The sequence below is a fragment of the Kitasatospora sp. NPDC051853 genome (assembly GCF_044452665.1).
Classification (GTDB): domain Bacteria; phylum Actinomycetota; class Actinomycetes; order Streptomycetales; family Streptomycetaceae; genus Kitasatospora.
Genome location: NZ_JBITBY010000005.1, coordinates 282809 through 336411, shown reverse-complemented (window position 1 = coordinate 336411; position 53603 = coordinate 282809). Strand labels below are relative to the sequence as shown.

The window sequence follows — 53603 nt, the reverse complement described above, 5'->3', positions numbered from 1 at the left end:
GGCACGGCGGAGGCAGGGGCGGCCACGGAGAGCACCACCGGCCCCCTGCTGGTCGAACTCGTCGCCCTCGCCCACCGTCGCCTCACCACCGGCCTGGCCGCCGCCCTCGCCGAGGAGGACTGCACCGTCGACCAGTGGCGCGTCCTGCGCGCCCTCGCCGACGGCGAGGGGCACCCGATGGGCGAGTTGGCCCAGACCCTGCTGATCCCGCAGGCCAGTCTCAGCCGCCTGGTCGACGCCCTCGCCGACACCGGCCTCGTCTACCGCCGCCAGGGCGACCACGACCGCCGCCGCATCACCGCCCACCTCTCCCGCCAGGGCTGCACCCGCCTCACCCGCCTCGACGCCCTCGCCGCCGCCCACGACTCCGCCGTCCGCAGCACCTGCGGCGCACTCGACCCAGCAGGAGCCCTGGCCTGCCTGACCTGAGTCCGCGATGGCGCAGACTTGATCACACCGGTTCGGCGAGTAGTGAAGGCGGAGAGCATGGGGACGTGGGGCTTCGGGCCGTTCGAGGACGACTCCGCCCTGGACTTCGTCGACCACCTGCGCGAGTCGTCCGCCGGCGAGGTGGCGGTGGAGATCGAACGGGCCGTCCGTTCGGTCGCCGAGGGGCAGGACCACATCGAGTACTCGGAGGGCGCGTCAGCGGTCGCGGCAGCCGCCCTGCTCTCCGGCAGGTACCGCGACGACCTGCGCGAGTACCCGGTCGGGGTCCCCGCCCCGACGCCCGAGCTCGCCGAACTCGCCCTGCGAGCCGTCGAACGGGCCCACTCCGAAGGCAGCCACCTGTGGGAACTGTGGACCGAGAGCGGCAAGTACGGCGAGGTGTGGACGTCGCTCGCGCCGGTGCGGGCAGGGCTGCTGGAGGCGGTCGACCCGGTTCAGTCCGACTCGCTGTTCTGACAGCGGCCCTGCCTCGTTGCCAGGTGGTCGAGCGAACGTTGAGCCAGTTGATCCGCGCCTGCCGCAACGTCCGTGACCACAAGCAGTTGCCCGAGGCCCATCTCAACCGGGCAGCGGTCGCCCTGACGACCCGTCGGATCGCAGTCCACCCGGCCACCGACGTCGGGCGGTGCAGCCGGGCGGCATGACCGCAGGTCAGGACCGGCCGGACCGCTGACAGTGGGCGTTGGCATCATGACCGCATGGACTTCGAACTCGCTCCGCCGGCCGGTGTCGGTCCTCTGCAGATCGGTATGAGCCGGGAGGCGGCCAACGGTGCGTTGGACTCGCTCCGCGACCTCTCGTCGGTATCGGAGTCGGACCGTCCAGGGCAGCACATCTTCCGGCCCAGTGGGCTCATGGTCGCGATCCACTGCACCCGGGGCCGCCTCGAATCCGTTGAACTGGGCAGCCCGGCCCTGAACGCCACCGACCGTGTGAGGTTCCGCGACGTTGACGTCTTCGCCCTGCCGGCCCGGGAGGTGGTCACCAGCATGCGCGTACACACCCCGATCCACGCGGACCCCGAAGATACGGCCTCCTTCATCGCCCCTGACCTCCTCCTGAGCTTCTGGCGCCCGTTCGCCGCCGATGACGACCCGGAAGAGGAGCAGGGCCACTACTTCAGTTCCGTTCTCCTGGCCCGCCCCGGCTACTACGACACCCCGGCCGAAGCCGAGGAACGGCTCCGCCGGAACCGCTGAGGGGACTTTCCACACGCCAGGAGCCGTCCGCACCCGCCGCCCCGTGTCAGAGCATCCGCTCGGCCCTCGCCGCCCGTGCGAGGAGCGCCTCGGCCTCCTCGCGCCGCCCCTGTGCGGCCAGGATCCGGGCCCGGTACTCCATCGCGTACCCGTCGCCGAGCTCCTCGGCCCGCAGGAACGCCTCCACCGCCCGCGTCAGGTCGCCGCGGTCCCGGAAGGCCACGCCCAGGGCGGTGATCGGGAACGCCTCGTCCTGCCCGAGGATCACCGGCACCCAGCGCTCGACACCGGCCGTGTCGCCACGGTCGAGCGCCTGCTTGACCAGGCCCAGCATGGCGTCCGGATCGCCGAGCGCGGCGGCCTTCTCCCACACCACCTGCGCACGGTTCGCGTCGCCGGCCGCCATGTACAGCATCCCCAGGTTGTACCCGGCCACCACGTTCCCGGCCTCCCACGCCCGGCCCCACCAGTGCAGCGCGCCGGCCTGATCACCCGTCAGGTGCAGGGCCGCCCCCAGGTTCCCCATCGCCACGTCGTCGCCCAGCTCCGCCCGGGCCGCCAGCGCGGCCAACTCCTCCTCGGACGGCACCTCGTGCTGCTGAGCGGCCGGCAGACGGGCCGACACCACCTCGTCGCCCGGCTTCGGCCGCCTGCGGAACCACCACACCATCAGCAACCACTCCAGAAGCCGGTCCGCACCGGTCCCCGTCACGAGGGGCGAGCGGACATCCGTCACGCGGTGATCATGCCAGCTCCACCACCGAACGCAGCCGCCGGGTCCCTCGGCCCGGGCGCGGCCCGTACGCCTACGCCGGGAGCCCTCGCAGGCCCGCGCCGGCGCGCGTGCTCCGTGCCGGGTTCAGTCCCACCAGAAATCCCAGCTGCGGCTGTGGCCGAGCTGTTCCGCGTACGCCGCGAGGGTGTTCGGGCGCCGGCCCTGCCAGATGGTGTCGGGGCAGAACGCGAAGTGCTCGGCGGCGACCAGGAGTGCGTCCTCGGTCGTCGTCGGTGGTGCGGCGACGCTCAGGTGGAGGGTGGAAGGGCCGACGGTGACGACGTGGGCGCCGAACCGCTCTTCCCAACTGGCGAGGACTGCGGAGAACTTGGCGGTGTCGTTGTCGTAGTTGAGCGGCCCGTCCCAGCTGGCGGCGGTGAGCGCTCCGGTGCCGGAGTCGGAGGCGACGAGCCCCAGGCGTACGTTCGGCCGCCGGAGGACGAAGGCCTTGGCGTGCTCGGCGGCCGCGGCGGCAGGAACGTCGACCGGGGGGAGGGCCGGTGCGAGCCCGGGCCAGGAGCGCCCGAACGGGGCGGTGACGGCCAAGCGATCCGCGGGCGACAGGACATCGGTGTCCTCGTCGACGACGGTGTAGTCCTTCCACCACCCTTCGAGGAGTTCGGCCGCGTCGTGGGAGCCGGGGGCGGACATCCGCTCGGGAAAGAGCTCCCCGGACTCCCAGGGGCGGAACTTGTCGTCGTAGGGACGCGCGGCGTCGAGCAGGAGCGGCCACAGGCCCGTACGGCTCCGCTCGGCGAAGAGCCGCTCCCACAGCTCGAAGGTGGCGGGCCCGTCGCTCATCCACATGGCCAGGACGGATCCGTCGCCTTCGTCCGACCTGATCATTCGACCGGGTGGGAGAGGGGTCTCGACGGCAGACAGGAGCTCGGGGGTCATGAGCGGATGCTAACTCCGGCCCCTGACGGTGGAGGCGACGCGCCCGCCTCCACCGCGGCCATGGCCCGCCTGCGCGTTCCCCGGCCCCGTGGACGACCGTGAACCCCGTCGCCAACCTCCGTGGTCAGTACACCTGGCCGAGCGGCAGGCCCAGGAACTTCACCGGAGCCAGCTCCAGGAACTTCGCCATCGCACCGGCGAGCCGCTCGGCCTCCGGGCTGCCGGGCTCCGCCGCCATGCTGCGGAACGTCAGCTCCAGCGCCCGGTCGCCGTCGCGCACCAGCAGCGTGGTGATCCGGCCCTGCTGCCCGACGGGGCCGGCGAGCATGGTGCGCATCAGTGCCTCGTCGCCGAACCGCTGCTCCACCTTGAGCGGCTCGCTCGAATCAGCGGCAGGGTCCACCACCTCGACGGTGATCTCCTGGTCGCCGATGCTCATCGTCCAGGCGGCGCACTCCGAGTACACCCGCCGCATGTCGGCCATCCAGGACACGGCGGCTCCCGCTGCCCGCTCCGAGACCCCCTCGTCGACGACGATCGAGGAGTCCGCGTTGATGAACGAGGTCCTGACCTCCCGCGCGGCCTTGTCGCTGAACGCCCGGTTCAGCAGTGCCGTCAGCTCCGGGGTCGAAGCGGTCATCGGCGGCGGGTCCTCGTCGGAGGAGGGCGACTCCAGTTGCGTGAAGTCCTCCAGGCCGGCGCCGGCCAGGTCCGCCGCAGTGACCAGCAGCTGCTCGAGGTCCACCTGCGAACTGTCGGATATACCCATGGAATTGCCCTCCGTTGAGCGGTGGATGGTGCGGACGATCATCATCGTAGTCCGCTGCGACGCAAGATGATCACGGATTGCGCAAGCCCAACGTGCTGGTCAGCACGATGATGTGAGTTCCCATCAGAAAGGTCTGGGTGGCTCGTCATTGAGAACAACCCGGGCTGTGCGGCAGTGCCGAACGAACGCGGGCCCCGCACTCGGTCCCTGACTGCCCGCTCTCGATCTCCCGAGCGGATCGCTCGTGACGGTCCTCCGGATCTTTATGATCACCGCATGATCGAAGGCGAGTTGGTACGACTGCGGGCGCTGCGCGCCGAGGACGTGGACGCCCATGTGCGGTGGCGCAACGATCCGGAGGTGGTGTACTGGGCCACCGGCGGTGACCCGCACTTCGGGCCGATCACGCGGGAGTCCCTGGAACGTTTCCATGACGGCAGGCTCCGTCAGGACCCGCGTGTGGAGGCCATGTTCACGGTGGAGGACCTGGCCGAAGGGCGTCCGATCGGCAGTGTCAGCTACCGTGACCTCGACCCGTTCGCGGGGCGGGCGACCGTGGGGATCCTCATCGGCGAGCGTGACCGCTGGGGTGGTGGATACGGCTCCGAGGCACTGCGGCTGATGCTGGGGCACCTGTTCGGGGCGTGCCGGCTGCGGCGGGTCGAGTTGGACACGTGGAGCGGCAACGAGCGCGCCATCCGGGCCTTCCGCAAGGCCGGCTTCGTCGAAGAGGGGCGGCGACGCGCAAGCGTGCGGGTGGGTGAGCAGTGGTACGACAGCGTGGTTTTCGGGCTGCTCCACGATGAGTGGGCAGAGCACATCGCGCCTCACCGCACGCCATCCCGTAGCGGCGGCTGACGGGGTGTCGGCTGCCGCGTGGTGTGCTCAGTCCGTGAGGAAGGCGCCTTCGCGGCAGGCACGGCAGACGAAGACGTAGCCCAGCTGGCCGCCGAGGTTCATCGCGGTCCGTACGGAGATCCCTTCCTCCAGGTGCGCCGCGAATTCCATTGTGCCGGTGCAGGAGGGGCAGCTGGGCAGTCGGTCGTCGTCGAGGTAGGAGGGGCTGCCTCCGAGTGACCCGAGCACTTCGCGTTGCTTGCCGAACCGTTCTCCGGGTTCCCGCTTCCATCCCGAGCGGGCGAGGTCGTACGCGTCGGGCGTGGTTCCGTCGTCACCGTCCTCCTCCTCGGGGTCGAGCGTCACGACGTGGGTGCGGATGGCCGAGGTGACGGGCAGCAGCGTCACTCCCGTGCCGGGCACGGCCGCCGGCCGCAGCTCCTCCCGGGGGAACAGGTGGACCCGGTTCGCGCCGGAGGTCGCGTCCCAGAACTCACACGCGCCGGGGTCGTTCTGGCACACGAACACCGACAGGACGCCGTCCCGGACGGGGAGGTGGGCGAAGAACTGCAGCGGCTCCCCGCAGCAGGAGCCGCACACGGGCCAGGTGAATCCCGCAGGGACCAGCGGCACGCCCCCGGTGCGGGGGACGTCGGAGTCGGCCGGTGCCGTGCCGTCGTGGATCATCAGAGTCGTCTGCACGGCGAGAGCCTACGGACGGCGCACGACACGGGAGCCTGCACGGCGTCCACTCCAGGGCTGCGACGGCCGCTGTGACGGACGACACTGTACGTCTCCGAGTGCTCCCCCTCGGTCCCGGGCACTGCCCAACTGCCGCACTGCTCCGTACACCTGGCGATTCTCGCGCTGTCCGGAACCTGACGGACGGTCCGGCCGAAGGGCGCGGGTGCTGGTGGCCGAGCCTGTACGTTGAGCGCGTGCGCGGACCGGTCGGTTGGGGGGAACGGGCCGGCTGGAGCCTGCTCGGCGCCCTGGCCTGCCTGCTTCCGGCCGCGGCTGCCCATGCCGCGGCGGGGGGCGCGCTGCCGGGCCTCGGCGTCCTGTCGCTGATGCTCGCGGTCCTGGCCCTGCCCGGCGCCGTGATCTCCGGCAGCCGCCTGCGCCACCGCTTCGAGGCGGCGGTCGCGGTCCTGGCACTCCTTCAGCTCCTCCTGCACGAGTCCTTCCACCGTCTCGCCCCGATGCCGTCCGGCGGCCCCGGCCCCGGCCACGACACCGGCATGGCCGGTATGGCGGGGATGAGTGGGATGGGCGACATGACCGGGATGCCGGGGATGGACATGGCCGGTACGGCCACCGCCGTCCACGGCATGCACGACACCCACGGCATGCACGGCTCGATGGCCGCCTGGCACGCGGTGGCCACCGTCACCAGCGCCGTCACCCTGATCCACGGCAGCCGGCTGCTGCGCCGGCTGGCCGCCCTGCTGCCCGCGCCCCGGCTTCCGCTGCTCGCCGCACTGTTCACCGTCCCCGCACTTCCCACCCCGCCCCGGCCGGTCTTCGCCGAGCCGGGCCTGCCGGCGATCGGTGTCCTGCTCGCCCGGTCCCTGTCGCGTCGGGGGCCGCCGCCCGCCCGGGCCTGACGTCCCCTCGGGCGTCGGGCCCGGCCGCCCGCCCGGGAGCGCCCGTAGGCGATTCCGCGCGCGGCCCGAGCGACCACAACCGACGCCTGCCCCGCGCCCGCACGACCGGGCGCGCGACCCCAGGGGACACATCACCATGTCTTCGACAACCGAACAGCAGCCGACCGACGCCTCCACCCCGGAGGCGGAGGCCGCCGTACCCGCGCGTTCCTGGCGCGAGGTCAGACCGCTCCTCGCCCGGCTGCACTTCTACGCCGGCATCCTCATCGCGCCGTTCCTGCTCGTCGCGGCCGTGACCGGACTGCTCTACACCTTCACCCCGCAACTCGACCGCCTGGTCTACGAGACCTGGCTGACGGTCGACGAGCCCGGCGGCGCCGTCCGGCCGCTCGCCGAGCAGATAGCCGCCGCCCGCCAGGCCTACCCCGAGGGCGAGCTCGCCTCGGTGATCACCCCGGCGGGACCGGAGGACACCACCCAGGTGGTCCTCTCCCTCCCCGAGCTCGGCGAGAAGCAGCTCACCGTGTACGTCGACCCGTACACCGCCCAGGTGAAGGGCGACCTGGTCACCTGGTTCGGGTCGACCCCGCTCAGCACCTGGCTGGACGACCTGCACCGCAACCTGCACCTCGGTGACTTCGGCCGTCTCTACTCGGAGACCGCCGCCACCTGGCTCTGGGTGGTCGTCCTCGGCGGCCTCGCGCTCTGGCTGGGCCGGGCCCGGGGACAGCGCGCGGCGAGCGCGCGCGGCGTCCTGCTGCCGGACCGTGCCGCGAAGGGCGTGCGCCGGACGCGGAGTTGGCACGCCGTCACCGGTGTCTGGCTGGCGCTCGGGCTGCTCTTCCTCTCCGCCACCGGCATGACCTGGTCGCAGTACGCGGGCGACCGCTTCGGCCAGCTGCTGGACGTGGCGAAGGCCCGCACCCCCAAGCTGAACACCACCCTGCCCGGCGCCCTGCCGCCCGCCGCGGACGCCCCGGCCGGCGAGCACGCCGAGCACGGCGGCGGCGCGGCCACGGCCCAGGCCCCGGCCGAGCCGGACCCGGCCGCCTTCGAGGCGGCCCTGGTGACGGCTCGCGCCGCCGGGCTCGACGGCACCGTGACGGTGACGCCGCCCGCGAAGGCGGGCAAGGCCTGGACGGTGGCGCAGAACGACAACACCTGGCCGGTCCGCTACGACAAGGTCGCCGTCGACCTCTCGAAGGGCGCCGGTGCCGGCACCGTCACCGCCCGGACCAACTGGTCGGAGTACCCGGTGCTGTCCAAGCTCACCAAGCTCGGTGTGCAGGGCCACATGGGACGGCTCTTCGGCCTGGCCAACCAGCTGGTGCTCGCCGCCCTCGCCATCGGACTGACCGTCCTCACCGTCCTCGGCTACCGGATGTGGTGGCAGCGCCGCCCCACCCGCGCCGACCGTGCAGCCCGCTTCGGCAAGGCGCCCGCCCGCGGCGTCTGGCGGCGCCTCCCGGTCACCGCCCTGGTGCTCGGCATCCCGCTCACGGTCGCGCTGGGCTGGGCCCTGCCGGTCCTCGGCGTGACGCTGGCCGCCTTCCTCGTGGTCGACGTCGTCACCGGCCTGGTGCGGCGCGGCGTCTCGACGAGCTGATCCGTCCGGCGGGCCGGGGTGCGGGCGACCACCGCCCCCGGCCCGCCGGGGCGCGACCGCAATTCGCTGTCGGCGGCGGCTCCGGCCCCGTACCCTCCCGGGGGGCCGGACGCCGTCCGGCCTCGTGCCGTTCCACCGTGCCGTCCCACCGTGCAGCCCCGGAGTCCGACTTGAGCGTTCGCATCACCGCGTTGACCGACCCCCAGCCGAGCGCCTCCGGCTACCGACTGGTCTGGCTGGCCGTCGCGGAGGAAGGGCATCCGGTCGGATCCGCCGCGCTGCGGATGTTCACCGGGCCCGGGCAGGACCACGCGGCGGAGCTGGACGTCCAGGTGCACCCCGGCGAACGGCGGCGGGGCGTGGGATCGCTCCTGCTGGAGGCGGCGGTGGCCGCCGCACGCGAGGACGGCCGGCGGAGCCTCGCCACCTGGGCCGGGGCGGACTCCCCGGCGGCGCTGTTCCTGCCGGCCCGGGGGTTCGAGGTCGTGCAGACCTACGTTCACACCAGGCTGCCGCTCGGCGAGGTCGACCTCGGGGAGGTGGTGGCCGGGATCGAACAGCCGCACCCCGGCTACCGGTTGACCTCCTGGGAGGGCCTGGTGCCCGACTCCCTCGCGGCCACCTTCGTGGCCTCCCGCCGCGCCATGGACGACACCCCGACCGGCGGCGCGGACTCCGGCACCATGGTCTGGGACCTCGACCGGGTCCGCACCGCCGTGACGGCCGTCGAGCGGCGGGGGGACCGGCTGCACACCGTCGTCGCCGTCGACGCGTCGGACGGTTCGATCGCCGGCTTCACCGAACTGGTCGTCCCCGGCGACGGCACGGGCGACGGGCAGCACTACGGCACCGGTGTCCTGCCCGGGCACCGCGGCCACGGCCTGGCCCGCTGGATGAAGCTGGCCTCCATCCACCACGCCCGCCGGCAGTACCCGGACCTGGCCGGCCTGTTGACCGACACCGCGGACGACAACCCCTTCATGCGCCGCATCAACGACTCGCTCGGCTACCTCCCCACCCACACGGCCCACGAGTACCGACTCGCGCTGTAGGCCGGCTGGCGGCCCGGGTGGTGGCCGGGAAAGCGGGTGACGGTGGGGCGGGGCGGGCCCTAACCTCTGCGCATGACATCGCTGTTGGACGGGTTGGACGACGTGCAGTGGGTGCGTGTGAGCGACACGTGGGGGCTGCGCGTCCGGTCGGCCGTCCCCGGACTGCTCAGGCGCCTGGAGAGTGCCGGGCCGGACGAGGCGTGGTCCGTCGGCGCGGACCTGCGGGGAGTTCTCATCCATGACCACTCCGGCGGGTACTTCTGGACCACGGAGTACGTCGTCCCCTTCCTCAACCGCCTCTGCCGCTCACCGGACGGCCACGTGGTCGCGACCTCGGTCGAACTGCTCACCGAGATCGCGTGCTCGCAACCGTTCAGTGCCGAGGTCGAGGCGGGCAACGAGGGCATGCTGGAACGGATCCAGGCCGTACTGCTGCAGGAACGGCCCTTCTACTACGGCCTGCTGACGCACCCGGACCCTGGGGTGCGCAGTGAGGCGGTCGAGTTGGTGTCCGTCATCGACGCGGGGGCGCAGCGGCGCACGGACGCGCTGGAGCGGATGTGGCGGACCGAGACGGAGGAGAAGGTCCGTCAGGTAGTGGCGCGCGAGCTGAACATGTCCCTCATCCATCCCGATCGGGGCTTCGGCGCGGACGTGCCGATGTGACGACCGGCGGCTCGCCGCCGGTGGCGCCCGCTACCCCAACGGCCTGCTCGGCGTCGCCATCGACCGAACCCCGGGGGCGGGTGCGCGGTGCTTTCACCGCGCGCCCGCCTCACCGTCGAACTTCCTCGAGACGGGTCACCGCGGGTGGGCCGCTGTGCCGGGGGCGGGCGTCGCGGACCCGTCCGGTCCGACGGCCGTTCAGTAGGTTTCGTCCTCGCCCTCGCCCTCGTCGTCCTCGGCTTCGATGCCGTAGCTGTAGTCCGAGACGAGTTCGTCGTTGCCGTCCGAGAGGTGTGCGGTGTCGCCCTTGTCGTTCCAGATGGCGCGTCCGCTGTCGTAGGAGTAGCCACCCCATTCGGTGTGGACCTCGTTGGTGTAGACGCGGATCCGCTGGCCGGCCTTGAGCGTGGTGCCGGGCGGGAAGACGAAGCTCTGGCCGGGGTCGTCGGCGTAGAGGTGCCAGCCGGAGATGTCCGCGTGTGCCGTACCGCGGTTGACGATCTCGACGTACTCGTCGGCCTGGGTGTACTTGACCCCGCCCTTGTGGTGGACGTCGGAGATCACCACGTCCGGGACGCCGACGCGTGAGAGCGAGGCGACGATGTCGGCGCTGTTGGAGCCGTTCTCGGGGCTGAGGAACTTGTTGACGATCTCGCCGTTGCGCTTGAAGCCGGTGATCACGGCGGCGTACGACTCGCCGTCGATCACGACGCTCTCCGGGGAGACCCGCGTGGGCAGGTCGACCTCGTCGTCCGGGCTGGGGCCGGTGTTGGGCGTCTCGAAGTGGTGGAACCTGAAGCTGAAGTCGCGGTCCTTGTCGTCCTCCTCGAACCGGATGTGCACCACGAGATCGACGTCGAACCGGTCGACGCCGTTGCCGAAGATCGGGAAGTTCTGGTGGGTGAAGGTGCCCAGCGTCGCCTCCGGGCCGCCGGCCTCCGCCTCGACCGTGCCGCCGGAGAACGAGTAGCCGCTCTTGCCGCCCGCACCCCCGGCCGGGGTGCCCCAGGAGATGTGGCTGGTGTTCAGCCCCGAGACGCCCGGCGGAGCCGGGGTGATGGCCGTCCAGGTCCCTGACGTCGTGATCTTCGACATGCTCTGGCTGCTCCTCGGTCCGGTGACGTCGCATCGAGGTCCACTGCGCGCGCGATGCGACGTCACCTGTGGCCGGTGCCCCTGGTGGGCACCGTTCCCGGCCATCCTATGTACACAATCAGTTGCCATGGGTTGCGCTGCGTGACCGGGCGTGTTGCCCGCACGGCCTGCTCGTCGCCTTCGCCCTGACCGGCCTCCGGTGGGAACGCGTGGGCGCGAAGCCGTTGTGGCCGCTGTCATGACGGTGTGTCAGACTCCCGCGCATGCATGGGGACACGGGGACGAACAGCTACCAGCGCCTGGCCGTGCGGCTGCACGAGCTGGGCATGATCACCCGCCGGAAGGCGGACGAGGGGATCGCGTACACGGAGGGCTGGAGCGAGCCGGAGGAGCGGCGGCGGACGGAGGAGCTGACCGCGGTGCTGGAGGTCTGTGACGTGGCGCTCCAAGTGCACGGGGAGGACGTCGACTACGCGGAGGGCGCGTACATCGACATCATCGAGGACGCCGTCCGGCTGGGCGGCGGGGTGCTCACCGTCACGGACGTGGAGCTGCTCGGCGAGGTCGGCTCCTCGCGTGACCTGGAGTTCAAGGTCGACGGCGAGCCGAAGTCCTGGCGGATCGAGCAGGAGTCCGACGACTACCTGGACATGGGCGCCGTCGAGGAGGGCATCGTCGACCTCGTCCCGGGCGGCGGCGATCCGCGGGTCTTCCACCGGATCCCGGGGGACGGGAGCGGCTGCGACGACGACTACTACCTGCTGGCCACGCCCGCCCACGCGGCCTTGCTGCAGGAGGAGTTCGGGATCCGCCTGGAGGTCCGCGGCCCCGACGGGCTGCCCGTCTACGACGGGTAGCCTGCCGGGGCCGCGGCCAGGGATGGGGGTCGGTCAGCCGCGGAAGTCGGCCGGGCGCTCCGGGGAGGCCTCCGCGAGGGCCTTGGTGACGGCCTCGACGCCGGCCCGGAGGCCGTAGACGGGGGTGTCGGGCTGCTGGCGCCAGGACTCGTCGATGGTGCCGGAGTCGACGGTGTCGAAACCGAGGGCGTCGATGAGGTCGCGGACCAGCTGCTTGGCGGCCGGGTCGTCACCGGCCACCGGGAGGGCCAGCCGGTCCGGGTCGCCGGCGGGGAGGGGGCGGTCGAGGATGTCCTGGGCGTAGGTGCCGTTGAAGGCCTTGACCACGGGGTGGCCGAGCCGGCGCTCCACCCAGCGGCTCTCGGTGATGCCCTCGTCCTCGATGCCGGCGATCCGGCCGTCGCGGTTGCGCGGGTAGTAGTTGTTGGTGTCGATCACCACGAAGCCCTCGGCCGCGCCGGCGAACAGGTCGTCCGGCAGGTCGGGGATGTTCTTCAGCGGGATGGTCACCACGACCAGCTCCGCGCCGGCCGCCGCCTCGCCGGCCCGGACGGGGGTGGCGCCGGTCTCGGCCGCCAGCTCGGAAAGGGTCTCCGGGCCACGGGAGTTGGCCACCGAGACGTCGTGGCCGAGGGCGGTGAGGCGGCGGGTCAGGTTGCCGCCGATGTGGCCCGCGCCGATGATGCCGATCTTCATGGGGTGTGCTCCCTGCTTCGTGGGTCGGTGGGCCTTGGCAAAGGGGAACGGCAAGGGGTTCTGCAAGGGTGGTGCGGCTCAGGCGAGGGCGCTGAGCTCGGCGAAGTCCGCGTCGTCCAGGGTGACCAGGGCGCCGCCGAGGTTCTCCTCCAGGTGGGCCACCCGGGAGGTGCCGGGGATCGGCAGCACGACGGGCGAGCGGCGCAGCAGCCAGGCCAGCGCGAGCTGGGCCGGGGTGGCGCCGAGGCGGCCCGCGATGGCGTCCAACTTGCTTCCGGGACGGGCGAGTTCACCGGTGGCGATGGGGAACCACGGGATGAAGGCGATGCCCTCCGCCGTGGCGTGGTCGAGCACCTGCTCGGAGGCGCGGTCGACCAGGTTGTAGCGGTTCTGCACGGAGACGATGGTGGCGTGCTTGCGGGCCTCCTCCAGCTCCTCCACGGTGACCTCGGAGAGGCCGAGGTGGCGGATCTTGCCCTCCTGCTGGAGCTGCGCCAGCTCGCCGAGCTGGTCGGCCAGCGGCACCTGCGGGTCGATCCGGTGCAGCTGGTACAGGTCGATCCGCTCCACGCCGAGGTGGCGCAGGCTCAACTCCACCTGCTGGCGCAGGTACTCGGGCCGGCCGACCGGGTGCCAGCCGTTCGGGCCGGTGCGGGTCAGACCGCCCTTGGTGGCGATCACCAGGTCGTCGGCGTACGGGCGCAGCGCCTGCCGGATCAGGTTCTCGCTGACGAACGGGCCGTAGGAGTCGGCGGTGTCGATGAAGGTGACACCCAGTTCGACCGCGCGGCGCAGCACCCGCACGGCCTCCGCCGGGGCCTCCGGGTCGCCCCAGACGCCGGGGCCGGTGAGGCGCATCGCGCCGAAGCCGAGCCGGTTGACGGGAAGGTCGCCGCCGAGGGCGAAGGTGCCCGAGGCGTCGGCGGGGCGGGAGGTGGACGAGGTGCTCATGGAGCACTCCTCTCGGTCGGTCTCACGGTGCGTCAGCGGCCGGACGTGCACGGTGGTGCGCGTCACGTGGATGCCGAACCGAGGGCTCCGGAGGAATGTTCCCGTGTTGCCGCAACATTGCGGCGCTCCGTCCGGTCGCCACCGCCCGGCGTACGGGAAGGGGGCCGGAGGCGAGTGCCGCGGTGGCCGTGGCCGACACCCGCGCGGGCTCCGGAGCGCGCACCGCACCCTGACCGAACCCGCCCGCTTGTTCTTCACGCTCTGACCGAGGTGGCCCACCTCGAACGCACCCGGAACTACCTGCGACCAGGGGATGTCACCGTCGCCGTGCGCCTGTGGCGGGACCACGTCCGCCGCTCCCAGCGGCAGCAGTGGCACGACCACGAGTGGGGCAACGTGCACTGGTACTGCTGCGGCAATCCCTGGGAGGCTCGCGCCCTCCTCGGTACGGTGGTGAACGCGATGTCACCCCGGGGCGCCCGCGAACTCCGGAAGATCATCAGCCGGCTTGACGTCGCCTACGGCATCCCCCTGCCGCCGCATGACGGCGAAGGGCCGCGGCTGGTGGATCCTTCCGCGGCTCGAGCGGCACCGTCCCTCAAGGCGCCCGGAAGAGTTCGTCCAGGTGGTGGGCGAGGATCGCCAGTGCGGCGTCGCCCGTCCGCTGGCCGCCCAGCACGCTCGAGCCCAGTCCGTTGACCATGGCCAGCAGTCCGGCGGCGGTGATCTCGGCGTCCTTGCCGGGGTCGATTTCCCCTGCCTGCTGGGCCGCGCGGATCTGCTTGGCGAGAAAGCCCTCCAGCTGTTCCGGTTGCCGAGCGCCGTGCGCTTGCAGGACCTCCGGGTCGTTGAGCACCAGGGTGTAGTAGGCGGCGTAGGTCCTGGTGATCCGCCGGCTTTCCGGATCGGTCGGCAGGATGCACGACAGGAGCGCGGTCACGATGGCGCGCGGGGTGGGCGGGGTCCCGGCCGCGCCGATCCACTTCTCCATGCGGGCCTGGAGTTGGGCACCGAGCCTGGTCAGCGCGTCGAGCAGCAGCCCTTGCTTGGTCTCGAAGTAGTACTGCACCAGCCGTAGGGAGACGCCGGCCTCGGCCGCGACGGCCCGCATGCTGGCCGACTGCAGGCCCTTCGTGTCGGCGATCCTCAACAGCGCCTCGGCGATCTGCCGTCGGCGCTCCTCGTGGTCGACCATGATCCCACCTCTCTGGTACACCCGTATCATGCCGTGATGCACATGTACCATGCGAATTGGTGAGTTCAGGAACGACCGGGCCCGAACCCGGTTCCTTACCGCGTACGAGCAGACCCTGGCCGAGCTGTGGCCGGGGCCGCGGACGGCACTGGACCTTCCGACCACGTTCGGGACCACTCGCGTCTACCGGACCGGACCGCAGGGCGGCGAGCCGATCGTGCTGCTGCCCGGATCGGGCGGGAACGCGCTGATGTGGCACCGGTACATCGACACGCTGGCCCGGCACCGTCCGGTCATCGCCGTCGACACGGTCGGCGAGCCGGGTGCGAGCGTGCAGACCGGCCCGATCCGCGACGGCCAGGACGGCGCCACCTGGCTGGACGAAGTCCTGGCAGCGTTAGAGGTGACGGACGCTCAGCTCGTCGGCTGCTCCTACGGCGGCTGGCTGGCGGTCAACCACCAGATCCACCGCCCCGGACGGGCCGCGTCCCTCGTCCTGGTGGACCCCGCGGGCTTCGCCGATTTCGGCCCGCGGTTCTACGCCTGGCTGATCGCCGGCGGGCTCGCCGCCGCCGCACCCCGCCCGCTCCGCCCCCGGCTCGCCCGCCTGGTCGGCAACAGCGCGATCCTGGAGCACGAACTGATGGGCCTGATGCGCGCGTCGATGGGATTCCGCCGCGCACTCCCGGTGCCACCGGTCCTCTCCGACGAGGAGCTGCGCCGCCTGCGCGTTCCCTCGCTGTTCCTGCTCGGCGCGCGCAGCGCCATGCACGACTCACGCAAGGTCGCCGATCGCCTCGGCAGGCTCGTGCCCTCGGCCAGGGTGGAGATCGTGCCCGGCGCCGGCCACGCGCTGCCGACCGACAAGCCCGAGCTGGTGGCCGAGCGGATCCTCCGGGCCGTCGAGCAGTAGCGCCACCGGGGCAGCCCCGACCGCTGCTGTCACGGAGCTTGCCTCAGGGATGACGTCGGCAGTCAGGGCGGGACGATGGTCAACCCGGTCTCGGGGCAGCAGCCGTCGAGGAGTTGACCTTCGCCGGCGCGGACACCGTCCTCGCCGTGCTGCGGGAGCTCTGCCCGCAGTACGTCGACGGCCGGCTGCCGGTGTGGGTCCGCAACCTCTCCTACCGGCTGCTGCTGCTCCAGCGGCCGGACGAGCCGGAATTGATGCGTGAGGCCGCGTTCGACCTCCGGTGCAACGGCCCGGACTGGGACGACGTCGCTGCCGGACTCCTCGCGCGGGCCGAGGAGTTGGAGAGCAGCTGAGGTGGGGGAGCGGTCGTGGGCTCCCGCACCGGGGCGCGGCGTTCACTCCGTCGGCCGCACGGCTCCTCCGGTGATCCGGTGGCGGCGGGTGCCGTCGAGGTGGAGGACGCGGTCGGCGCGGGCGGCCTGGGAGGGATGGTGGGTGACGGTGAGGAGGGCGCCCGGGCGGCGGCGGAGGGCGGTCTCGACGCGGAGGGCGGTGGTGGCGTCGAGGTGGCTGGTGGCCTCGTCGAGGACGAGCAGGCGGGCCGGGCTGAGGAACGCCCGGGTGACGGCGACGAGTTGGCGCTCACCGGGGGAGAGGGAGCCGGCCGTGACCTCGGCGTCGAGTCCGCCGTGACGGCTCGTCAGCTGTCCGGCGCCGAGGGTGCGCAGGGCGTCGGCGAGTTCGGTGGTGGGGCGGTCCGGTCCGGGCCAGCAGAGGTTGGCGCGCAGGGTGCCGGTGAAGACGTAGGGGTCCTGGGGGAGCAGGGTGCGGAGGGCGGCCTGCTCCTCCGGGGGGAGGATGCCGGCCGGCCGGCCGGAGAGCAGTACCTCGCCCCGGTCCGGGGCCAGGATCCCGGCGGCGACGGCGGCCAGGGTGGACTTGCCGATGCCGGAGGGGCCGACCACGGCGAGGGACTCGCCGTCGCGGAGCGTCAGGTCGAGGGCGGTGAAGACCGGCTCGGCGGAGACCCCGTAGGAGAAGGCGGCGCCGCGCAGTTCGAGGGCCGGAGAGTCGGGGATGGGGGATGAAGTGACCTGTGGAGTAGGTGAGTTGGCGGGGGAGGCGGTGGCCGCCAGGCGGCCGGCGGCGACGGACATCCGGAGCCAGGACGGGCCGAGGCCCTGCATCAGCAGGCGCAGGGCGGGCTCCAGGGTGCCGAGCAGGTAGGCCAGGGCGCCGAGCAGTGCGCCGGTGGTCAGCCCGTGGCGCAGCAGTGCGGGGGCGGTGAGCACCAGGAGGGCGAGGGGGCCGTGCACCCCGAGGGCGACCAGGAGGTGGCGGACGGCGGCGAGCCGGGCCAGGCCGCGCCCGGCGGCCTCGTTGGCGGCGATGTCGGCCAGGACGCGTTCGACGGCCTGCTGTTCGGCGCCGCAGGCGACCAGGTCGCGCAGGGCCGTGGTGGCGTCCAGCGTGGAGCCCGCCAACTGCTCCTCGGTGACGAAGAGTTCGCGCTGCCGCCGGGCCATCCGAGGTGTCAGGACGGCGAACGCCGCCAGTGCCAGCAGCAGCGGCAGGGCGACCGGCAGGACGGCGGCGGGGGCGAGTGCGGCGGTGCCGACCAGGACGGCGGCCACGGTGAGCAGGAGGTGGGAGACGAGCAGGAGTTGACCCGCCAGGCTGTCGCGTACCGCCTCCACCTGGCGGGTCACCTGGGCCACCGCCACGGCCGCCGCGCCCTCGCTGTGGCCGCGGGCGGTGGTGGCCCGGCGGAGCAGGCCGGCCGAGGCGGTGGCCAGCAGACGGTCCCTGGCCGGTTCGACGGTCCGGGCGAGCGGACCGTAGGCGCGGCGGGTGGACCAGGCGGAGAGCAGCGCGGCCGCGGCGAACAGGCCGAGCCAGGCGGCCGCCCGTCCGGGGTGGTGGGCGAGGAAGCCGTCGTCGACGGCGAGGGCGAGGGCCTTGCCGGAGAGCGCGGCGGGGGCGGCGGAGAGCACGGTCCAGCCCGCCAGCGCGGCCAACTCCCGGGCGCTGCCGGTGAGGGCGGTGCGGAGCAGGGCCATCGCGGGCCTGGTGGCGGCGGTGGCGGTGGCGGTGCTGGGGACGGCGGTGGTGGTCACGGGTGGCGGCCCCCTGGAACGGTGATCGGCGCGGCGGGTGTCCGTGCTGCCGGGGTGTCGTCCGGCTCGGGTGCGGGGGTGCCCTCCGGGCCGGGCCGCGCGGCGTCGTCGGACGGGGGGTCCGGGACGTCCTCCTCGGTGGGTGCGGGGTCACCGCTCGGCCGGGGATCCGGGTCGGACTGCGCGGCGTCGTCGGACGCGGGGACGGGAAGCTTCGCCTCTGCGGGCGCCGGGCCCCCGCCCGGCCGGGGCGGCGGCGCGTCCTCCGGCGCGGGTGCCGGGGCCTCCTGCGCGAGTTCGGCGGTGAAGAGCGCGCGGTAGGAAGGGGACCGCCACAGCTCCCGGTGCGGGGCCATCGCCCGGACCCGGCCGTCCTCCAACCAGGCGACCAGGTCCGCCCGTTCGGCGACGGTGGCGCTCCGGGTCGCGCAGAGCCGGGTCCGTCCGGTGGCGTGCAGCGTGAGCGAGTCCAGGACGGCTCCCTCGGTGGCCCGGTCCAGGCTCGCGGTGGCGCCGTCCAGGACGAGGAGGCGGAAGGGGCGGCAGAGGGCCCGGGCCAGGCCGGTCCGCTGGCGCTCGCCGCCGGAGAGCGGTGCGTCGGCGGTCGGGGTGCGGTAGCCGGACGGCAGGCGGCGGAGGAAGGCGTCGGCCCCGGCGGACCGCGCGGCCTGCGCCAACTCCCGTTCGCCGATGGAGGGGTGGCCGAGGGTGAGGGCCTCCGCGACGGTGGCTCCGTACAGGACCGGGTCGGGGAAGGCCACGGCGACGGCGGAGCGCAGCCGGTCCGGCCGGACGGTGCGCAGGTCGGCCCCGTCGAGCCGGACCCGGCCCGCGTCGGGCGCGGTGAGCCCGGCGGCGAGTGCGGCCACCGCCGAGGTGGCCCCGTCGTCGGAGCCGACCACCGCCACCCAACTCCGGGCCGGCACCGTGAGGTCGAGGGAGCGGAGTGAGGGGTGCAGCACCACGTCGTGGAACTCCAGCCGTCCGGCCCCGGCCGGGAGCAGCCGGGTGCCCGCCACGGGGGCCGGTACGGCGCACAGTTCGGCGATCCGGACGGCGCCCGAGCGGGCCCGGGCCAGGTCGAGCAGGCTCTGGGCGGCGCCGAACCCGCCGAGTCCGATGGTCGCGTACGCCATCGCGGCGGCCAGGCCGCCCGGGCTCAGCCGGCCGGCCGCCAGCTCGGCCCCGGCGGCGGCGAGGACCGCGACGTGGGTGGCGGGGGCGAGCAGTCCGACCTTCCAGGCGGTCTGGCGCTGGCTGCGCCACAGGCCGTGGCCGTGGCGGGAGAGTTCGGGCAACGGGCCCAGGACCCGGGCGAGTTCGGGGCCCTCGGCCCCGGCGGCGCGGATGTTCCGTGCGCCCCGCAGGGCCTCCACCAGGCGGGTGGTGATCGCGGCCTGCGCCACCTGGTAGGCCTCGCCGTGACGCGCGGTGCGGCCGACCTGACGGCGCACCAGCCACCAGCCGGCGGGGGCGGCGACCAGGAAGGCCAGGGCGGGCCACGGGGCGAGCAGGCACAGGCCCGCCACCGCGCCGACGGCGGTCACCACCTGCGCGGCGGTGTACACCACGGCGGCACCGGCCAGCCCGGCCAGCGGGGCGCTGCCCGTCAGCCGCGCCGCGAGGTCCCCGGCCTCCGGACGGGCGGCGGTCCGGGGGGAGGCCGCTCCGGGGCCGGTGGCCACCAGGTGGCGGACCGTCGAGGCGCGGAGCGCGGCCGTCACGGCGGCGGCCCCGCGCGGCGCGGCGTACTGCGCGCCGGACTCGGCGAGGGCGAACACCGCGACCAGGAAGACCAGTTGGGCTCCGGCTCCGGTGCCCTCCCCGGCCAGTGTGCGGTCGACCGCGCGGGCCAGGAAGCCGGGCAGCAGCAGGGTGCAGGCGGTGCTGGCTGCCACGGCCAGGCCCAGCGCGACCGTCCAGCGGCGGCCCAGCAGGAGGACGGGGCGGAGGGGGGAAGGGCGGGAGGTGCGCGGGCTCGGCACGGGCGCTCCGGTGGGACCGAGGCGGGCGGTGGGAGAAGAAGGGGACGACGGACGACGGACGGCGGGAACGCCGAAGCCGGCCGTGCGGCGGACCGCACGGCCGGCGGGGTGCCTCAGAGGCAGAGCACGGTGCTGACGGTGCTGTTGGTGCAGTTCACCACGGACAGGGAGCTGATGACCGAGCGGTACTCGGTGGTCTCCTCGGGGGTCTCCAGGGCCTGCAGGTCGAGGATCGCCATGGCTGTCTCCTTCGGTACTGGGTGGAGCGTGGGCTTTCCGGCGGTCGCCGGAACTCGTGGGGCGGCATGACCCGGCCGCGACGGGGTCCCGGGCCCGAAGGCCCGTGCGGGGGCGGGCCTCAGAGGACCGCAGGGGGCCTCAGGGCCAGAACGGCATCGGTGCGGTGCCGTCGTAGACCGAGGCCAGGGCGGTGAGCACACCGGCGGTGCCGGTCGCCAGGTCCATCGACAGGCGGAGCAACTGCTCACCGGGGAAGGCGGGTCGACCGTGGTGCGGCAGCACGTGCCAGGCCAGGCGGCGGACGTGCCGGGCGATCAGTTCGTCGGTCCGTCCGTCCGGGGAGCGCTCCTGGGCGAGCAGGGCGATCAGCCCGGCGCGGCCGTTGAAGAGGTTCGGCTGGACGATGAACTCGGGCTCGGCCGCCGCCCGGACCAGGCCGACCCGTTCGGCCAGCCCGTCGTCGGGACGGAGCCGCAGGAGGGCCTGGGCGACGGCGGCGATGCCCGCGCTGCCGGCCTCCAGGTAGGGCAGCACCCGGCTGCCGTCGTCCACTTGGAGCGTGCCGTCCTCGGCGAGGACGCAGTGCTCCAGGTCCCGGTCGAGCGCGGCGCGGGCCAGGTCGAGCAGTTGCGGCCGGCCGGTCTCCTGGTGGAGCCCCAGCAGCAGCAGCGCGGTGCCGCTCGCCCCGTGGAGCAGCCCGGTGCGGGCGCCCTTCGGCGCGGCCGCGCCCAGCCGCAGCGCCGAGACGGCCTGGTCGGCGCTGTGCGCGGCGGCGGTGAACAGCGCGCGGTCACCCGTCAGCCGGGCGAAGTGCAGCTGGGCCAGGCCGATCCCGGCCGCGCCGGAGGAGAGGTCGGGGCCCCGGCCCTCGGGGTCGTCCTTCTCCAGACGGGTGATCAGGTCGAGTGCGGCGTCCCGGTGGCCGAGCCGTTCCAGGGCCCAGGCGGTGCCGTGGGCGCCGACGAACAGCCCGGGGCGGCAGGGCTCCCGCCGGACGGCGTCGAGCAGCCACTCCACGTGCTCCGGGACGGGCGCGGCCCCGACGGCGTGCAGCGCCCAGAGCACTCCGGCCGCGCCGTAGGAGAGGCCGAGGCCGTCGTGGGTGAACTGGGCCGGATCGCCCGGGAAGAGCCGGTCCTCCCGCTCGGGGGTGGCGCTCGCGGTGACCGCGGCCACCAGCCCGTCGCGCAGCCGGGGCCAGCTCGCCGCCTCGCCGTCGAACAGGGCTTCCACGGCGGCGAGTTCGAGCTCCCGCTGCTCCCCGCCCGGATCGCCGGTGGCGGCCGTGGCCAGGTAGCCGGCGGGCAGGGAGAAGCGGGTCTCGGCCTCCCGGACCAGCGCCGCGCCCTTCGCCGGGTGCAGCACGGTGAGCGGCAGCAGCGGCAGGAAGGCCCACAGGCGCAGCGCGGCCAGCGCGTGCTCGTCGATCGCGAACCCGGTCAGGCCCGCCGGGGGTGCGAAACCGGCCGCGCCGAGCGCGGGGCGGACGAACGCCTCGGCGGGGGAGGCGAGTTCGAAGTCGACGAAGACCACCGAGCCGTCGTCGCGGACGATCAGGTTGCGCGGGTGCAGGTCGCCGAAGACGATGCCGCGGCCGTGGATGGCGCGCATCCCGCGCTCCACCTCGCCGAGCACCGCGAGCACCTCGTCCCGGTAGGCGGCGACGGTCGCCCCGTCCGCACCGGGGTGCACCAGCGGGTAGCGCTGCCCGAACCACTTGTGCAGGCCCTCGCCCTCGACGTACTCCTGCACCAGGAAGCGGTGCTCCCAGGCCGTCAGGTCGCCCAGCACGGCGGGCACCGAGTCGAGCCCGGCCAGGGCCTCCAGCACCTGCTGCTCCCGGGCGAGCCGGGTGACGGCGTCCTCGCCGCGCTGGTCCAGCCCGGCGTACGGGCGGCCCTCCTTGAGCACCACCCGGTCGCCGCCCTCCCGGCGGCGGGCCAGGTAGATGCCGCCGCCGTTGGAGAAGTGCAGCGCCCGCTCGACCGTGAACGGGAAGTCGTCCATGCTGGCGCTGCCCGCTCCGGCGACGGTCTCGCGCAGGATCTCCGGGACGGGTGCCCAGTCGGGCAGGTCGAAGGCGGCCCGCCGGACGTCCGGCCGCAGCCGGCCGGACGGCTCGCGCAGGGCGAGCACCAGCTCGCCCTCCTCGTTGCGGCAGAACTGCTCGGTGAACGCCCCGTAGCGCAGGTAGAGCGGGCCCTTGCGCCAGCGCAGGTCGCTGAGCACGTACGGGCCGGGGGCGCCGTCCAGCGCCTCGTCCAGCTCGGTCAGACATCGGCCCAACTGGCCGTCGTCCACGGGGTAGAGCGTCATGAACTTGCCGCTGGAGCCGCGGGCCGCGTACTTGGCGTTCTGGGTCTGCACCAGGACCGGGCTGCGCAGGAACTTGAAGGCCAGTCCGTTCGCGTGGCAGTACGGGCGCACCAGGTCCAGGATCCGCTGCGCGTTCTCCGGGCGGGCGGAGACGTGCACCTTCCAGCCCTGCTCGGGGATCGGCAGGTCGGCGGGCCGGTGGCCCACCCAGACCTCGCGCAGGCTGCGCACCCAGCCGCTGGGCGCCGGTTCGGCGGTGGCGGGGAACTCGTCGCGGGAGGCCCACTGGACCGGTGAGTCGTAGAAGACCGGATCGGCGTAGGAGTACGCCTCGTAGCGCATGTCCATCGTTTCGCTCCAGGGCGCGTTGGCGGACGGAGGGCGGCACCGGACCGGGCGCGGGGAGGGGCGCTGGGCCGGGTGGAACGGCACGGGGTCCGGGTGCCGGCGAGAGAGCGCGGGGCGGAGGTCCAGCGGCGGCCGGGACGCGGTCCGAGGGAGTGCCTCGGGAGCTCGGTCCGGGCCGGGGGTGAACCGCCCACCGAGAGTCTGGGGCGGCCGGTGCACGGCTCGCCAGTGGTCCTGGCGTGGTTGGCCGGATTCAGCGGGCGCATGCCGGGAGCACGGGTCGGACGGGTGGGGCGCGGAACATCGTGTGCGACTGATCGTCAGGCCTGGTGCCGGTGGGCGCGGACGGGGCCGGGGCCTGGCATTTGCCGACGGCAACGGTGCCACGGGGGAGCGGTCTCCCGGGCGGGGTACGGCCGCTCCGCCCCACCGGCGCACGGGTGCGCGTCGCCGGATTGGCGGAGCGCACGGCTCCGGTGCGGAGCCCCCGCCCGGCCGCCGCTGTCCGAGATCCGACCGGCGCACCGGCGGCGCGGGAGGCGTGCGCACGAGCCCCGGAGCCGCCCGAGGTGGTGACGGGCACCGTGAACGCACCCGGCCCACCCGGATCATCCGATGGGATGTCGACCCGCCTGCTGGTAGGGATGGTGACCGGCCGTCAGGCCGGCGGTGTGCCCCGGACCCGGAGGTGGGCGGATGGACCGGTTCGACCAGCAGGACAGGACCCGATGTCGGCGATCGGCGGCGGAGCGGGAGGTGCGCCTTGGCGGGATGTGACGAGCGGGTGCTGCGGGCGATGGTCGAACTGGCCGACACCTTCGGCGAGGACTTCGACGCGGTCGGCCACCTCGGCCGGCTGGCCGAGTGCGGCGCCGCCCTGTTCTCGGTGGCCTCGGTCGCGGTGGTGCTGACCGGCACGGGCGGGCGGCTGCACTGCGCCGTCGCCACCGACGGCCGGGCCCGGCTGCTCGGCGGGGTGGAGGCCGAGAGCGGGCAGGGGGCGGTGGCGGCCTGCCTGCGCAGCGGCCGCGAGGCCCGCTTCCTGGAGGGCCAGGACCCGCTGCACTGGCCGCTGTTCGCGGCCGCCGCCGGGCGGTCCGGGGCCCGGGCCGCGGTGGGCCTGCCGCTGCGCCACCGCGAGCGGGTGCTCGGCGGCATCGGCCTCTACGCCGACTCCGAGGCCGCCCTGGCCCCGGATCCGTTGCGGGTCCTGCGGGCCTTCGCCGAGGTGACCGCGATCGGCGTGCTGCGCGAGCAGTCCGCCCGCCACCAGGCCCGCACCGCCGAGCAGTTGAGAACCGCCCTGGCCAACCGGGTGGCCATAGAACAGGCCAAGGGCTTCCTCGCCCACCGCCTCGGCACCACCCCCGAGGCCGCCTTCGAACTCCTCCGCAGCTCCGCCCGCTCCCGCGGCCAGCGCCTCACCGACCTCGCCGCCGCTGTCCTGCGCACCCCGCCGGACGGCCAACTGCCCTTGCCCTGAAGCCGATCAGCCGTTCCTGAACGGGCCGTGCAGGGCCGCCCACTGGAGCAGCATGACGGTCTTGGCGTCGTCGATCCGGCCGTCCAGGGTCATCGCCAGGGCCTCGGTGAAGGGGAGTTCGAGGACCTCGATGTCCTCGCCGTCCTCCGCCAGGCCGCCGCCCTCGCCGGTCCGGTCGGCCGGGGTGTAGGGGGCGGCGAAGAAGTGGAGGCGTTCGGTGACCGAGCCCGGGCTCATGTAGGAGTCGAACACGTGGGTGAGCGGCCCGAGTTCGACGCCGAGCTCCTCGGCGCTCTCGCGGCGGATCGCGGTGGCCGGGTCGTCCGCGTCCAGCAGGCCGGCCGCCGCCTCGACGAGCATCCCGTCGGGGTGGCCGTTCACGTAGGCGGGGTAGCGGAACTGACGGGTCAGCAGCACACGGCCGCGCTCGGTGTCGTAGGGCAGGACGACGGCACCGTTGCCCCGGTCGTAGGTCTCGCGCTGCTGGGACTCCCACCGCCCGTCCCGGCGGCGGTAGTCGAAGGTGGTGCGGCGCAGCACGTGCCAGCCCCGGGAGGTGAGCTCGACCTCGCGGACCCGCACGCCGGGGTTGCGGTCGAGGTCGCGGCCGGCCAGGTCGAGGCCGGTGCGGCCCCGGTGGTCGGGGGTGGTCGTACCGGGGAGCGGGGCCGTGCTCGGCGACTGTGCGGTCATGGCGGCTACCATACAGGCAGAATCGTGCAAGAACGGGAAAGAACGGGAACGGACATGCTGGCTGCCGAACGGCGCGACCACCTGCTGGAGCTGCTCGCCCGCACGGGCAAGGTGCTGGCCAAGGAGGTCGCCGCCGAGCTGGGCATCTCGGAGGACAGTGTCCGCCGCGACCTGCGCGACCTCGCGGCGGAGGGGCGGTGCCAGCGGGTCTACGGCGGGGCGCTGCCCGTCTCCCCGGCCGTGGCCGACTACGGCACCCGGCAGGCCGTCGCCCCCGACGGCAAGCGGAAGGTCGCGGCACTGGCCGCCGCGCTGGTCCGCCCCGGCGGCTCGGTCATCCTCGACGGCGGCACCACCGCCCTCGCCGTCGCCCGCGCCCTCCCGAAGGGCCTCGCCTGCACCGTCATCACCCACAGCCCGACGGTCGCAACGGCCCTGATCGACCACCCGGGCGCGGAGATCTTCCTGCTCGGGGGCCGGGTCTTCAAGCACTCCGCGGTCACCTGCGGCGCCGCCGCGGTCGAGGCCGCCCAGAACGTCTCCGCCGAGCTCTGCCTGCTCGGCGTCACGGGCGTCCACCCCCGGGCCGGGCTGACCACCGCCGACGCCGACGAGGCCGCCATGAAGCGCGCCCTGGCCGGCCGGGCCGCCGACACCTACGTCCTCGCCTCCTCCGAGAAGCTCGGCACGGCCTCCCCGTACCGGGTCCTCCCCTGGGAGAAGGTCACCGGGGTGATCACCGACGCCGACCGGGGGCACACCGTGGTGGCGGAGCTGACGGCCCTGGGCGTCGAGGTGCTCACCGCCGGCTGACGGCGGGTCACGACCGGTACTCCGCCGGGGGCAGGCCCCGACCGGGCTTCCGTTCCGGCCGGTGGAGCACGTACCGTCTGCGGATGACCATCACCCCTTCCCATGCCGACCGTGTCCGCGGTTCCCTGCTCGGCGGCGCCCTCGGCGACGCACTCGGCTGGCCGGTGGAGTTCCACCGGCTGGAGCGGATCCGCGACGACCACGGCCCGGCGGGCGTGACCGGCCTGCGGGCCGCGGGCCGCCCGGGGGACCGGTCGGGGGACATCACCGACGACACCCAGATGACCCTGTTCACGGTCGAGGGCCTGCTGGCGGGCGGTACCCCGGCCGACCTCCACCGCTCCTACCAGCACTGGCTGCTGACCCAGCAGCGGCAGGGCCCCGGCCCGAAGCCCGCCTCCCCGCTGCTGGCCCACGCCTTCCTCTACGCCCGCCGCGCCCCCGGCAACGCCTGCCTCAGCGGACTGGAGGACCACCCGGAGTTCCTCCCGCCCGTCCCCACCGGCCAGGTCGGGCCGGTGAACGGCCACTCCAAGGGGTGCGGCACCGTGATGCGCTCGGCCCCGTTCGGCCTGACCGGGGCCGGGCCGTCGGCGGCGTTCGAACGGGCCGCCCAGTGCGCCCAGTTGACGCACGGCCACCCCACCGGGCAGCTCGCGGCGGGCGCCTTCGCGGCGCTGGTCGACCGGGTGGTGGCCGGCCTGCCGTTGCCCGAGGCGCTCGCGGTGGCCGTGGAGCTGCTGGAGCGTCACCCGAACGCGACGGAGACCCTGGAAGCCCTCGACCGGGCCGTGCGGATCGCCGCCGAGGGCCCGCCCTCGGCGGAGGCGGTCGAACGGGTCGGGCTCGGCTGGATCGCCGAGGAGTGCCTGGCCATCGCGGTCTACTGCGCCCTGACCACCTCCGACGCCCGCTCCGCCCTGCTGCTCGCCGTGAACCACTCCGGCGACAGCGACTCCACCGGGGCGGTCTGCGGCAACCTGGTCGGCGCGCTGTACGGCGCGGCCGCCCTGCCCGCCGACTGGCTGGCGGCGGTGGAGGGGCGGGAGCTGGTCACCGAGACGGCCGACGCCCTGGTGGCCTCCGCCTGACGGGCACTCAGTCCTCCGGCGCGAGGAGTCCGTCGATGCTCCGCCGCTCGTGCGCGGCGAGGGCACGGTAGTGCTCCTCCCCCGTGCGGTCGCCGACGTGGGCGGCGGCGGCGACCGCCGCCCGGAGGGCGACCAGGGACAGCCCGGCCACCTCGGCGGCCTGCCGGTCCGCCTCCGTGAACACCTCGGCCGCCAGGGCGGGTTCGGCGGCACCCGCGAGGAGGAAGAGCTCGGCGACGTACATCCGCCCGAGCCCGACCTCCCGCCACCCGTCGACCTCCGCCAGCGCCCGGCGGCACTCGGTCAGCGCCTCCCACCCGGCCGGGTGGTGGCCGGCCAGGCGTTCCAGCTCGGCCAGGTCCAGCCAGGCCGAGGCCCGGTCGCGCGCGCCCACGGCGAAGACGAGGGACTCGCGCCGGGCCTGGGCCGCCTCGGCGAACGCGCCGAAGTCGGCCAGCCAGGAACGGAGTTCGCCCAGGGTATCCTCGTCCCGCTCCTGCCCGGCGGCCCAGGCGTCGAGGAGTTCGCGGGCAAGCCCGTGGTCCCCCGTCATCCGGGCGCGCTCCACCAGGGTGAGCGGGTCCTCCCCGGCCGGGTCGGCCGGGAAGCGCGAGCGCATCGCCCCGAACCAGCGGGCCACCTCCTGCTCCGACAGCCACGGCTTCCCGTCCTCGCCGAGCAGCCGCTCCACCAGGGCGTCCCGCTCCGGGTGTTCGCCGGCCCGGACGTGGGCCAGGGTCGCCTCCACACCCGCCGCGCACAGCGCCTGGACGTCGTAGCCGCACCAGGTGTCGAAGTTGGCCCGCTTGATCTCCCAGTGCAGCCAGACGTCCTCGACCACCCGGTACTCGGCGAGCAGCAGCCCCGCGAGCGTGGTCTCGTCACCCAGCCCCTGGGACGGCACCCCCCGCCGGCACTGCGCCTCCTGCCCGGCCAGCCACCGCACCAACTCCACGTCCCCCGGCCCCCGGTCGTACTGCAGCGCCCACAGCACCCGCGCCCGCCGCACCGCATTCCGGTCGTACCCGCTCCCGTCGTCCCCGACGGCCGGCTCGTAGCGCAGCTCCTGCCACGCGGCGGACGACTCCCGCATCCGCCCCAGTTCGTTCGACATCCGCCCAGCATCGCACCGCCCCCCCCCGACGCCCCCGGCATCGGGGCGACCCCGCGTCAGTCCCCGGCGTGCGGGCCGTAGTTGCCCGCGGCGCGGGCCGGGTGGGGCATGATCGGGCCGACGTCCCTTCGACTGCGAACCGGATCGGTGGCCGATGCCTGTTGAGATACGTGACTGCTCCTTCCGGTACCGGAGGGGAGTCGAGGTCCTGTCAGGGCTGAACCTCCGGTTCGGAGCGGGATGCACCGTGCTGCTGGGGCCGAACGGGGCCGGCAAGTCGACCCTGCTGGGCCTGGTCTCCTCGGTGCTGAGGCCGACCTCCGGCCAGGTCCGCCTGGAGGGACCGGGCGGGTCGGCCGGGCTGGACACCGGCCGGGCCAAGGACCTGAAGGAGTACCGGCGCAGGGTCGGGTGGCTGCCGCAGCAGGTGCGGCCCGTGCCCGGGTTACGGGTCCGGGAGCAGGCCGCCTATGCGGGATGGCTCAAGGGGCTGTCCCGCCGGGAGGCCTGGGAGAAGTCCTCCCGGGCGCTCGAACAGGTCGGGCTCTCCCCACTGGCGGACCGCCGCAGCTCGGAACTCTCCGGAGGCCAGCTACGGCGCCTGGGCATTGCGCAGACCCTGGTCCACGGAGCCCGGTTGGTCCTGCTGGACGAGCCGACGGCCGGCCTCGACCCGGTCCAGCGAGGCGTCCTCCGCGAACTGATCGCCGAACTGCGCCACCTCACCTCCTTCGTGGTCTCCACCCACCAGACCGAGGACCTGGCGGAGGTCTACGACGAGGTCGTCCTGCTGGACCGGGGCGAGATCCGCCACCAAGGCCCCGTCGACTCCTTCCTCGCCCTCGCGCCGCCCGGGGTCACGGCCGAACGCCGTGCCGAGTCCGCCTACGCCGGCCTCGTCGTCGGGGAGGTCTGACCGATGCCCTGGCACACCCTGTTCCGCACCTCCGCGGCACTGCGCTGCGCGCCCGTCCTGTACGCGTGGATCGCGATGTACAGCAGCGAGCTGACCGGCTGGGTCACCGAGGGCTACTGGCCGTCGGCCGCGGCACAGAGCGCCTTCCTGCTGAACTTCACCGTCCCCGCCGTCGCCGCGTGCGGCGCCTGGGAGGCCCTCAAGGTCCGCCGTTCGGGCGTCCTGGGCGCGGCACCGTCCCGCTCGGCCACGACGATCGCCCTGTCGGCGCTGGCCCCGGTCCTGGCGATGGGGGCCGGGGCGGTCCTGCTGGCCCTCGCCCTGCTCGCCCCGCGGGCGGACGGCCTCCCCGGCCGGTCCACCGCGCTCATCCTCGCCACGGAGCTCCTCGTCGTGCTCGCGCATGCCGTGGCCGGCTACGTCCTGGGGTCGGCCCTGCCCCGGATGCTCGCGGTCCCGCTGGCACTGATCGGCGGCTTCGTGTGGATGGCCTACCCGGCATCCTTGAACACCTTCTGGGTCCGGCAGCTCAACGGCCGTAATCTGAGCGAGTGTTGCGCGCTCGACCAGGTGCCGTCCCCACGGGCGGTGGCGTCCGTCCTGCTGACCGTCACCGGGCTGGTGGCGGCCGGCTGGATCCGGCTGCGGTTGCGCGGACACCTCCGCTGGTCCGCTCTTCCGGCGCTGGCGGTAGCCGTACTGCTGGGGGCGTGGATCGCCGCCCCGCTCGGCCACCAGGCCTCCACGGCAAGGCCGTTGAGCGAGCGGAGCTGCACGGACGGCGCACCCCGGATCTGTCTGTGGCCCGAACAGCGGCCGGAAACGGCGCGCATCACCACCTGGTCGGTCCAGGCCGCCGAGCGGCTGAGGGCCGCCGGCCTCACACCACCGGCCACCGTGACGCCGCTCACCGTCCGCCCGGCCGAGGACGAGGTCCGCGTCCTGGTCGCGACGTCCCTGGTGCCCGGTCGGCTGCCGCAGTGCGCGCACCAGCGCGGGGCACGGTGGCCGGGCGCCGGAGCGGTCGCACCGCTGTCGGTCTGGCTGACGCTCACCGCCGGAGCCACACCCGGCTCGGTGGAAGGCCGCTACGGCCGGCCGGCGGTAGCACGGGTGAGCCAGATCATGACCCTTCCGGCGGCCGATCAACTGGCCTGGTACGAAAGGAATATGGCGACACTCGACCGCTGCGACCTCGAACCGGTGCTGGAGGCGGCACGGTGATCTGGTGGATGCGGGTGCGGTGCGTCCCGGCCGTGGTCGTCGGACTCCTGGTGTGCGGCGCCCTGGGCATGGCCGCCGACTCGGTGACGGTGCCGATCCCGGTCGTCGTCGGAGGGCTGACCTTCGACCTTCCACTGCCCTCCGTCCTGCCGGTGCTGCCGGTCTGCCTGATCCTCCAGGGGCAGGAACGGGCCCGGCGGGAGCTGGAGGAGGTGGCGGTCAGAGCGGTCGGCCGGTGGGACGCCGCCCTGATGGCCACGGCCGTCGCGGTCTCCGCCCTGGCGGCCGCCGTGGCCTCGGCGGCGGGCGGTGGCACCGCGGCCGTCGCCCTGGCCCGGGACTTCGCGGGCTACCTCGGATTCGCCCTGCTGATCCGGTACCTGGCGGGGGCGTACCTGGCGTCCGCGGCCGTGGCCGTCCTGCCCTTCGCCTGCGCCTCCTTCGGCTTGACGCACAACCGTCCCGGCGTCTGGGCCTGGCCACTGCACGAACCCTCGTCCGTGACCGCCGGTGCGCAGGCACTCCTCCTGCTCGTCGCGGGCGCCGTCACCCTCGCCCTGCCGCCGGTCCGCCACCACCGCGGCGGCGGGGCTGACTGACCGTCACCGACCGGCGCGCGGCGGGGGTCAGCAGCCGCTGCCGGTGGTGGAGCACGCGGTGCCGGAGGCCCCGCCGACGGCCAGGGTGATGAGCTGTGGTGCGGGGGCCGCGCAGCATCCGGCGTCGCCGTCGGCCGCCGGGGTGGGCCGGTCGAAGAGGCCGGCGCCGCCGCAGACCCCGGTCTCGGGGAGGGTGAGTTCGACGCGGGCGGCGGCGTCGTGGTCGCCGGCGAGGTGGGCGGCGACGGAGCGGACCTGCTCGTAGCCGGTGAGGGCGAGGAAGGTCGGGGCGCGGCCGTAGGACTTCATGCCGACCAGGTGGACGCCCTGTTCGGGGTGGGAGAGCTCGGCGACGCCGTGGGGGTAGACGGTGCCGCAGGAGTGCTGGTTGGGGTCGATCAGCGGGGCGAGGGCGGTCGGGGCCTGGAGGCGCTCGTCCAGGCCGAGGCGCAGCTCGTCGAGGAAGGACAGGTCGGGCCGCAGGCCGGTGAGCACGATGACCTCGTCCAGGCCCTCGGTGCGGACGCCGTCCTCGGAGACCAGGGTGAGCTTGTCGCCGGTGCGCTCGACGGCGGCGGTGCGGAAGCCGGTGAGGGCGGTGGCGTGGCCGTTCTCGACGGCGGTCTTCGCCGCCTGGCCGAGGGCGCCGCGGGCGGGCAGTTGGTCGGCGGAGCCGCCGCCGAAGGTGGAGCCGGTGATGCCGCGTCGCAGCACCCACACGGCGTGGGTGCCGGGCTCGGCCGCGGCGAGGCCGGCGAGGGTGGCCAGGGCGGTGAAGGCGGAGGCGCCGGAGCCGATGACGGCGGTGCGGCGGCCGGCGTACCGGGCGCGGACGGCGGGGTCGTCGAGGTCGGGGACGCGGTAGGAGATCCGGTCGGCGTTGGCGCGCTCGCCGAGGGCGGGCAGGCCGTCGGCCCCGGCGGGGCCGGGGGTGGACCAGGTGCCGGAGGCGTCGACGACGGCGGCCACCGTCAGGCGTTCCTCGCGGCCGTCGGCGTGGGTGACGTGGACGGTGAAGGGCTGCTCGTCGCGGCCGGAGTCGACGATGCGGTCCCGCCCCGCGCGGGCCACGCCGGTGACCGTCGCGTCGTAGCGGACCGCCCGGCCGAGGGCGTCGGCGAGCGGCTGGAGGTAGCGCTCGGCCCAGTCGGCGCCGGTCGGGTAGGCGGTGGGCTCGGGGCGGGTCCAGCCGGTGGGCGCGAGGAGCTTCTCGGCGGCCGGGTCGACGAGTTCGGCCCAGGTGGAGAACAGTCGTACGTGGCCCCAGGCGCGGACCGAGGTGGCGGCGGACGGCCCCGCTTCGAGGACCAGCGGGGTCAGGCCGCGCTCGGTGAGGTGGGCGGCGGCGGCCAGGCCGATCGGGCCGGCGCCGATCACGAGCACGGGCAGGTCGGTGGCGGAGGTCATGGCGGTGCTCCCCTTCGAGCTGTCTGGCAGGCAGGTGGGCGGTTCGGGCTTCCCGCCTGATTCGATGAACGTCGATGTGCTGGCGAGGTCGACCTTGCCACCCCGTATCGACGGATGTCAACATAGACACATGTCGAATCCGGAGCTGACCGTCCTCGCCCCCGAAGCCGTGCCGTGCTGCGCGCCGATCACCTCGGCCGAGCTGTCGGCGGAGGACTCGGTGGCGATGGCGGCGATGTTCAAGGCACTGGCCGATCCGGTGCGGCTGCGGCTGTTCTCCAAGGTCGCCTCCCACGAGGGCGGGGAGGCGTGCGTGTGCGACATCCAGGACGTCGGGGTCTCCCAGCCGACCGTCTCCCACCACCTCAAGAAGCTGCGCGAGGCCGGGCTGCTCAGCAGCGAACGGCGCGGCACCTGGGTCTACTACCGCGTCGAGCCGTCCGCCCTGTCCGCCATGTCGGCACTGCTCGACCAGCACCGCTGACCCGTCGTCACCCCGAAGGAGCCACGCCTTGCACGTCGCCCCGCTGCTCGCCGAACACGCCGCCCAGGTCCTCGCCATCTACCAGGCCGGCCTCGACGAGGGGAACTCCTCCTTCGAGACCACCGCCCCCGGCTGGGCCGACTTCGACGCCGCCAAGCTCCCCGCGCACCGCTTCGTCGCCCTGGACGAGAACGGGGCCGTCCTGGGCTGGGTCGCCGTCAGCCGGGTCTCCGACCGCTGCGCGTACGCGGGCGTGGTCGAGCACTCGGTCTACGTCCACCCCGGGGCGCGCGGCCGGGGCGTCGGCGGCGCACTGCTGCGCGCGCTCGCGGAGTCCACCGAGGCGGCCGGGATCTGGACCGTCCAGTCCGGCATCTTCCCCGAGAACACCGCCAGCCTCGCCGTCCACGCCAAGGCCGGCTTCCGCGTCATCGGCACCCGCGAGCGCATCGGCCGCCTGAACGGCGTGTGGCGCGACGTCCTGCTGGTCGAACGCCGCAGCCCCGTCGTCGGTTGACCGGCTGACCGGCTGTCAGGCCGCACCCGCCGCTCTTCCCAAGCCGGTCGGCAAGGGGCAGGCTGGAGGGGAGGCCGTTCCGGTGATCCCGTCGGCGGGCCCGGGCCCGGGGCCGCGGCCTCGCCGACCGACGCCCTCGGGGGGTGGCGGGAGGAGTGCGAGATGACCGGACAGGCAGTCACCACCGAGACGCGCTGGCACCTCGCCGGCGATTGGTTCGACACGTGCAAGTGCGCCATTCCCTGCCCCTGCACCTTCGCCCAGCCGCCCACCTACGGCGACTGCGACGGCATCCTGGTCTGGCGCATCCGTGAGGGCACCTACGGCGACGTCCGACTGGACGGCCTCAACGTCCTGATGCTCGGCTCCTTCACCGGCAACGTGTGGACCCGCGAGCACACGGACCCGTACGCCGCCGTCTTCTTCGACGAACGCGCCGACGAGGAGCAGCGGGGAGCACTGGGGGCGATCTTCGGCGGCCAGGCCGGCGGATGGCCCGCGCAGTTCGGCGGGATGTTCGGGGCCGAGATGCGGGGCATGGAGTTCGCGCCGATCGAGGTCACCGTGGACGAGGACCTGGCCTCCTGGAGCGCGGAGATCCCCGGCCGGGTCCGGGCGGCCGTCGAGGCCCTGACCGGTCCGACGACGCCCGAGGGCGCACGCGTCCAGGTCCACAACGCCCCGGGCGCGGAGGTGGGGCCGGGTCAGGTGGCCACCTGGGGACGCGCGACCACCGACCGGGCGGAGGCCTTCGGCTTCAGCTGGGACCGCAGCGGACGATCGAGCAAGCACTTCCCGTTCGACTGGAGCGGCCCGTCCTGAGGAAGTGGGGTGGGCGGAGGCCGTGGGCCTCCCGGACCTCCGCCCACTGCGCTACATCATCGCCGTGTCACCCGGCGTCAGTCCCGGCAGCAGCCAGCTCTGGAACGGCGCCAGCACCGCCAGCACCAGGAAGACCACTCCGGCCACCCGGGCGAGCAGCGCGCCGTGCCGCCAGAGCTTCTCCAGGAAGACCACCACCGCGATCCCGGCGATCGCGGCCACGTTCATCACGCCCAGCGGGATCAGCACCACCATCAACGCCCAGCAGCAGCCGAGGCAGTACCCGCCGTGGTGCAGCCCGACCCGCAGGTCCCGCAGCGGCGGCCGGTAGTCCGCGTACCGCATCAGCTGCGCCATCGGGCTGCGGCAGTGCCGCAGGCACACGTACTTCAGCGGGCCGAGCTGGTACAGCCCGGCCAGGGCGAAGGCCGTCGCGCCGATCCACTTCCCGGCCTCCGGATTCCGCTCCACCAGGTCGCCGGTGAGGGCGAGGCCGCCGTAGGCCAGCAGCCCGAAGGCCGTCCAGACCAGTAGGTAGCCGCCGAGGAACTCCGTCGTGCGCACCGCCCGTCGGGCACCGCTCGACTGCCGGGCGATGCCCCGGGCCCAGGTCAGCGCCACCGGTGCCACCGAGGGCAGCATCATCGCCGCCATCATGGCCAGCCACAGCAGCAGGAACAGCGGCAGCGCCATCCCCATGGTGCCCGGCTCGATCCCCATGTCCCGGGCCTGCGCGACGGTGAGGACCCAGGCCAGGGCCGCGATCAGCACGATCAGCGCCCACGCCACGGCCAGGTCCCTGACGGGCATCAACACCCCGGTCCGCAGCGGCTGTTTCTCCACGGTGACGGTACGCATGGTGCTCTCCTGCCTGGTCCTTCCAGGACAGCACAGCTGCGCCGCCCGCACCTGCTGCGGTGGCACCTCCTGCGGTGGCAGGTGGCCGACGGCGGGTCAGAGCAAGGGCTTGAGCTGTTCGACGGCGGTGCGGGCGGTGCGGCCGACGCCGATGAGGGTGGCGGAGGCGGGGCCGGTCCAGTCGCCGTAGCCGAGGAAGTGGATGCGGGGGTCCTCGGTGGAGCGGGTGCCCTCGGTCGGGATGCGGCCGTCGGTGCGGGTCAGGTCGAGGGCGGGGAGGTCGGGGCGGAAGCCGGTGCACCAGATGACGGTGTCGCAGTCCAAGGTGGTGCCGTCGGCCCAGGCCACGCCGGTGGGAGTGAGGCGGTCGAACATCGGACGGGACGTCAGTCCGGCGGTGCGGGCGGCGCGGACGGGCGGCACGGCGACGATGTCGCCGAGGTCGGAGATGCGGGGGCCGCCGGCCTGGACGCGGCGGGTGGCGATCTCGAACAGGGCGCGGCCGTCGATGTCGTCGGGCAGGTAACGGGCCGGGCGCTGGGTCACCCAGCGGACCTCGGCGGTGGCGTGCAGGTCGGCGGCGATCTGGGTACCCGAGTTGGCGCCGCCGACCACGACGACGCGCTGTCCGGCGAAGTCGGCGGCGGTGCGGTAGTCGTGGGTGTGGAGCTGACGGCCCGTGAAGTCGGCTCGGCCGGGGACGGACGGGAGGTGGGGGCGGTCCCAGTTCCCGGTGGCCAGGAGCACGGCCCGGCTGCGCCAACTGCCGTCATCGGTGGTCACGGTGATGCCGTCGGCGTCGCGGGCGATGGCCTCGACCCGGACGGGGCGGTGGACGGGGAGGTCGTAGCGCTTCTCGTAGTCGGTGAGGTAGGCGACGACGTGGGCGGCGTCCGGGTACTCCTGGCCCGCCTGCTGCGGCATCGGGCGGCCGGGGAGGGAGGAGTACCCGGCGGGCGAGAACAGCCGCAGGGTGTCCCAGTAGTGCTGCCACGCGCCGCCGGGCGCCGGGTTGGCGTCCAGGACCGCGAAGTCCAGCCCGGCGCGCCGCAGGTGGTACCCCGCGGCAAGGCCGGCCTGGCCCGCGCCGACCACCAGGACCTGTGCGTGCCGGGCGGCGCTCACTTCGAACCGGCCGTACGGCGGCGGTGGCCGAAGACCAGCGCGACCAGGGCCAGGCCCAGGGCCCCGCCCAGGAGCTGCGCGCCGATGAAGCCGGGGACCGAGCCCGGGGCGATGCCGGCGAAGGTGTCGGTGAAGGCGCGGCCGAGGGTGACGGCGGGGTTGGCGAAGGAGGTGGAGGAGGTGAACCAGTACGCGGCGCCGATGTACGAGGCCACGGCGACGGGGGCGAAGCGCAGAAGGTCGCGCCGGGCGAGGCCGAAGATCAGGAAGACCAGGCCGGCGGTGGCGACGATCTCGCCGAGCAGCAGGTGCCCGGCCGAGCGGTCGTGCGTGGACCAGTGCACCAGGGGGTTGCCGAACATGGCGTCCGCGAGCACCGCCCCGCCGATCGCGCCGGTGGTCTGGGCGGCGATGTAGGCGATGACCTGAGCGGGCGTCAGGCGCCGGTCGGTCCACCACTCGGCGAGGGTGACCACGGGGTTGAAGTGCGCGCCGGAGACGGGGCCGAGGAGGAGGATCAGCACGCCGAGGCCGAAGACGGTGGCCAGGGAGTTGGCCAGCAGCTGGAGGCCGACGTCCTTGGTGAGCTCGGTGGCCTGGATGCCGGAGCCGACCACGACCGCCACCAGGGCGGCGGTGCCGACCAGTTCGGCCGCCACCCGGTTCGGCAGCGGGACGGCCGGGGGCTCGGTGGCGAGGGGCTCGGCCTCGGTGGTCTCGGGTCTGGCCTCGTCCATGGTGTTCAACGCTGTGGTGCTCCTCGTGCGGGGGTGGTCAGCAGGACCGCTTGAAGCCGGCCTCGGCGGTCAGGCGGGCGGTGGATGCGAGCGTGGCGAACTCGGCGGCCAGGGCGGTGAGGGCCTCGGGCCGCAGCGAGTAGTAGGTGAACCGTCCGCAGGGCTCGGTGTCCACCAGTCCGGCCTCGCGCAGGATCTTCAGGTGGTTGGAGAGGTTGGTCTGCTTCGCGCCGGTCTCCTCCACCAGGTGCGTCGTGCACAGTGCCTCCCGGGAGAGCAGGGAGACGATCCGCATCCGCAGCGGGTCGGCCAGTGCCCTGAGGACCGCCGTCGGGTCGGCGGCCGTGCCGTCGGCCGGGGCCGTGGTTGCATCACTGTCGACTGACATCACCATGGGCTGATACGTTACCCGCGTCGGACTCCCGAAGCGAGCCCCGGCCCCTCCCCGGCTCCGCGCCCCGCCGCCCCGGGCGCGAGCTCCCCAGCGCACCGAAGGAATCCGCGATGACCACCGCCCCCGCCGCGTCCGTGCTGTTCGTCTGCATCCACAATGCCGGCCGCTCCCAGATGGCCGCCGGCTTCCTGCGTCACCTCGCCGGAGACCGCGTCGAGGTCCGCTCGGCCGGCTCCGTCCCCGGCGACCGGGTCAACCCCTCCGCCGTCGCCGCGATGGCCGAACTCGGCATCGACATCTCCGACCAGCGGCCGAAGGTCCTCACCACCGAGGCCGTCCAGGCCTCCGACTACGTGATCACCATGGGCTGCGGCGACGCCTGCCCCTACTTCCCCGGGAAGCACTACCTCGACTGGCAGTTGGACGACCCGGCCGGTCAGGGCGTCGAGGCCGTCCGTCCGATCCGCGACGAGATCAGGGCGCTCATCGAGGGCCTGATCGCCGAGATCGACGCCACGGCCACGGGCGGCCGGAACGCGTGACCTCCGGGCCCGGCGGCACCGTCGGCCCCGTCGGCGGCGCCTCACCGCGGGAGGCGGAGCGAGGCGGCGCGTTGGAGGAGGTGGTCGGCGGGGTGGCGGCGGCGGTGGGGGAGGAGCCGGCGGTGGAGGCGGGCGGCGGCCGAGTGGGCGCGGCGGGAGGTGAGGAGGGGGTAGACGTCGAGGAACTGGTGCCAGGTGGCGCAGGCGGCATCGAGGCGGCCGGCGGCGAGTTGGCGCTCGGCGAGCTTGCCGAGGACCAGCGCGTGCGAGCGGGTCTCGGTGCGCGGGCGGCGGGCGGCGGAGGCCTCCAGGGACTTGATGGCTCCGCTGAGATCGCCCAACTCGGCCTGGACCAGGGCGTGGTGGTGGTCCCAGGCGGCGCGGTGGTAGTCGCCGACGGCCGGGGCCGGGCCCTCGATGCGGGGGAGCAGGTCGAAGGCCTCGTGGACGTGCCGCACCGCAGCGACCCGGTCGCCGGTGGCGGCTTCGGCGAGGGCGAGCTGCCCGAGGACGGAGGCCCGTAGGCGGGTGGCGGTGGTGGAGAGGCGGAGCTCGGCGGCGGCGCGGGCCAGGCTGAGGCTCTCCTGCGGGTGGTTGAGTTCGTAGGCCTGGGCGGCCATCGCCCGCAGGGTCATGGCCTGGGCGGCGGGGTCGCCGCACTGGCGGGCGAGTTCCAGGGCGAAGCGGTAGAAGTGCAGGGCCAGGCCGTTGAGTTCGTCGTCGAAGTGCATGAAGGCGCAGAGGTAGCCGAGCCGCGAGGCGGCCGCCAGCACCTCGGTGTGCCGCACCGGCGAGGCCGCGGCGGCCAGCATGTCGGGGACGGCGGAGGAGAGGAAGGCGGCCAGCGCGGTGCGGGCGTGGCCGCCGCCGCGCAGCTGGTCGGCGGAGGAGAAGACCGGCAGGAGGAGGGCGAGGAGGTGGGGGCCGGCCGGCGGCCCACCGTGATCGGAGCCGTCGGGGCCGCCGGAGCCGTGGGAACGGAGCCCGAGGGTGCTGCCGGGCGGGGGGAGGGCGGTTGCCCGGGCGGCCGACCGGGCTTCGACGGTTGGTTGGTAGGTGAGCACGCTGCCGTCCCGGTCGGGGCTGAGGGCGGCGGCGGCCAGGTGGGTGAGCAGGGAGCGGGGGCTGGCGGGCGGCGCACCGGCGGCGCGGACGGTGTCGGAGGGCCCGCCGCCGTCGAAGCCGGCTTCGGCCAGGCCGACCGTGCGGCCGAGGCGTTCGGTGAGCGCGGCGCAGACCAAGTGGGCCACCGGGCCCCGGGGTTGGGTGCCGGTCAGCCACTGGTGGACGGAGGCGCGCTGGTAGGCGACGCCCCGTAGGCCGGACTCGGCGCCGATCCGGTTGACCGCGCGGGCCAACTGGGCGCCGGTCCAGCGGGATTCGAGCAGGAGCTCCCTGAGACGGACGTTCGGAACGCGGTGGACTGCCACCCGCCTGCACCTCCTCGACGGGCCGTCGGAGCGGACGCGGCGGTGAGGGACGCCGCACGACTCCGGATGCCTACGAAGAGGTTAGGGCACCCAGGGGGCCAAGACGGACAGAACGGACGGGAATTGACGGGGCGGAACTCTTGACACCTCAGTGACCGGGGAAGCCGCACGGGGCACCCGCAAGGTCGCACCATCGAGACGACCGGGTGCGCCGAGGTGCGCGCCCCGGATGGGAGGGAGCTCCGCGATGACCAGCGCACCACGGCGGACGGCCGACCGTGTGGGCACCGTCCACCTGTTCCCCGGCCAGGGGGACTTCGGCCTCGGCCCCCTGCTCCGGGCCCTGCCCGCCGTGCCCTCGCTGCGGCGCGCGCTGGCCGGGGTGTTCGAGGAGGCGGACCGGGCCGCACCCGAACTCGGGGTCGTGCCGATCGGCCCCCGACTGGCCTCGGCCACCCCGCCCAGCGCCCGGGAGCTGGCCGCCGAGATGCCGGGCACGCTCCAACTCGCCCAGTTCGGCGTCTCCTTGGCGGTGCACCGGGCGCTGGAGGAGGACGACGTGGTGGCAGGGCGGTTCGTCGCCGTCAGCTTCGGCGAGATCCCCGCACTGACCGCCGCGGGCTGCTGCTCGGTCGCCGACGGAGCCCGACTCGCCTGCCGCCTAGGGCAGTTGCTCACCTCGCACGGCGGCGGCATGGCCCTGCTGGGCGCCGGGCCGTTCGAGACCAGGCGCCTGCTCGGCCGGGCCGGCCCGGAGGCGGCCCGGACCGTCCTGGCCTGCGTCAACCACGCCGGGGAGACGGTGGTCTCGGGCCCGCTCCCCGACCTGGAGGCCGCCGAGCGGTGTGCCGCGGCACTGGGGGTCGCGGTCCAGCGGCTCCGGCTGCCGTTCATGAGCCACCACCCGGGTCTCGCCGAGGAGGCCGCCGCGTTCGAACGGTACGCGCGGCAGTTGCGGTGGGAGCCGCCCCGCCGTCCGGTCTTCTCGGCGGTGGCCGGGCGCCTCCACCGGGCGGATACCGACCTGCCGAAGGCGTTGGCCGCCTGCCTGGTCAAGGCCTTCTCGCTGCCCACCGTGCTGCCCGCGGGCCTGAACGGGGCCACGCTCGCGGTGGAGACGGGCACCGGGGGCGCGCTGGCGGGCGCGGTGCGCGCCGTCACGCCGGGGGTACGGGCGCTCGCGCCCCTCGCGGTGGGGTTCTGGCCCGCCCTCCCCAGCGCTCCCGGCACCGCACCCGACGGTACGCCAGGTGCCGCACCGGACACGGCCCGCGCCTTCGACGCGCCCCGCACGCGGGCCGCCCGCGCCGCTGCCCGCCCCCACCGGGCCCACCGCCCTCCGTCGACCCCCGCCGGGAGGAACCCATGACCACCACGGCCCCCGCCGGACTCCACGCCCGGCTCGCCCCCCTGCTGCCGCCGGACCGGGCGGCCCGGCTGGCCCGTCTGTTGGACGGCCCCCTGCTGCGCCGCCCGTCCGCCGCCACGCCCGACGCCGGCGCCCACCGCCGCCTGACCCGGCTGGCGGCCCACCTGCCGCCCGCGCCCGAGGTGCTGGCGGACGCCGAACTCCTGGCCACGCTGAGCGAGTTGACGGCACTGGCGGACCCCTCGCTCTACCAGACCTTCCTCTCCCACTACATCCTCTGCGTCGGTTCGCTCACCCTGCTGGGCGGCGCCGAGGCCGACCTCCACGGCGAACTCGCCCACGCCCGGACCAAGGGCTCGTTCATGGTCACCGAGATCGGCGAGGCCTCCAGCCACCTGCGCATCCGCACCGAGGCCCGCTACGACGCCCGGCGCCGCGCCTTCACGCTGCACACCCCGGACGCCGCCGCGGCCAAGTTCTCCTCCGTCGCCGCCCCCGGCCTGCCCCAGCAGGCGGTGGTCTGCGCCCGGATCGTGACGGACGCTCAGGAGGGCGGGGAGGACGGCGACGGTGGGGAGGACCGGGACGGTGGGGTGTTCTCCTTTCTGGTGGACATCACCGGGGCCGACGGACGGCCCGCCCCCGGGGTGAGCATCTCCGGCCCGGTGACGGTGGACGCGCTGCCGCTGCCGTACGGCTTCGTCCGCTTCGACGGTGCCGAGGTGCGCCACGACCGCTGGCTGGCCGACGGTGCGACGATCGACGAGCTCGGTGCGGTCCACGACCCGAGGGGCGGCCAGGACGCCCGTCTGCAACGGACCCTGAGCTGTGGTCAGGCCCTCTGGGCGACCCTGCCCTCGGCGATGGCCGCGCTGGCGGCCCGGTCCGCCGCCACGGTGTGGCGGTTCAGCTCGGTCCGGCGCAGCCACGGCCGTCTCGCCCCGGGGCGCCCGGTGCTGGAGTACCGCACCCAGCAGCACGCGGTGCTCGGCGCGCTGGCCACCGCGCACACCCTGCGGGCCTCCGCCCGGGCGGCGCTGGGGGAGTGGGCGGCGCTGCGGGCGTCGGCGCCGGCGTCAGCGCCAGCGCCAGCGTCGGCGTCAGCGCCGGTGCGGGCCGGTTCCGCGCCGGGCGCGGTGATGACCTTCGCGCCGTGGGCCGCGGTGGACCGGGCGCTGGCCCTGCGCAAGGTGTACAGCACCCGGGCGGTCGCCGGGACCGTCGACGAGCTCCAACACCGGTGCGGCCTCTCGGGGTTCTTCGGCGAGAACCGGCTCTCCGAGTACCTCGGACTGGCCCGCGCCTTCGAGAACGCCGGTGGTGACAACACCCTCACGCTGCTCGACGCCGGTCGCGCCCTGGCGGAGGGCCCCGTACACGCCGACGGCCCGCCCGCGCTCGCCGCTCCCACCGAGGCCGGCTGGTGGCCCGCCGTGGTCGCCGCCCTCCAGGACCGCATGGCCGCCGACCTCTCCCGGGCCCGGGAGGAGCGCCGGAGCACCGGGCACGAGGGGCTGGACCTCTGGAACCCGCTGATGGCGGACGTCCTGCTGCTGGGCGAGGTGCACGCCGCCCGCCTCGCGGCCGACGCCGCGTCGGCCTGGGCAGTGGAGGACACCCCCTGCGCGGCTGACCTCGCCGCCGAGCTCGCCACCGCCCTCACCGCCCTCGACGGCCTGCGCCAGGCCCGCCGCCTGGCCGGCCCGCTGCTGGCCCACGGCGTCCTCGCCCCCGACGCCGTCCGGGCCCTCCCCGCCGCCATGGACACCCTCTGCGACCGGCTGCTGCCCCGGCTCCCGGAGGTGGTCGCGGCCCTGGACCCCGCCCCGGGCGGTGCCGCGCTCGACGCCCCGGAGTACGCCGCCGCGGTGATCGAGCGTCACGCCCCCGCCCCCATCAGCCGTCTCACCGCCCGGATCGGCAGGACCCCGTGAGCCGACGGGGTCCCGGGCCTCGGCCGGCCCCGAGCCCTGGCCGGCTCCTGCGCCCCGGCAGACCCGGCAGACCCGGCCGCCCCGGCAGGCCTGGCCGACCCCTGAGCACCGGAAGGACACCGTGAACCGCACCCCGCAGATCGGCATCCTCGGCATGGGCACCCACCTGCCGTCCGCCGTCCGCACCAACCACGACGTCGCCCGCGAGGCCGGAGTCCCGGCCGACTGGATCACCGAACGCACCGGCGTGCTCGAACGCCGCACCGCCCGCCCCGACCAGGCCGCCTCCGACCTGGCGGCCGCCGCCGTCGCGGCCGCCTGCCGGGCGGCCGGTCTCGAACCCGGCCGGCTGGACCTGCTGGTCCTGGCCACCTCCACCCCCGACGAGCTCGGACCGGCCACCGCCTGCCGGGTCCAGGCCCTGACCGGCGCGGTCAACGCGGTGGCGCTGGACGTCAGCGCCGCCTGCTCGGGCTGGCTGTTCGCGGCGAAGGTCGCGCACGCCTGGCTCGCCACCACCCCCGGCGCCCGGTACGCGGCGGTGGTCGGCGTCGAGGCGTACTCCAAGTTCGTGGACCCGGCCCACCGGGGCACCGCCGTGCTGTTCGCCGACGGCGCGGCGGCGGGCGTCCTCGGCCCCGTCCCGCACGGCGGCTTCCGGGGATTCCGGCTCGGCTCCGACGGCCGGGGCGCCCACCACGTGCTGATCCCCGGCGGCGGCAGCCGCATCCCGGCCAGTGCGCAGAGCCTGGCGGACGGCCGCCACCACATCCACATGGACGGCCGGGCGGTCGGCGGCTTCATCGCCGAGATCTTCCCGCGGATCGTCGAACAGGCCCTGGCCGAACACGACCTGGAGCTCAAGGACATCGACGCCGTCATCACCCACCAGCCCAATCCGCTGCTGCTGCGCACCGTCGCCGACCGGATCGGCATCCCCGCCGACCGCCTGCACATCACCGGCGACCGCACCGGCAACATCGGTGCCGCCTCCGCCCCCTACGCCCTCGCCGACGCGGCCGCCCTCGGCCGGCTGGCGGACGGCGCCCGGGTGCTGCTCTGCGTCTTCGGCGCCGGTCTCACCTGGGGCACCGCGCACCTCACCTGGACCGGCGCGCCGAGCCACCACACCCACCTCACCGCCCGCGCACCGCGGCGAAACCCCGTTCCCCGCACCGCCGTTCGGCCCTGACCGGCCGTCACCACCGGAGGTACCCCCGTGACCATCCTCGACCGCTTCCGCCTCGACGGCCGCCGCGCCCTGGTGACCGGCGCCTCCCGGGGCATCGGCCGTGCCGTCGCCGTGGCGTTCGCCCAGGCCGGTGCCCACCTCGCGCTCTCCGCCCGCACCGAGGCCGCCCTCAAGGAGACCGCCGAGCTGGTCGCCCCGTACGGACCCGAGCCCGTGCTGGTGCCCGGCGACCTCGCCGACACCGCGCAGGCGGCCCTGGTCGACCGGGCCGCCGAGGCGCTGGGCGGCCTGGACGTCCTGGTCCACAACGCCGGCACCCTGCCCGTCCAGCCGGACGGCAGCCCCGTCATGGCCCCGCTCCAGTACCTGCCGCAGTCCGCCTGGGACCAGGTGGTCGCGGTCAACCTCAACGCCACCGCCGCGATCTGCCGTCACGCCCACCCCCACCTCGCCCGTTCGGACGGGGCCAGCCTGCTGCTGATGTCCTCCGTGGCCGGGGTGGTCGGCACCCCGCTGATGGAGGCCTACGCGGCGACCAAGGCCGCCCAGGTGTCGCTGGCCCGCAGCCTCGCGGTCGGCTGGGCGCGCAGCGGCATCCGGGTCAACGCGCTCTGCCCCGGCTGGGTGCGCACCGACATGACCGCCGCGGTGCAGGCCGATCCGGCGCTCACCGCCTGGCTGTTGGCGCACGTGCCGGCCGGGCGGTGGGCCGATCCGGAGGAGGTCGCCGGGGCCGCGCTCTTCCTCGCCTCGCCCGCCGCCTCCTTCCTGAGCGGGCAGGCGGTGGTGCTGGACGGCGGCCTCTCGGTCCCCGACGGGGGCCTGGCCGGATTCCCCAAGCCGCCCTCGCCGTTCGCCGCTGCCGTCGCCGCCGGCTCCGCAGCCGCCGGTCCTGCTGCCGTCGGTTCTGCCGCCGTGGGTGCCGCTGCCGCTGCCGCCGCTGCCGTATGACCGGCGCCGAGCGGGGGCTCCGCACCGCCGTGGTGGCCGCGGTCGGCACCGCCCTGCCGCGCCGGGTGGTGACCAACGGTCAGGTCATCGCCCGGGGCGGGCTGGACAGCACCGACGAGTGGATCGCCAGCCGGACCGGCATCCACCGCCGCCGCCTGGCCGGGCCCGGCACCAGCACCGGCGACCTCGCCACGGCCGCCGCCCGCGCCGCCCTCGAAGCCGCCGACGGCCGGGGCCCGTACCCCGACCTGGTGCTGCTCGCCACCACCACCCCCGACCGCCCCTGCCCCGCCACCGCCCCCGAGGTCGCCCACCGGCTGGGCCTCGGGCCCGTCCCCGCCTTCGACCTGGCGGCCGTCTGCTCCGGCTTCCTCTACGCCCTCACCACCGCCAACGCCCTGGTGCGCAGCGGAAGTTGCCGTGCACCGCTGGTGGTGGCGGCCGAGAAGTACTCGGCGATCGTCGACCCACTCGACCGTGACACCGCCCCGCTCTTCGGCGACGGCGCCGCCGCCGTCCTGCTCCGCGCCGGGTCCGTCGACGAGCCCGGGGCCGTCCTGGCGGGCGACTGGGGCAGCGACGGCGGCGGCAGCGACCTGATCGCGGTCGAGGCCGGCGGGACCAGGCTGCCCGCCGACGGCCGGCTCCCGCGCGAGCAGCGGTACTTCCGGATGAGCGGCCGTCAGGTCTACGCCCACGCCGTCCGCCGGATGGCCGCCTCGGCCGGGGCGGCGCTGGCCGCCACCGGCTGGCGGCCGTCCGAGGTCCGGGCGTTCATCGGCCACCAGGCCAACCAGCGCATCCTGGACGCCGTCGCCGACCGGGTCGGCATCGCGCCGCCGCACCGCTTCGGCAACATCGGCGAGGTCGGCAACACGGCCGGCGCCTCCATCCCGCTCGCCCTCGCCGACACCCTCGCCCGGGGCCTGGTCGCCCCCGGTGCCCCCACCCTGCTCACCGCCTTCGGCGGTGGCCTGACCTGGTCCTCCGTCACCCTCCGCTGGCCGGACGCCCCCGTCCGTGCCGTCGAACCACCCGACCGCCCCCGCCACCCCGCCGCCGCACCCGACCCGCTCCCCACCGACACCGCACCGCTCCGCGCTCCCCAGGAGGTCAGCACACCGTGAACGCCACCACCGACCCCGTCCGCACCCACCTGGTCACCCTGCTCACCGAGAAGTTCGACGCGCCCGCCGACGCCGTCGCCGACGCGGCCGCCCTCCAGGACCTCGACCTGGACTCGCTGGCCCGGGTCGAACTGGTCGTCAGCCTCCAGGAGCACTGGGGCGTCGCCCTGGACGACGACGCCGACTCCGCCGCCGACGTCACCGTGGCCGACCTGGTCGGCCGGGTCAGCGCCCTGCTCGCCCGGTCCACCCGCCCGGCCGGGCCCTCGGAGTGAGCACGGCCCCTCCGCACCCCCGGGCCCGGTCCCGCACCCCTCTTGCGGTCACCGGGATCGGACTGGTCACCCCGGCCGGGGTCGGGACCGAGCAGAGCTGGCGGGGCGTCCTCGGCGGCCGCCCCGCCGCCGCTCCCGATCCGCTGCTGGCGGGCCTGCCCGTGGTCCTCTCCTGCCGGGTGGCCGGTGACCACCTGGCCCTGACGGGCCGTCGGCAGCCCTGGCGGCTGGACCGGGCCGCCCACTTCGCACTGGCCGCCGCCCGGCAGGCCGTCACCGACGCCGGACTGGACCCCGCCGACTGGGACGGGGCCAGGGTCGCGATCGTCCTCGGCTCCGCCGCCGGAGGCGTCGGCAGCTACGAACGGGCCGCCGACCGCCTCCGCACCCAGGGGCCGGGCGCGGTCTCCCCCCTCACCCTCCCCGCCTTCCTCCCCAACATGGCCGCCGGCGAACTGGCCATCGACCTCGCCGTCACCGGCCCCGTCCTGCACACCGCCACCGCCTGCGCCTCCGGCGCCACCGCCGTCCAGACGGCCGCCCTGCTGCTGCGCGCCGACGCCTGCGACCTCGCGCTCGCGGGCGGGGCCGACGCCATGGTCACTCCGGTCTGCGTGGCGGGCTTCGCCCGGATGCGGGCGCTCTCCCGCAACCCCGAACCCGCAAGCGCCGCGCGGCCGTTCGACGCCGACCGGGACGGTTTCGTGATCGGCGAGGGCGCCGGTTTCCTGGTGCTGGAACGCCAGGCGGACGCCGCTGCCCGGGGCGTCCGCCCCAGGGCCCTGCTGCTGGGTGCGGGCAGCACCGCCGACGCCCACCACGCGACCGCCCCGCACCCCGAGGCGCGCGGCCTCGCCACCGCCGTCCGGCTCGCCCTGGCCGAGGCCGACGCCTCCCCGGAGGACGTCGACCACCTCAACGCCCACGGCACCGGCACCCCCCTGAACGACGCCACCGAGGCCCGGATGATCGCGGACCTGTTCGCCCGCCGTCCACCCTCAGTCACCTCCGCCAAGGGCACCATCGGCCACACCATGGGCGCCGCCGGAGCCATCGAGGCGGCCCTCACCGCGCTCACCGTCGAACGCCAACTCGTGCCCCCCACCGCCGGGTTCACCACCCCCGACCCCGACACCGCCCGGATCGACCTGGTCCGCGCCGCCCCGCGCCCGCAGGCCGTCCGCCTCGCCCTCTCCACCTCCGCCGGATTCGGCGGCCACAACACGGCGCTGGCCTTCGCCCCGGCGCCGTGACGATCCGCTGCGCGATCGGTGCGACTGCACCCCCAGGGCGCTTCCGCAGGACGGTGAGTGGGGACACTCCCGAAGCCGTCCGACATCCGATCCGTCCAAGGAGCAGATGGGCCATGGCAGTTCACCTCACCGCAGCCGAACTCCGCCTCCTCCACGGCATCGAGGAGACCCTGCGTCACACCGACCCCACCCTCGACCGCCTCCTCCGCCGCCGGCCCGGCCTGCTCCGGCGGCTCGCCTGCCGGCCGCTGCCGCTGGTCCTCACCGTCCTGCTGCTCTCCCTCCTCGCCGAGGCCTGCACCGTCCTCGCCGTCCTCCGGACCCCGTGGGCGGCGCTGCCCGCCGTCCTCGCGGGCGCCGTGGTGGTGGCCGCCTTCCGTCGGCTGGCCGGCCTGCGGATGCGCTGAACCGCCGCACGGCCGATGCCCCGCCGGTGGTTCCGGCGGGGCATCAAGCATGGTCGTCGGTGCGGGAGTCAGGGGTGTGCGGCGGTCTTCGCGCCGGGGTGGCGGTGGAGCCAGTACGGGTTGTCCCGGGGCAGTCCGGCGCTGACCCGGCCGTACATGCCGAAGGTGGCGATCAGCAGGCCCATCACGAAGCTGAAGATCACGTTCGGCATCCGGAACGCCAGCACGTTGGCGGAGCGCTCCAGCAGCGCCAGGTTGACGAAGCCGCTGACGACGGAGAGGGTGCCGACCACGATGTTGACGGTCGAGGCGGTGTTGCCGCCGATGACCGCGCCGGCGATCAGCACGGCGGCGACCACCAGGGAGACGACGCTGAGCAGCCCGTTCGAGGACAGGCCCGCGACGTCCTCGCCGTCGGTGCTGAAGAACGACAGTCCGTCGGCCAGCCCGAGGCAGCCGAACACCAGCAGCACCGCGCCGCAGAGCCCGGCACCGATCCGGTAGACCTGGTTGAGCCGGTGGTCGACCGGCAGTTCATCCTGGAGTTTCACGGCGAGTTCCCTTCTCCCGGAGACCCGGAGGCGTTCCGGCCCTCCACCGGTGACGGTCCTCCCGGACCCGGCGGACGGGCACTCGCAGCGCTCGCGCAGCGTTTCGCCCCGGGGTCGGGTCGGGTCGGGTCGGTTGGTCCGGGTCGGTCCGGGCCATCCGGGCGGGGGCGCGGCGTCGAAGGACGGCTACCCGCCCGCGACACCCGCGGGCTCCTCTCCCCGACCACGGAGGTCACCACGATGGATCGTCGACTGCTCAGGACGGTCGGGGTCGCCACCGCCGCCTACGGCGTGGCCGTGGCCGCGTGGCCGGTGGTCCTGGCGAGCCCGTCCGGCCTGGCCCCCGGCGGGCGGGTGCCGCGTGACGTGGCCACCTGCCTGCGGCCGCTCGCCCTCCGCGACGCCGCCTGCGGCCTGGCCATGGCCCTCGCCCCGGACGACCGCAGCCTGCGCACCGCCACCGCCCTGCGGATCGCCTCCGACCTCTCCGACGCCCTCACCCTGACCACCACCCTCCCCGGCCGCCGCCACCGCACCATGGCCCTCACGGTCTCGGTCGGCTGGGCCGCACTCTCGGTCGTCGGCCTGGCCCGGACCCCTCGGCGCGCCTGACCGCCTCGCGCCCGGCCGTCCCGCTGCAGGGGAGAATCGCTGCACCAACGCTGCGCTTCGCACCGTCGCATTGATTCGCCGCACTGTGGCGACGTGACCGGAACAGTGATCGCCGAGCGGCAGCAGCCCACCCTCCCCGAGGGCCGGACGGCCCTCGTCGCGGCGGTGGCCCGCGGCGACGAGGCCGCCTTCGCCACGCTCTACCACTCCCTCGCCGGGCCGGTGTACGGGCTCGCGCTGCGGGTGCTGCGCAGCACGGCCCACGCGGAGGAGGTCACCCAGGAGGTGCTGCTGGAGATCTGGCGCACCGCCCCCGCCTACCGCCCCGAACGCGGCACGGTGATGACCTGGGCCCTGACGATCGCTCACCACCGGGCGGTGGACCGGGTCCGTTCGGTGCGGGCCTCCTCCGACCGGGAACTGCGCTTCAGCCGCCAGGACCAGCCGCTGCACGCCCCGTCCACCGACCAGGTCGAGCACCTGCTGGACGCGGAGCGGGTGCGGTCGGCGCTGGCGGAACTGACCGCACCGCAGCGCGAGTCACTGGTGCTGGCCTACTACGGCGGGTACTCGCAGCGGGAGATCGCCGTACTGCTGGGGGTGCCGCTCGGCACCGTGAAGACCCGGATGCGGGACGGGCTGCGCCGACTGCGGCCGCTCGTCCGCCCCTGACGGCCTCAGAACCTCATGGCCTCAGAGCTTCGGAATCTCATGGCCTCGGAACCCCACGGCGGAGGGCCGGGGCGTCGGCGGCCTGCGGGTCCTCCCCCTCCGGACGTGGGATGGTGGCGTGTCATGAGGGATCGTCAGGCCGGGGCGCCGGAGCACGCGACACCCGGGCCGTCGGACGGCCCCGGGGCCGGACTGCCCACCGGGGCGGTGGCCCGGCAGCTCGGGGTGTCCCCGACCACCGTCCGTTCCTGGGAGCGCCGTTACGGCCTCGGCCCCGCCGAGCGGGCCCCCGGCCACCACCGACGCTGGAGCCCGGCGGACATCGAGACCCTCGCGGCGATGTGCGCCCTGACCGCTCGCGGCGTCCCGCCCGCCGAGGCGGCCCGTGCCGTCCTCGCGGAGCGGGAGGCACCCGCGGAGCACGACGCCCCGGCATCCCCCGCGGACAGCCTCCGGACGCCCGCCGGCGGTGACCACACCCTGCGGGTCGGCGCGGTCCGGCCGGAGTGCCGGGGGCTGGTCCGCGCCGCCGTGCGCCTGGACTCCGCCGAGGTCGCCGCCATCCTGCGGGAGACCGTGGACGACCTGGGCGTGGTGGAGGCCTGGGGCGAGGTGATGATGCCCGCGCTGCGGGCGGCCGGCCGCAAGTGGGCCCGTTCGGGCGAACAGTACGTGGAGGTGGAGCACCTGCTCTCCTGGCACGTCTCCACCGTCCTGCGCGCCGAGGCCGTCCGCCCCGGCGCCCCGCGCCCCGTCCCGCCCGTCCTGCTGGCCGCGATGCCCGACGAACAGCACACCCTCCCCCTGGAGGCGGTGGCCGCCGGCCTGACGGCCCGTCGGATCCCGTTCCGCATGCTCGGCGCGGCCGTCCCGCCGCGCGCCCTGCTGGACGCCCTGGAACGGACCGGCCCGGCCGCCGTCATGCTCTGGTCCCAGCACCCGAGGACCGCCGACGCCCACCTGGTCCGCCACGTCCTCGCCACCGCCTGGGGCCCGCGCGGCGCCCGCACCCACGCCCGCGTCCTCGCCACCGGCCCCGGCTGGCACCGCGGCGACCAACCCGCCGGCACCGCCGGCCCCCGCTCCCTCCCCGCCGCCCTCGACCTCCTCGAACGCTCCCTCACCTGAGCCCGCCGGTCACCCGGAGGGTCAGAAGCCGGTGTCGTAGGTGTAGAGGGCGGTGTGGTCGAGCATGTCGGCCGGGGTGACGTTGTTCCAGGGCTGTATGTATACCTTGGGATCGGCTTCCTTGCTGTACCGGGGATCCGCCCCCTCGGGCTGGCGTGATACGCCCTGACCTGCATAGACGTTGTGGTCCCGTTTTGGGACGTAGTACTACCGTGTTGAGAATCCTGGATCACTACCCACCCCCTATGAGGGGCTTGCCCTACGGATCCCCTACGGGCTCGCGGGCCGCAGAGAGGGCCTACCGCCGCGCCGGCTCCGGCGTGCCCGGGTGTACAACACACTCCGAGCCGTCGTCACCAAGGCCGAGCACGCCACGGCCTGACCCCGCTCGCCGGATCTGATCGGGGGCAGCGGGCGGTGCCCGATCAGTCCTATCGTTCCTCCCAGAGATCGAGAACCGCGCCGAGCTGGAGGAACCGTGCCTGAGGAGCCGCTGCATACCCGGATCGCCCGCGAGCTCCGAAAGCGCATCCTCGACGGCGACCTCCAGCCCGGCGATCCGGTACCCGGCGAGAACGCCCTCATGGAGCAGTACAGCGTCGCCCGCGAGACCGCGCGCAAAGCCCTCGCCACGCTCTCCGCCGAGGGCCTCACCGAGGCCCGCCGCGGCTCGCGCACCCGGGTGCGGGCGTTCCGGCCGATCCTCCGGCAGGGCACCAAGCGGCTCGACCGTTCCGTCTGGGGAGCGGGCCGCTCGGTGTGGGACCTTGACCTCGACGGCCGGCCGCTAGAGGTCGACCAGCTGACGATCCGCGAAGAGCCGTGCCCGGAGCACCTCGCCGACGCGCTCAGCCTCACTGCCGGCGACCCGCTGTGGGTGCGTGAGCGCCGGTACCTGGTGGACGGCGAGCCGGTGATGCTCGCGACGTCCTACCACCCGGGGGCGATCGTCGCCGGGTCGGCGATCACCCGCGAGGACACCGGGCCTGGTGGTGCACCGGCGCGCCTGGCTGAACTGGGGTTCGCGCCGGTGCGCGCCCGAGAGCAGGTTCGCACCCGGATGCCCCTGCCGGATGAGGCAGCGGCGCTCGCGCTCGGGCCGGGGACGCCGGTGGCGCTGATCGTGCGGGTGAGCTGGGCGGATGGCGGGGTGCCGGTGGAGGTCACCGAGATGACGTTGGACGGGTCGCGCTACGTGATGGAGTGGGAGTTTCCGGTGTGACGCAAGGGGCCTGATGGGTAGTCAGCAGGGCGTTGACGTCTCTAGAGAACTAGCCGAAGCTCTCTAGAGACCCCAGGGAGTTCAGGGGGCTCCCCGCCCCGGCCGCCCTGCTGGCGAGCTGCACGACCGGGACGGGTTCCGCAACACCGAACGGCCCCGTCGGGCCAACCGGCCCGAGGGCTCCGCACGTTGTGAGGAGAACCCATGATGACCACCGCACCCGAGCGCCCGCCCGGCCCCATGGCCCCGGACACCCTGCTCGACCCGCGCACCCTGCTGACGGACCGCCAGTTCGCCAGCGTCGTCACCACCATCCTCGACAACAACCCCGGCATGACCGAGAACATGGCCGAGCGCATCACCACCGAGGGCCTCCGCTTCACCGTTACCGCAGCCCTCACCCCCGGCCACGCGATGGCCCCCAGCCGGATCGTCGACGAGGGCTGGCACTCCCTCATCCTTCACACCGAGCTGTACGCCGAACTCTGCGGCGTCTTCGGCCGGTTCGTCCACCACAGCCCCGGCTACTCCCCGGACCACTACGACGGCGACGTCCTGGAGGCCACCCAGGCCGCCATCCGCGCCGCCGGGTTCGAGGTCGACGCCGAGCTGTGGCGGGCTCCGGACGACGAGAGCCTTGTGGCCGTCGCGGCGAACTGCCAGCACGCCCCGGCCGGCGATGGCCCCGTCAAGCCGATGCCGACGCCCCAGCCGCCCTGCCACAACAAGTAGCGCGGCAACTCGCCCCGGCCGCCCGGTTGCTGGGCGGCCGGGGCTCCCCAGGCGTACGCTGCTGCCGATCGAGGAGGTGACCACATGGAGTGGATCAACCCGAAGTACGCCGAGGTGGTAGCCGAGCTCCAGCGCCCGCTCACCTTGGACCAGCCGCTCTACGGACTCCCGCCGGCCGAGGGCGAGCCTGTTCAGGCCCGGGGTTTCCTCATGGGCCCGGCCCAGTCTGAGGCCAGCTGAGCCCAGGCCGTACGAAACCGCCCCGCTCTCCTTCGGGAGGGCGGGGCGGTGTCACAGCTCGGCATCTTCCCCGCCCCGCGCCCGGGCCCCGCACTACCGTCTCCCCAACTCTCAACCGTCCCAGGGGGACCATGCCCCGTCGCACCACCGCCACCACCCTGCTTGCCACCGCGCTCCTCGCCGCCACCGCGTGCAGCAGCAGCCCAGCCCCGGCCCCGGCGGCCGCACCGCCCGCCGCGACCACCCCCGCCGCCGCGACCACCCCCGCCGCCGCACCGAGCGCACCGCCCGCCAGCAGCTCCGCCGCGAAGCAGGCCCCCGACGCCAAGGCCGTCACCGAGCGCCTCGCCAAGGCGGCGTTCGACGACACCCGGGTGAGCAACTCCCCGAAGGCGGCCGAGGACGCGGTGCAGAAGCGGCGCGACTCGATCAGCTACGGCGGGACGGTGGAGGTGTTCGCGACGCCGGAGGACGCGGAGGCGTGGATCAAGTACGTGGGTGCCGCGCAGTCGGCGTTCGCCGGGTTGTCGACGCCGGACCACCTGTACCGGTCGGGTGTGACGGTGGTGCGGGTGTCGCATCTGCTGACGGTGGATCAGGCGAAGGCGTACGAGGCCGCGATCCGCTGACGCCGGGCAGCACGAAACCACCCCCGCTCGGCTTCGGCCGGGCGGGGGTGGTTGCTCAGCAACTCCAGGGGTATCAGCGGAAGTCGTAGTCCTCGTCCATGCCGTTGGAGAGCCAGATCTCCTCGGCCACGTCGGGCGCGAGGCCCCCAGAGTCGGCGTCTTCCTCAAGGTCCTCGCTATACCACGCGCCCTCGGAGTGGTTCTCGCCGATCGTGCATCGGCAGGGATGGACCTTCTGGTCGGGTACGCCGTCGCTGAAGCTGTTGACGATGCGGTCGTGGGCAGGTCCGGTTGGCATGGCCCGATGCTGGCGAGTCCGGACAGCACGAAGCCGCCCCCGCCCGGCCCGCTGGGGTTCCACCGGTGCCGGCATACCTACGCGGGCGTGCAGCTGCTGGCTGGCGAGGACGTCGTCTCGCTGTCCCACTGGATGGGGCACTCCTCGCCCACCATCACCTACAGCACGTATGCCCACTTCATGCCGCAGCG

58 protein-coding genes (1 of these 58 cut by a window edge) are annotated in these 53603 nt (G+C 74.5%); 36 read left to right on the top strand and 22 right to left on the bottom strand.

Annotation, left to right across the window (positions count from 1 at the left end; all coding sequences use genetic code 11):
- The 3 genes from ACIA8O_RS16895 to ACIA8O_RS16885 all read left to right on the top strand — a co-directional run.
- Positions 1-429, top strand: partial view of a MarR family winged helix-turn-helix transcriptional regulator gene (locus ACIA8O_RS16895; RefSeq protein ID WP_396294598.1) — the 3' portion only. 72 nt of this gene lie to the left of the window's left edge; the window shows 429 of its 501 coding nt (coding positions 73-501); its start codon lies off the left edge, out of view; it ends in the stop codon at positions 427-429.
- Positions 430-486: 57 nt separating this feature from the next.
- Positions 487-906 (top strand): DUF4259 domain-containing protein, encoded by a 420-nt coding sequence (locus ACIA8O_RS16890; RefSeq protein WP_396294597.1) that lies wholly within the window; start codon positions 487-489, stop codon positions 904-906.
- Positions 907-1148: 242 nt separating this feature from the next.
- Complete coding sequence (locus tag ACIA8O_RS16885) at positions 1149-1649, top strand: hypothetical protein (RefSeq protein WP_396294596.1); 501 nt, start codon at positions 1149-1151, stop codon at positions 1647-1649.
- Positions 1650-1695: 46 nt separating this feature from the next.
- Here ACIA8O_RS16885 and ACIA8O_RS16880 read toward each other — a convergent pair whose 3' ends face one another.
- From ACIA8O_RS16880 to ACIA8O_RS16870, 3 genes are all read right to left on the bottom strand, one after another.
- Positions 1696-2385, bottom strand: a complete 690-nt coding sequence (locus tag ACIA8O_RS16880; protein ID WP_396294595.1) for a tetratricopeptide repeat protein — start codon at positions 2383-2385, stop codon at positions 1696-1698.
- Positions 2386-2508: 123 nt separating this feature from the next.
- The gene (locus ACIA8O_RS16875; RefSeq protein ID WP_396294594.1) at positions 2509-3321 is read right to left on the bottom strand and encodes a DUF4253 domain-containing protein; all 813 of its coding nucleotides are present in this window, start codon (positions 3319-3321) and stop codon (positions 2509-2511) included.
- Positions 3322-3445: 124 nt separating this feature from the next.
- Entirely contained in the window at positions 3446-4066 is a 621-nt protein-coding gene (locus ACIA8O_RS16870) for a hypothetical protein (protein ID WP_396294593.1), read from the bottom strand.
- Positions 4067-4366: 300 nt separating this feature from the next.
- Here ACIA8O_RS16870 and ACIA8O_RS16865 point away from each other — a divergent pair, with 300 nt between their 5' ends.
- Positions 4367-4948, top strand: a complete 582-nt coding sequence (locus ACIA8O_RS16865; protein WP_396294592.1) for a GNAT family N-acetyltransferase — start codon at positions 4367-4369, stop codon at positions 4946-4948.
- A 27-nt stretch (positions 4949-4975) separates the two neighbouring features.
- On the opposite strand, the gene ACIA8O_RS16860 is transcribed toward ACIA8O_RS16865, so the two are convergent.
- Positions 4976-5629 carry a hypothetical protein gene (locus ACIA8O_RS16860; RefSeq protein WP_396294591.1) on the bottom strand — a complete coding sequence of 218 codons (654 nt, stop codon included), beginning with the start codon at positions 5627-5629 and terminating at the stop codon, positions 4976-4978.
- 236 nt (positions 5630-5865) lie between these two features.
- Here ACIA8O_RS16860 and ACIA8O_RS16855 point away from each other — a divergent pair, with 236 nt between their 5' ends.
- From ACIA8O_RS16855 to ACIA8O_RS16840, 4 genes are all read left to right on the top strand, one after another.
- Positions 5866-6534 carry a hypothetical protein gene (locus ACIA8O_RS16855; RefSeq protein WP_396294590.1) on the top strand — a complete coding sequence of 223 codons (669 nt, stop codon included), beginning with the start codon at positions 5866-5868 and terminating at the stop codon, positions 6532-6534.
- A gap of 136 nt (positions 6535-6670) precedes the next feature.
- Positions 6671-8140 (top strand): PepSY-associated TM helix domain-containing protein, encoded by a 1470-nt coding sequence (locus ACIA8O_RS16850; protein WP_396294589.1) that lies wholly within the window; start codon positions 6671-6673, stop codon positions 8138-8140.
- Between the two features lie 170 nt (positions 8141-8310).
- Positions 8311-9192, top strand: coding sequence for a GNAT family N-acetyltransferase (locus ACIA8O_RS16845; protein WP_396294588.1), 882 nt, complete (start codon positions 8311-8313; stop codon positions 9190-9192).
- A gap of 72 nt (positions 9193-9264) precedes the next feature.
- On the top strand, positions 9265-9858 hold the full coding sequence (locus ACIA8O_RS16840; protein WP_396294587.1) for a HEAT repeat domain-containing protein: 594 nt from the start codon (positions 9265-9267) through the stop codon (positions 9856-9858).
- 198 nt (positions 9859-10056) lie between these two features.
- Here ACIA8O_RS16840 and ACIA8O_RS16835 read toward each other — a convergent pair whose 3' ends face one another.
- The gene (locus ACIA8O_RS16835; RefSeq protein WP_396294586.1) at positions 10057-10953 is read right to left on the bottom strand and encodes a choice-of-anchor K domain-containing protein; all 897 of its coding nucleotides are present in this window, start codon (positions 10951-10953) and stop codon (positions 10057-10059) included.
- Between the two features lie 263 nt (positions 10954-11216).
- Between ACIA8O_RS16835 and ACIA8O_RS16830 the strand changes: the two genes are divergently transcribed.
- The gene (locus tag ACIA8O_RS16830) at positions 11217-11810 is read left to right on the top strand and encodes a hypothetical protein (RefSeq protein WP_396294585.1); all 594 of its coding nucleotides are present in this window, start codon (positions 11217-11219) and stop codon (positions 11808-11810) included.
- A 33-nt stretch (positions 11811-11843) separates the two neighbouring features.
- Here ACIA8O_RS16830 and ACIA8O_RS16825 read toward each other — a convergent pair whose 3' ends face one another.
- The 3 genes from ACIA8O_RS16825 to ACIA8O_RS16815 all read right to left on the bottom strand — a co-directional run bounded on the left by ACIA8O_RS16825 (position 11844) and on the right by ACIA8O_RS16815 (position 14655).
- Complete coding sequence (locus ACIA8O_RS16825; protein ID WP_396294584.1) at positions 11844-12560, bottom strand: NADPH-dependent F420 reductase; 717 nt, start codon at positions 12558-12560, stop codon at positions 11844-11846.
- A gap of 24 nt (positions 12561-12584) precedes the next feature.
- Positions 12585-13457: an aldo/keto reductase gene (locus ACIA8O_RS16820; protein WP_396294582.1), complete on the bottom strand. Its 873-nt coding sequence runs from the start codon at positions 13455-13457 to the stop codon at positions 12585-12587.
- 598 nt (positions 13458-14055) lie between these two features.
- Positions 14056-14655: a TetR/AcrR family transcriptional regulator gene (locus tag ACIA8O_RS16815; protein ID WP_396294825.1), complete on the bottom strand. Its 600-nt coding sequence runs from the start codon at positions 14653-14655 to the stop codon at positions 14056-14058.
- A 46-nt stretch (positions 14656-14701) separates the two neighbouring features.
- Between ACIA8O_RS16815 and ACIA8O_RS16810 the strand changes: the two genes are divergently transcribed.
- Positions 14702-15565 (top strand): alpha/beta fold hydrolase, encoded by an 864-nt coding sequence (locus tag ACIA8O_RS16810; RefSeq protein WP_396294581.1) that lies wholly within the window; start codon positions 14702-14704, stop codon positions 15563-15565.
- Between the two features lie 113 nt (positions 15566-15678).
- Positions 15679-15918, top strand: coding sequence for a hypothetical protein (locus ACIA8O_RS16805; protein ID WP_396294580.1), 240 nt, complete (start codon positions 15679-15681; stop codon positions 15916-15918).
- A gap of 42 nt (positions 15919-15960) precedes the next feature.
- Here ACIA8O_RS16805 and ACIA8O_RS16800 read toward each other — a convergent pair whose 3' ends face one another.
- From ACIA8O_RS16800 to lanKC, 4 genes are all read right to left on the bottom strand, one after another.
- A complete protein-coding gene (locus ACIA8O_RS16800; RefSeq protein WP_396294579.1) occupies positions 15961-17682 on the bottom strand; it encodes an ATP-binding cassette domain-containing protein in 1722 nt (573 codons plus the stop codon).
- Positions 17679-19667: an ATP-binding cassette domain-containing protein gene (locus tag ACIA8O_RS16795; RefSeq protein ID WP_396294578.1), complete on the bottom strand. Its 1989-nt coding sequence runs from the start codon at positions 19665-19667 to the stop codon at positions 17679-17681. Before ACIA8O_RS16795 ends, ACIA8O_RS16800 begins: the two co-directional genes overlap by 4 nt.
- 113 nt (positions 19668-19780) lie before the next feature.
- Complete coding sequence (locus ACIA8O_RS16790; RefSeq protein WP_396294577.1) at positions 19781-19906, bottom strand: SapB/AmfS family lanthipeptide; 126 nt, start codon at positions 19904-19906, stop codon at positions 19781-19783.
- Between the two features lie 139 nt (positions 19907-20045).
- Positions 20046-22571, bottom strand: coding sequence for a class III lanthionine synthetase LanKC (lanKC, locus tag ACIA8O_RS16785; protein WP_396294576.1), 2526 nt, complete (start codon positions 22569-22571; stop codon positions 20046-20048).
- Positions 22572-23334: 763 nt separating this feature from the next.
- On the opposite strand from lanKC, the gene ACIA8O_RS16780 reads away from it, so the two are divergent.
- A complete protein-coding gene (locus tag ACIA8O_RS16780; RefSeq protein WP_396294574.1) occupies positions 23335-24054 on the top strand; it encodes an ANTAR domain-containing protein in 720 nt (239 codons plus the stop codon).
- 6 nt (positions 24055-24060) lie between these two features.
- Here ACIA8O_RS16780 and ACIA8O_RS16775 read toward each other — a convergent pair whose 3' ends face one another.
- The gene (locus ACIA8O_RS16775; protein WP_396294573.1) at positions 24061-24747 is read right to left on the bottom strand and encodes an NUDIX domain-containing protein; all 687 of its coding nucleotides are present in this window, start codon (positions 24745-24747) and stop codon (positions 24061-24063) included.
- 54 nt (positions 24748-24801) lie between these two features.
- Between ACIA8O_RS16775 and ACIA8O_RS16770 the strand changes: the two genes are divergently transcribed.
- The gene (locus ACIA8O_RS16770; protein WP_396294572.1) at positions 24802-25560 is read left to right on the top strand and encodes a DeoR/GlpR family DNA-binding transcription regulator; all 759 of its coding nucleotides are present in this window, start codon (positions 24802-24804) and stop codon (positions 25558-25560) included.
- 83 nt (positions 25561-25643) lie between these two features.
- On the top strand, positions 25644-26651 hold the full coding sequence (locus ACIA8O_RS16765) for an ADP-ribosylglycohydrolase family protein (RefSeq protein ID WP_396294571.1): 1008 nt from the start codon (positions 25644-25646) through the stop codon (positions 26649-26651).
- A gap of 7 nt (positions 26652-26658) precedes the next feature.
- Here ACIA8O_RS16765 and ACIA8O_RS16760 read toward each other — a convergent pair whose 3' ends face one another.
- Positions 26659-27765, bottom strand: coding sequence for a hypothetical protein (locus tag ACIA8O_RS16760; protein WP_396294570.1), 1107 nt, complete (start codon positions 27763-27765; stop codon positions 26659-26661).
- A 154-nt stretch (positions 27766-27919) separates the two neighbouring features.
- On the opposite strand from ACIA8O_RS16760, the gene ACIA8O_RS16755 reads away from it, so the two are divergent.
- Genes ACIA8O_RS16755 through ACIA8O_RS16745 form a run of 3 tightly spaced genes read left to right on the top strand, consistent with a single transcriptional unit; the run spans position 27920 to position 30504 of the window.
- Positions 27920-28681, top strand: a complete 762-nt coding sequence (locus tag ACIA8O_RS16755; RefSeq protein ID WP_396294569.1) for an ATP-binding cassette domain-containing protein — start codon at positions 27920-27922, stop codon at positions 28679-28681.
- A gap of 3 nt (positions 28682-28684) precedes the next feature.
- Complete coding sequence (locus ACIA8O_RS16750) at positions 28685-29905, top strand: hypothetical protein (RefSeq protein WP_396294568.1); 1221 nt, start codon at positions 28685-28687, stop codon at positions 29903-29905.
- Positions 29902-30504: a hypothetical protein gene (locus tag ACIA8O_RS16745; protein ID WP_396294567.1), complete on the top strand. Its 603-nt coding sequence runs from the start codon at positions 29902-29904 to the stop codon at positions 30502-30504. Before ACIA8O_RS16750 ends, ACIA8O_RS16745 begins: the two co-directional genes overlap by 4 nt.
- A gap of 27 nt (positions 30505-30531) precedes the next feature.
- Here the strand turns inward: ACIA8O_RS16745 and ACIA8O_RS16740 are convergent, their stop codons facing one another.
- Complete coding sequence (locus tag ACIA8O_RS16740) at positions 30532-31911, bottom strand: FAD-dependent oxidoreductase (protein ID WP_396294566.1); 1380 nt, start codon at positions 31909-31911, stop codon at positions 30532-30534.
- Positions 31912-32041: 130 nt separating this feature from the next.
- Between ACIA8O_RS16740 and ACIA8O_RS16735 the strand changes: the two genes are divergently transcribed.
- The 3 genes from ACIA8O_RS16735 (at position 32042) to ACIA8O_RS16725 (ending at position 33734) form a co-directional block, all read left to right on the top strand.
- Positions 32042-32395 (top strand): metalloregulator ArsR/SmtB family transcription factor, encoded by a 354-nt coding sequence (locus ACIA8O_RS16735; protein WP_396294565.1) that lies wholly within the window; start codon positions 32042-32044, stop codon positions 32393-32395.
- 28 nt (positions 32396-32423) lie between these two features.
- Entirely contained in the window at positions 32424-32912 is a 489-nt protein-coding gene (locus ACIA8O_RS16730; protein WP_396294564.1) for a GNAT family N-acetyltransferase, read from the top strand.
- 162 nt (positions 32913-33074) lie between these two features.
- Positions 33075-33734, top strand: coding sequence for a DUF1326 domain-containing protein (locus ACIA8O_RS16725; protein WP_396294563.1), 660 nt, complete (start codon positions 33075-33077; stop codon positions 33732-33734).
- A gap of 51 nt (positions 33735-33785) precedes the next feature.
- Here the strand turns inward: ACIA8O_RS16725 and ACIA8O_RS16720 are convergent, their stop codons facing one another.
- The 4 genes from ACIA8O_RS16720 to ACIA8O_RS16705 form a co-directional block, all read right to left on the bottom strand.
- Positions 33786-34592: a DUF2182 domain-containing protein gene (locus ACIA8O_RS16720; RefSeq protein ID WP_396294562.1), complete on the bottom strand. Its 807-nt coding sequence runs from the start codon at positions 34590-34592 to the stop codon at positions 33786-33788.
- 96 nt (positions 34593-34688) lie between these two features.
- Positions 34689-35717, bottom strand: coding sequence for an ArsO family NAD(P)H-dependent flavin-containing monooxygenase (locus tag ACIA8O_RS16715; RefSeq protein ID WP_396294561.1), 1029 nt, complete (start codon positions 35715-35717; stop codon positions 34689-34691).
- A complete protein-coding gene (locus ACIA8O_RS16710; protein WP_396294560.1) occupies positions 35714-36454 on the bottom strand; it encodes an aquaporin in 741 nt (246 codons plus the stop codon). The genes ACIA8O_RS16715 and ACIA8O_RS16710 overlap by 4 nt, the downstream gene beginning before the upstream one ends.
- Before the next feature lie 37 nt (positions 36455-36491).
- A complete protein-coding gene (locus ACIA8O_RS16705; protein WP_396294824.1) occupies positions 36492-36842 on the bottom strand; it encodes an ArsR/SmtB family transcription factor in 351 nt (116 codons plus the stop codon).
- 116 nt (positions 36843-36958) lie between these two features.
- On the opposite strand from ACIA8O_RS16705, the gene ACIA8O_RS16700 reads away from it, so the two are divergent.
- A complete protein-coding gene (locus tag ACIA8O_RS16700) occupies positions 36959-37390 on the top strand; it encodes an arsenate reductase ArsC (protein ID WP_396294559.1) in 432 nt (143 codons plus the stop codon).
- A 41-nt stretch (positions 37391-37431) separates the two neighbouring features.
- Here ACIA8O_RS16700 and ACIA8O_RS16695 read toward each other — a convergent pair whose 3' ends face one another.
- A complete protein-coding gene (locus tag ACIA8O_RS16695; protein WP_396294558.1) occupies positions 37432-38820 on the bottom strand; it encodes a tetratricopeptide repeat protein in 1389 nt (462 codons plus the stop codon).
- A gap of 247 nt (positions 38821-39067) precedes the next feature.
- Between ACIA8O_RS16695 and ACIA8O_RS16690 the strand changes: the two genes are divergently transcribed.
- The 8 genes from ACIA8O_RS16690 (at position 39068) to ACIA8O_RS16655 (ending at position 47328) form a co-directional block, all read left to right on the top strand.
- On the top strand, positions 39068-40189 hold the full coding sequence (locus ACIA8O_RS16690; protein WP_396294557.1) for an acyl transferase: 1122 nt from the start codon (positions 39068-39070) through the stop codon (positions 40187-40189).
- Positions 40186-42123: a hypothetical protein gene (locus ACIA8O_RS16685; protein ID WP_396294556.1), complete on the top strand. Its 1938-nt coding sequence runs from the start codon at positions 40186-40188 to the stop codon at positions 42121-42123. The genes ACIA8O_RS16690 and ACIA8O_RS16685 overlap by 4 nt, the downstream gene beginning before the upstream one ends.
- Before the next feature lie 121 nt (positions 42124-42244).
- Positions 42245-43315: a 3-oxoacyl-ACP synthase III family protein gene (locus ACIA8O_RS16680; RefSeq protein WP_396294555.1), complete on the top strand. Its 1071-nt coding sequence runs from the start codon at positions 42245-42247 to the stop codon at positions 43313-43315.
- A 27-nt stretch (positions 43316-43342) separates the two neighbouring features.
- Positions 43343-44266: an SDR family NAD(P)-dependent oxidoreductase gene (locus ACIA8O_RS16675; protein ID WP_396294554.1), complete on the top strand. Its 924-nt coding sequence runs from the start codon at positions 43343-43345 to the stop codon at positions 44264-44266.
- Positions 44263-45393 carry a beta-ketoacyl-ACP synthase 3 gene (locus ACIA8O_RS16670; protein ID WP_396294553.1) on the top strand — a complete coding sequence of 377 codons (1131 nt, stop codon included), beginning with the start codon at positions 44263-44265 and terminating at the stop codon, positions 45391-45393. The genes ACIA8O_RS16675 and ACIA8O_RS16670 overlap by 4 nt, the downstream gene beginning before the upstream one ends.
- Entirely contained in the window at positions 45390-45668 is a 279-nt protein-coding gene (locus ACIA8O_RS16665) for a phosphopantetheine-binding protein (RefSeq protein ID WP_396294552.1), read from the top strand. The genes ACIA8O_RS16670 and ACIA8O_RS16665 overlap by 4 nt, the downstream gene beginning before the upstream one ends.
- Complete coding sequence (locus ACIA8O_RS16660) at positions 45665-46921, top strand: beta-ketoacyl-[acyl-carrier-protein] synthase family protein (RefSeq protein WP_396294551.1); 1257 nt, start codon at positions 45665-45667, stop codon at positions 46919-46921. The genes ACIA8O_RS16665 and ACIA8O_RS16660 overlap by 4 nt, the downstream gene beginning before the upstream one ends.
- Before the next feature lie 113 nt (positions 46922-47034).
- A complete protein-coding gene (locus ACIA8O_RS16655; RefSeq protein ID WP_396294550.1) occupies positions 47035-47328 on the top strand; it encodes a hypothetical protein in 294 nt (97 codons plus the stop codon).
- A gap of 68 nt (positions 47329-47396) precedes the next feature.
- Here the strand turns inward: ACIA8O_RS16655 and ACIA8O_RS16650 are convergent, their stop codons facing one another.
- Entirely contained in the window at positions 47397-47879 is a 483-nt protein-coding gene (locus tag ACIA8O_RS16650) for a DUF4383 domain-containing protein (protein ID WP_396294549.1), read from the bottom strand.
- A gap of 240 nt (positions 47880-48119) precedes the next feature.
- Here ACIA8O_RS16650 and ACIA8O_RS16645 point away from each other — a divergent pair, with 240 nt between their 5' ends.
- The 7 genes from ACIA8O_RS16645 to ACIA8O_RS16615 all read left to right on the top strand — a co-directional run bounded on the left by ACIA8O_RS16645 (position 48120) and on the right by ACIA8O_RS16615 (position 53114).
- Positions 48120-48491, top strand: a complete 372-nt coding sequence (locus ACIA8O_RS16645; protein ID WP_396294548.1) for a hypothetical protein — start codon at positions 48120-48122, stop codon at positions 48489-48491.
- Positions 48492-48584: 93 nt separating this feature from the next.
- Positions 48585-49163 (top strand): sigma-70 family RNA polymerase sigma factor, encoded by a 579-nt coding sequence (locus ACIA8O_RS16640; RefSeq protein ID WP_396294547.1) that lies wholly within the window; start codon positions 48585-48587, stop codon positions 49161-49163.
- A 123-nt stretch (positions 49164-49286) separates the two neighbouring features.
- On the top strand, positions 49287-50291 hold the full coding sequence (locus ACIA8O_RS16635; protein WP_396294545.1) for a MerR family transcriptional regulator: 1005 nt from the start codon (positions 49287-49289) through the stop codon (positions 50289-50291).
- 478 nt (positions 50292-50769) lie between these two features.
- Positions 50770-51513, top strand: a complete 744-nt coding sequence (locus tag ACIA8O_RS16630; protein ID WP_396294544.1) for a GntR family transcriptional regulator — start codon at positions 50770-50772, stop codon at positions 51511-51513.
- A 207-nt stretch (positions 51514-51720) separates the two neighbouring features.
- Positions 51721-52245 (top strand): glycine-rich domain-containing protein, encoded by a 525-nt coding sequence (locus ACIA8O_RS16625; protein ID WP_396294543.1) that lies wholly within the window; start codon positions 51721-51723, stop codon positions 52243-52245.
- Between the two features lie 84 nt (positions 52246-52329).
- Entirely contained in the window at positions 52330-52485 is a 156-nt protein-coding gene (locus tag ACIA8O_RS16620) for a hypothetical protein (protein ID WP_396294542.1), read from the top strand.
- 131 nt (positions 52486-52616) lie between these two features.
- Positions 52617-53114, top strand: coding sequence for a hypothetical protein (locus tag ACIA8O_RS16615; protein WP_396294541.1), 498 nt, complete (start codon positions 52617-52619; stop codon positions 53112-53114).
- A 73-nt stretch (positions 53115-53187) separates the two neighbouring features.
- On the opposite strand, the gene ACIA8O_RS16610 is transcribed toward ACIA8O_RS16615, so the two are convergent.
- A complete protein-coding gene (locus ACIA8O_RS16610) occupies positions 53188-53412 on the bottom strand; it encodes a hypothetical protein (protein WP_396294540.1) in 225 nt (74 codons plus the stop codon).
- Between the last annotated feature and the right edge of the window lie 191 nt (positions 53413-53603).

What these genes read in the sequence shown, in the direction of transcription:
- ACIA8O_RS16690 (WP_396294557.1), top strand. Translation starts at nt 39,068, where the DNA reads ATGACCAGCGCACCACGGCGGACGGCCGACCGTGTGGGCACCGTCCAC.
- ACIA8O_RS16670 (WP_396294553.1), top strand. Translation starts at nt 44,263, where the DNA reads ATGACCGGCGCCGAGCGGGGGCTCCGCACCGCCGTGGTGGCCGCGGTC.
- ACIA8O_RS16750 (WP_396294568.1), top strand. Translation starts at nt 28,685, where the DNA reads ATGCCCTGGCACACCCTGTTCCGCACCTCCGCGGCACTGCGCTGCGCG.
- ACIA8O_RS16885 (WP_396294596.1), top strand. Translation starts at nt 1,149, where the DNA reads ATGGACTTCGAACTCGCTCCGCCGGCCGGTGTCGGTCCTCTGCAGATC.
- ACIA8O_RS16820 (WP_396294582.1), bottom strand. Translation starts at nt 13,457, where the DNA reads ATGAGCACCTCGTCCACCTCCCGCCCCGCCGACGCCTCGGGCACCTTC.
- ACIA8O_RS16790 (WP_396294577.1), bottom strand. Translation starts at nt 19,906, where the DNA reads ATGGCGATCCTCGACCTGCAGGCCCTGGAGACCCCCGAGGAGACCACC.
- ACIA8O_RS16830 (WP_396294585.1), top strand. Translation starts at nt 11,217, where the DNA reads ATGCATGGGGACACGGGGACGAACAGCTACCAGCGCCTGGCCGTGCGG.
- ACIA8O_RS16850 (WP_396294589.1), top strand. Translation starts at nt 6,671, where the DNA reads ATGTCTTCGACAACCGAACAGCAGCCGACCGACGCCTCCACCCCGGAG.
- ACIA8O_RS16720 (WP_396294562.1), bottom strand. Translation starts at nt 34,592, where the DNA reads ATGCGTACCGTCACCGTGGAGAAACAGCCGCTGCGGACCGGGGTGTTG.
- ACIA8O_RS16890 (WP_396294597.1), top strand. Translation starts at nt 487, where the DNA reads ATGGGGACGTGGGGCTTCGGGCCGTTCGAGGACGACTCCGCCCTGGAC.
- ACIA8O_RS16625 (WP_396294543.1), top strand. Translation starts at nt 51,721, where the DNA reads ATGACCACCGCACCCGAGCGCCCGCCCGGCCCCATGGCCCCGGACACC.
- ACIA8O_RS16685 (WP_396294556.1), top strand. Translation starts at nt 40,186, where the DNA reads ATGACCACCACGGCCCCCGCCGGACTCCACGCCCGGCTCGCCCCCCTG.
- ACIA8O_RS16740 (WP_396294566.1), bottom strand. Translation starts at nt 31,911, where the DNA reads ATGACCTCCGCCACCGACCTGCCCGTGCTCGTGATCGGCGCCGGCCCG.
- ACIA8O_RS16875 (WP_396294594.1), bottom strand. Translation starts at nt 3,321, where the DNA reads ATGACCCCCGAGCTCCTGTCTGCCGTCGAGACCCCTCTCCCACCCGGT.
- ACIA8O_RS16760 (WP_396294570.1), bottom strand. Translation starts at nt 27,765, where the DNA reads ATGTCGAACGAACTGGGGCGGATGCGGGAGTCGTCCGCCGCGTGGCAG.
- ACIA8O_RS16775 (WP_396294573.1), bottom strand. Translation starts at nt 24,747, where the DNA reads ATGACCGCACAGTCGCCGAGCACGGCCCCGCTCCCCGGTACGACCACC.
- ACIA8O_RS16770 (WP_396294572.1), top strand. Translation starts at nt 24,802, where the DNA reads ATGCTGGCTGCCGAACGGCGCGACCACCTGCTGGAGCTGCTCGCCCGC.
- ACIA8O_RS16615 (WP_396294541.1), top strand. Translation starts at nt 52,617, where the DNA reads ATGCCCCGTCGCACCACCGCCACCACCCTGCTTGCCACCGCGCTCCTC.
- ACIA8O_RS16645 (WP_396294548.1), top strand. Translation starts at nt 48,120, where the DNA reads ATGGATCGTCGACTGCTCAGGACGGTCGGGGTCGCCACCGCCGCCTAC.
- ACIA8O_RS16610 (WP_396294540.1), bottom strand. Translation starts at nt 53,412, where the DNA reads ATGCCAACCGGACCTGCCCACGACCGCATCGTCAACAGCTTCAGCGAC.
- ACIA8O_RS16635 (WP_396294545.1), top strand. Translation starts at nt 49,287, where the DNA reads ATGAGGGATCGTCAGGCCGGGGCGCCGGAGCACGCGACACCCGGGCCG.
- ACIA8O_RS16705 (WP_396294824.1), bottom strand. Translation starts at nt 36,842, where the DNA reads ATGTCAGTCGACAGTGATGCAACCACGGCCCCGGCCGACGGCACGGCC.
- ACIA8O_RS16810 (WP_396294581.1), top strand. Translation starts at nt 14,702, where the DNA reads ATGCGAATTGGTGAGTTCAGGAACGACCGGGCCCGAACCCGGTTCCTT.
- ACIA8O_RS16835 (WP_396294586.1), bottom strand. Translation starts at nt 10,953, where the DNA reads ATGTCGAAGATCACGACGTCAGGGACCTGGACGGCCATCACCCCGGCT.
- ACIA8O_RS16765 (WP_396294571.1), top strand. Translation starts at nt 25,644, where the DNA reads ATGACCATCACCCCTTCCCATGCCGACCGTGTCCGCGGTTCCCTGCTC.
- ACIA8O_RS16755 (WP_396294569.1), top strand. Translation starts at nt 27,920, where the DNA reads ATGCCTGTTGAGATACGTGACTGCTCCTTCCGGTACCGGAGGGGAGTC.
- lanKC (WP_396294576.1), bottom strand. Translation starts at nt 22,571, where the DNA reads ATGGACATGCGCTACGAGGCGTACTCCTACGCCGATCCGGTCTTCTAC.
- ACIA8O_RS16620 (WP_396294542.1), top strand. Translation starts at nt 52,330, where the DNA reads ATGGAGTGGATCAACCCGAAGTACGCCGAGGTGGTAGCCGAGCTCCAG.
- ACIA8O_RS16840 (WP_396294587.1), top strand. Translation starts at nt 9,265, where the DNA reads ATGACATCGCTGTTGGACGGGTTGGACGACGTGCAGTGGGTGCGTGTG.
- ACIA8O_RS16865 (WP_396294592.1), top strand. Translation starts at nt 4,367, where the DNA reads ATGATCGAAGGCGAGTTGGTACGACTGCGGGCGCTGCGCGCCGAGGAC.
- ACIA8O_RS16735 (WP_396294565.1), top strand. Translation starts at nt 32,042, where the DNA reads ATGTCGAATCCGGAGCTGACCGTCCTCGCCCCCGAAGCCGTGCCGTGC.
- ACIA8O_RS16700 (WP_396294559.1), top strand. Translation starts at nt 36,959, where the DNA reads ATGACCACCGCCCCCGCCGCGTCCGTGCTGTTCGTCTGCATCCACAAT.
- ACIA8O_RS16655 (WP_396294550.1), top strand. Translation starts at nt 47,035, where the DNA reads ATGGCAGTTCACCTCACCGCAGCCGAACTCCGCCTCCTCCACGGCATC.
- ACIA8O_RS16725 (WP_396294563.1), top strand. Translation starts at nt 33,075, where the DNA reads ATGACCGGACAGGCAGTCACCACCGAGACGCGCTGGCACCTCGCCGGC.
- ACIA8O_RS16710 (WP_396294560.1), bottom strand. Translation starts at nt 36,454, where the DNA reads ATGGACGAGGCCAGACCCGAGACCACCGAGGCCGAGCCCCTCGCCACC.